This window comes from Sphingomonas sp. AP28 (assembly GCF_056680455.1).
In genome coordinates this window covers 1,538,034-1,593,650 of the sequence record NZ_CM155283.1, presented here as the reverse complement: position 1 = coordinate 1,593,650, position 55,617 = coordinate 1,538,034, and the positions used below count along the sequence as shown (strand labels likewise).

Genomic DNA, 55,617 nt, shown 5'->3' with positions numbered 1-55,617 from the left:
TCAAGGCGGTGGTCGAGGGCGAGTATGATCACCTTCCCGAGGCGGCGTTCTACATGGTCGGCGGCATCGACGAAGCCGTCGCCAAGGCCGAGAAGATGGCTTCGGAAGCGTAAGCTACTACTGCTCCCCCTCCCGCAAGCGGGAGGGGGCTGGGGGGTGGGCACCCGCTCTCCACGTCGCGCGACGCTGATGGCGCGAGCCCACCCCCGGCCCCTCCCGCATGCGGGAGGGGAGTGAGACCCAGACATGCTGCATTTCGAACTCGTCACGCCAGAAACGCTCGTCCGCTCGGAGGAGGTCTACATGGTCGTCGTCCCCGGCACCGAAGGCGACTTCGGCGTCCTCGAAGGCCACGCGCCGTTCATGTCGACGGTCCGCGACGGCGGCGTGCAGATCTTCCGTACGCAGAACGGCACGCCCGAGATCATCGCGATCAAGGGCGGTTTCGCCGAGGTCAACGCCAAGGGCCTGACCGTCCTCGCCGAACACGCCGGCGAATAACGCCCGTCAGGCGAGCGCCGGTACTCGCCCGATCGATACCGACGGCCGACGCCGCAACCGCGCCAGCAGCGGCCGCTCGATCCACCGATGCACCGCCAGTCCCAGGATCGTCGACGCGACGATGAACGCCAGCGCGAACGGATAGGGTGACATGGTTGGGGCATAGCCTCCGACCATCCAGAGCAGCGCGATCAGGCAGGGATGGGTCAGGTACGTCGAATAGGACGCATCGCCCACGCGCGCGACGATCCGCTCGAACCGTCCCTCCGCCGATGTGTCGATCACCCCGACTACCACCAGTGCCCAGGGAATGCCCCACGTCCAGGTCCGCGCGAGGCCCGAGGTACCGGCAACGGCAACCTCGATCTGAAGCGATAGCTGGACGCCTAGTCCGAAGGCGATCCCGACCACCAGCAGTACGGTCCCGATGACGAGCGCGGGCGTCGCATAGCGTGCGCTGATCCCGCTGCGCCAAGCCATCCACACACCGACGCCGAGCGCAAATTCGAGCAGGAGCGGGTTCAGCAGCAGCCTCAAAGGTGCCCAGACGGGATGAACGACGCTGCCGATCAGCGCCAGCGCCACCGTGAGGGCCAGCAGCGTTTCGACGCGGCGCTGCGGCGCCCGCATGGCAACCGCCACGATGGCATAGAACGCGAATTCGAACCCGAGCGTCCAGCCCGGATACAGCGCGGGAACATGGTAGCCCGCTCCGTCGAGAACGGGCAGCACGGTGATCGACATCCACGCCGCCGGCACGGTCAACGGGTCGTGCATGATCATCATGTAGACCGCGCTGACGCACGCGAACAACGGTACGATCCGCAACCATCGCTTTGCCAGGAACCGCCATGAATCAGCGTCCGCGGTCGCCAGCGACTGCGCCATGACGAACCCGCTGATGACGAAGAACAGGTCGACCCCGCTCGCACCGAACATCGACAGATTGGGGACCGACGGTACGAACTTGCCGGTCAGCGCAACTGGTCCGAAATCGATCATGTCGGACGCGTGCATCAGCAAGACGAGGGTGGCTGCAAGTGCGCGAAGCCATTGAATGGGGGCGATGCGGGCCGACGACATCCTGGAAGGATAGGCAGCAGGCGTTAAGGCCGCGTTTCCTGCCCGGTCACAAAAAGTTATACGGATCGACGTCGACCGTCACTCGCACCTTCGAAGGCCATTCCAGCTTTCCCAGCCAGTCCCGTATGACGTCCTGCACGTCGAGTGCGCGCCTGGCATGGACGAGCAGCCGGTACCGATGCCGCCCCCGCAACATCGCCAGCGGCGCGGGCGCCGGGCCATAGACGTGCATCCCCTCGACCTCCGGCGCGCTCCGACCCACCAGCTTGGCCGTATCGTGCGCGCAGGACTGATCTTCCGACGACACCACGATCGCCGCATACCGCCCGAACGGCGGCGCGCCCGCATCCTTCCGCGCGTCCGTCTCGGCGGCGTAGAACGCATCCGCATCGCCGGTGATCAGCGCCTGCATGACCTGCGCGCCGGGACTATGCGTCTGGATGAACACGTGACCCGGCTTCTCGCCACGCCCGGCACGCCCCGAGACCTGCCGGATCTGCTGGAACGTCCGTTCCGCCGCCCGCAGGTCGCCACCGTCCAGCCCCAGGTCCGCATCGACGACCCCGACCAGCGTCAGGTTCGGAAAGTGATACCCCTTCGTCACCAGCTGCGTGCCGACGACGATGTCGATATCGCCGGCTCCCATCCGCCCGACGAACTCCGCCGCCTTGGCCGGTGACCAGATCGTGTCCGATGTGACGACGGCCGTTTTCGCCTCGGGGAACAGCGCCGTTACCTCGTCGGCGATTCGTTCGACCCCGGGTCCGCAGGCGACCAGCGTGTCCTCCCCCTTGCACTCGGGGCAGACCCGCGGCGTCGGCTCCGCGTGGCCGCAGTGGTGGCAGGCCAACCGTCGCGTGAGGCGATGCTCGACCATCCAAGCGGTGCAGTTCGGGCACTGGAAGCGATGCCCGCAGGTCCGGCACAAGGTCAGCGGCGCATATCCCCGCCGGTTGAGGAACAGTAACGACTGCTCGCGCCGTTCCAGCGTCGCCTGCATCGCCTTGACCAGACGCGGCGCCAGCCAGCGACCGCGCTCGGGCGGCTCCTTGATCAGGTCGATCGGCTCGATCGTCGGCATCTCCGCCGCACCGAACCGGCCAGGCAATTTTAGTTCCGCATACCGCCCGGTCGCGACCTGCTGGCGAGTCTCGATCGCCGGCGTCGCGGAGGCGAGGATGACCGGGCAGCCCTCGAACTTGCCGCGCATCACCGCGACGTCGCGCGCATGATAATGCACGCCCTCTTCCTGCTTGAAGCTGGTCTCGTGCGCCTCGTCGACGACGATCAGCCCGAGGTCGCGGTAGGGCAGGAAAAGTGCCGAGCGCGCGCCGACCGTCACCAATGCCTCGCCGCTCGCGATCGCCCGCCATGCCCGTCGTCGCTGGGTCGAGCGAAGCCCGGAATGCCACGCGATCGGCTCGCACCCGAACCGATCGTGGAAGCGCTTCAGGAAAGGCTCGGTCAATGCGATTTCGGGGAGCAGGACGAGCGTCTGGCGGCCATCGCGAATCGCTTGTGCGATCGCCTCGAAATAGACCTCGGTCTTGCCTGAGCCCGTGACGCCGTCGAGCAAAGTCGGGTGGAACGCGTGCTCGGCCACCCCTGCGACCAATGCGTCGGCCGCCGCACGCTGGTCGTCGGACAGCGAAGGCTCGTGATGGCGCGGATCGGGCACGGGGTAGGGGCTGTCGATGCTCACCTCGACCGCCTCGATCGCACCGACCTTTGCCAGCCCGCGGATCACCGCGTCGCTGACTTCCGCCAGCGTGGCGAGTTCGCGAATCAGGCCCTGGCGGTCGGCGATCCGTTCCAGTGCCTGTTCGCGCTGTGGTGTCAGGCGCGGCGGCACGACGCCCGTCGCCCGGTACTCGATCGCCGTCCGCGCGCCCTCAAGCGCTGAAGTCGAGGCGAGCGTCATCCGCAGCACCGACGCCGCCGGTGCGAGGTAATAGTCCGCCGTCCACTCGACCAGCCGCCGCAACGGAGCCCCGAGCGGCGGCACGTCGGCTACGGCGAGCAGGTTGCGCAAGCGGTTGTCGCCGACCTCCGCATCCGACGGCATCCGCTCCGCCTCCCATACGACGCCGAGCAGCTGTCGGGGTCCAAGCGGCGCAACGACGACCGATCCCGGTTCGACGGCCATGCCTTCCGGCACGCGGTAGTCGAGTGGCCCGAGGGCGGCGTTGAGGATCAGGACACGGGCACGGGACGACATCGTGTCGGTATATGGGGACAGAACGAGTCTACGGGAACCGCTTACGTCGAGCCGGGTGGTGCGGCGTTACGCGGCGTCGCGGTTTGGCCGCCGGCGTTCACCGACGCGCGCACGCTTCGCCTGGTACAGGATCGTGTCGGCGCGGTGGATGAAGTCGCGGACCGAATGGCAGTCGCGATCGAGTGCGGTAATGCCGACCGTGCCGGCGCTGACCATCGCGAGGCCGTTTAGCGCGATCGGGAAGCGCAACGCTTCTTCCAGGCGCGAGCGGATATGGCCGGGGTTGGCGGCCATGCCGGGATCGTCGATCAGGATCGCGAACTCGTCGCCACCGACGCGCGCGGCGAAGCTGTTCTTTAGCCACGGGGATTTGAGGATACGACCGACGCCGCGCAACACGTCGTCGCCCGCCGTGTGCCCAAGCGTGTCGTTGATCGCCTTGAAGCCATCCAGATCGAGCAGCGCGAGCAACAACGGCGATCCGTCGGCATGAGACCGCGTCATCGCCGCATCCAACGCGCGATCGAAGGCGGCTCGGTTGGCGATCCCGGTCAGCGAGTCGGTATTCGCGGACCGGCGCAGGTTGACTTCGAGGGCATGGCGTTCGGTGACGTCCTGGAAGACCCCGACCAGCGCGACGGTCCGGTCATCGACAGTCTCGCATTCGCCGAGCACCCGCACCCGGCGCTGCTCGCCCTGCGCCGTCTTGAAGTCGACTTCGATGTCGAAAGGTGTCCCCGTCTCAATAGTCTTCTGCAACGATGCATTGATTTCATCGCGTGCATGCGGCGGATAGAATTCCATCGCGACCGGCATGTCGGGCAGGGCGCCGAGCGGCAGTCCATGGATATGATAGACGCCGTCCGACCATTGCAGCTTCTCGTCGGCGAGCGACACGCGCCACGACCCTATCGCCGCCATGCGCTCGGCCTGCCGGAAGACGCGGTCCTGGCGGGCAAGCGCAGCCGCCTGGCGATCGGCGGTCGTGGCGATGGCGATCGCTTGGCGTGCGGCCGACCGCGCTGCGATCATTGCTTCGGCAAGCGTGGCGAGATGAGTCAGAGCGTTGCGGCCGGCATCGTTCAACGACCGCGGAACCGAGTCGACGACGCAGATCGAACCGATCGCATGATGATCGCCATTCGCGTCCTTCGCATGCACGGGTGCACCGGCGTAGAACCGTATGCCGTCGGGCGACTCTGTGAGGGGGTTGTTCGAGAATCGAAAATCCTTCGTGAGATCCTCGACGACCATCGGTCCGTTGCCGCGGATCGTATGGTTGCACATGCCGACATCTCGGGAGATTTCGCCGCGTTCGCCGTCACTTGCGGCCTTGATCCACAGTCGCTCGCTGTCGACGAAGGTTAACATAGCGTTAGGACAGCCGAGCATTTCTGCAGCTAGAGCGACCAAAGCGTCGAATTCACGCTCGGGTTCGCTGTCGAGCAACGCCAGCGCATGAAGCGCTGCCACACGCCGTGCTTCGTCGGAGAAGTTGTCTGCGAAGAGATCGACAGGCGGCATGTGACTCGAATATAGCGGCGGGGTTAATTTTTCTTTGCCTGTTCGGGGCGTTACTGTCCACATATGCATATCGATGAAGACATGGCAGCCGGGAACCTACCTGCGTCGATGCTCTGGGCGGAGCATCTGCAGCGTGATCGGCGTCGGTCGATTCACACGGTTCGTGCTTACAAGGCGGTCGCCGAGCGGCTGACCGCGTTCCTGCATGGCCATTGGGGCACGCGTGTCGATCGTCCGGCGTTTGCTCAGGTGACTGGGGCCGATCTGCGGGGATATCTCGCGCACCGTCGCGGGCAAGGACTTGGTAATGCATCGGCGGCGCGCGAACTGTCTGCTGTTCGGGGCTTCCTCGCCTGGGCCAACGCGGACGCCGAGCAACCACGATTGCGCGGGCCTCGGGTGAAGCGAGGCGTGCCACGACCGATCTCGCCCGCCGAGGCCGTCGCGCTCGCGGAGGAGGTGTCGGACGACGCTGCCGAGCCGTGGATCGGCGCGCGCGACTGGGCGGTGCTAATGCTGTTGTACGGCGCGGGGCTGCGTATCGGCGAGGCCCTCGCATTGCCGGGAGCGGTGCTACCGCTGGGCGATACGGTTCGCGTGCTCGGCAAGCGGGCCAAGACGCGAGTCGTGCCACTCCTCCCGCAGGTACGCGATGCGATTGAAGATTATGCCGCGCAGACGCCATGGCCGATCGAGCGCGATACGCCGTTGTTTCGCGGCGCGAAGGGTGGTCCGCTGTCGCCGGTGATGATCCGGCGTGCGGTGCAGTCCGCGCGCGCGCGGCTTGGACTGGGCGAGCGCACGACGCCGCATGCGCTGCGCCACAGCTTCGCCACCCACCTGCTGGGGCGGGGGGCGGACCTACGTGCGCTCCAGGAGTTGCTCGGTCACGCCAGTCTCAGTTCGACTCAGGTCTATACGCAGGTCGATGCCGCTCATCTGATGGACGTGTACCGTAACGCGCATCCCCGTGCGTGAGAGAGGCGGGGCTAGGCTTTGGGCTTCCAGGTGACGACCCGCCAGACATAGCCAATGATGATGACCGCGAACGTCGCCACCGCGACCGGCCCGACATAGCGATCGAGTTCCTCGAAATGCGAGCCCAGCAGGATGCCGGCATAGGCTAGCACGGTGTTCCAGATCGCGCTGCCGGCAGCCGTCCAGATCACGAACTGCCAGATCGGCATGCAAGTCATCCCCGCTGGCAGCGAGATGACGGTGCGGAAGGTCGGCATGAACCGGAACACGAAGATCACCCAGCCGCCGCGCTTCGTGAAGAAGCGGTGGATCTTCTCGACGTCGGACCATTCCATCGTCAGCCAGCGCCCGTTGCGCTCGATGAACGGACGGAAGCGCTCGTAGCCGATGTTGCGGCCGATATAATACCAGAAGTAGTTGCCGACGACCGAGCCCGCGGTGCCCCAGGCGATCAGCGGCACGACACTCATGTCGCCGCGCGCGACCGCCATGCCGCCGAGCCCCATGATGACTTCGGACGGCACGGGGGGGACGATATTCTCGAGCGCCATCAACAGGAAGATACCGAAATATCCGCCCCAGGCGATGAGATCGAGGATGAATTCGGTCATGGGTATGAGATACTGCCGGGATGCCCGATGGGTTCCGCGAGGTGCCGCTATGAGCGGGACACCCCCGACCGAACGATGTCACCACCCCGGCGGAGGCGGGGCCCAGTTGGGAGACGTCGATAACGAAGGGCAACGCTCCGTTACTGCAACCTCGCCAACTGGGCCCCGGCCTTCGCCCGGGTGGTGGCCTTCTGAAGATTGCGCGTACCAGCTCCAACGCGCGCTGAAATTACCGCGCCGCGACCTTCGCCTCGATCGCATCCCAGATCATGCCGGCCACGTCCGTCCCATCAAAGTTCGAGATCGCCACGATCCCGGTCGGCGAGGTCACGTTGATCTCGGTCAGCCACGTCCCGCCGATCACGTCGATCCCGACGAACAGCAGCCCGCGCTTCTTCAGCTCCGGCCCGAGCACCGCGCAGATCTCGCGCTCCTTGTCGGTCAGCACCGACTTCTCCGCCGAGCCGCCGACCGCGAGGTTCGAACGGATCTCGCCTTCGCCCGGCAGCCGGTTGATCGCCCCCGCGACCTCTCCGTCGATCAGCACGATCCGCTTGTCGCCCTTCGCCACGTCGGGGAGGAACGCCTGCACCATGTGCGGCTCGCGCCACGTCATGTTGAAGACCTCCATCAGCGCCGACAGGTTCGCGCCGTCCGACTCGACCTTGAAGATCGCCTTGCCGCCATTGCCGTGCAGCGGCTTGACCACGATCGCGCCATGCTCGGCCAAGAACTTCCGCGCCTCGTCGAGCGAGCGCGTGACCAGCGTCGGCGGCATGAACTGCGGATAGTCGAGGACGAAGACCTTCTCGGGGGCGTTCCGCACCTGCGCGGGATCGTTCACGACCAGCGTCTTGTCGGCGATCCGCTCGAGCAGGTGCGTCGCGGTGATATAGCCGAGATCGAACGGCGGATCCTGGCGCATCAGCACGACGTCCGCCTGGTCGCCGAGGTCGAGGTTTACCGGCTCGCCTGCCGAGAAATGATCGCCGACGACGCGCTGGACCGTGACCGGATGCGCCTTCGCCCAGACGTGGCCGTCGCGGTAGTTCAGATCCTCGGCCGAGTAGTGGAACAGCTTATGCCCGCGCTCCTGCGCGGAGAGCATCAGCGCGAAGGTCGAATCGCCGGCGATGTTGATGCTGTCGAGCGGGTCCATCTGGACGGCGACGGTGAGGCTCATGCGTCTTCCTTCTGTTCGGTCGAGCGCATGTAGGCGCGGGCGGGCGCGAAGTCACCCGATCCAGGCATTCTCGATATGGCGGGGCCGCGTACCTGGGGCGAGCAGGATGACGTCGACGCGGATATCGTCGCCGGGTCCGGCATAGCGCGGCATCAGATATTCAGCCGCGGCGGCGACGCGGACGAGGCGACGCTCGTCGATCGCGAAGTCGAGTTCGGCGGCGGTCGCGCGGGTTTTTACCTCGACGAATGCGACGAGGTTGCCCTTTCGCGCGACGAGGTCGACCTCGCCAGCGGGCGTGCGGACTCTGCGATCGAGAATGCTCCAGCCCTTGAGGCGCAGCCACCACCCCGCCAGCCGCTCACCGCGACGGCCGGTCGCCTCCGCAGCCTTTCGGTCGTGCGTCCCCTTCCGCTTGCGGGAGGGGCTAGGGGAGGGGAAGGGCGGCACGTCCATGGCATGCCCTCCCCCGACCCCTCCCGCAAGCGGGAGGGGAGATCAGGGCTTGGGCTTCAATTCCAGCGCCCGCGCATACAACGCCTTGCGGTCCAGCCCGAGCTTCTTCGCTACTTCACTCGCGGCCTGCCCGGTCGACAATCGCGTCAACGCTTCGATCAGCGCCGCGTCACCGTCCTCCGCACTCGCCGGCGGCGCCTCGCCCGGCGGTGCGACGACGATCACGATCTCCCCCCGCGGCGGCGCATCCGCGTAGCGCGCGGCGAGCGTCGAGAGTGTCCCCGTCACCGCCTCCTCGAACTTCTTGCTGATCTCGCGCGTCACCGCCGCCTCGCGGTCGCCGAGTCCCTCGGCCAGCGCGGCAAGACATGCGCCCAGTCGCGGCCCCGATTCATACATCACCAGCGTCGCGCGGATCGTCGCAACCTCCGCGATCGCCTCCGCCCGCGCGTGCATCTTCGACGGCAGGAAGCCCACGAACAGGAACCGATCGGTCGGCAACCCCGCCAGCGTCAGCGCTGCCACCGCCGCGCACGGCCCCGGAATCGTCACCACCAGATGCCCCGCCGCCCGCGCATCACGCACCAGCTTGAAACCGGGGTCCGAGATCAACGGCGTCCCCGCATCCGACACCAGCGCCACCGCCTGCGTCGCCATCCGCGCGATCAGCGCCGGCCGCACGCCTTCCGCGCTGTGGTCATGATACGGCACCATCGGCGTCTTCGTGCCGATGTGGCGGAGCAAACCGGCGGTCACGCGGCTGTCCTCGACCGCGATCACGTCGGCGCGGCGGAGGATGTCGGCGGCGCGCGGCGACAGATCGCCAAGATTGCCGATCGGGGTCGCGACGATGTAGAGGCCGGGATCGAGAAGAGTTTCAGGGTTCATGGGGACGGTCATGGCAGACGCGACGACGATACGGCAACGCGCATTCGGCCGGTGGGTGGCACTCGGTGCCGCGTGCTTGCTTGGCGCCTGTCAGACGATAGTCCCGCGCGGTCCGGTCGAGCCGTCGCAGCAGCGCCCGACCACGCGCCCCGTCGATCGCCCCGAGATCGGCGTCGAGACGGGCATCCCGCGCGATGCCGAGCGCAACCGCGTCGCGCTGCTCGTGCCGTTGTCGGGCAGCAACGCGGGGGTCGGCACCTCGATCGCCAACGCGACGATGCTGGCCTTGCTCGACACGCAGAACCAGCGCGTCCGGATCACCAACTACGACACCGCGACCGGAGCCGCCGCCGCCGCGCAGCGCGCGATCGCCGAGGGCGCGCAGCTGATCCTCGGACCGCTGCTCGCCGACGACGTCCGCGCGGTCGCGCCGATCGCGCGCGCCGCGAACATTCCGGTGCTGAGCTTCTCCAACGATCTCGGCGTGGCGGGCAACGGCGCGTACCTCATGGGCTATGTCCCAACCCAGTCGATCGCGCGCGTCGTGGACTTCGCCAAGGAGCGCGGTGTCAGCAACTTCGCCGGCCTCGTCCCCAACGGGCTGTATGGCGAGCGTGCGTCCACCGCGTTCCTCCGCGCGGTCGAGGGCGCGGGCGGTCAGGTTGTCTCGCTCCAGACCTACGCGCGGGGCCCCGGCGGCATTTCCGGCGCGGTCACGCGGCTGGCGGCAAAGGCGCCTTATGATGCGGTTCTGATCGCCGATGGGGGCGCCACCGCAGCCTCGGCGACTGCAATGGTGAAGCGCGGCAGCGGCGCGTCGACGCGCATCCTCGGCACCGAACTCTGGAACTCGGACGCGGGGATCGCCGCGAAGCCTGCGCTGTCGGGCGCGTGGTACGCCAGCGTTTCGGACACGCTGTACCGCCAATACGCCGCAAAATATCGCGCGCGGTTCGGGGCAGGGCCATACCGCTTGTCGAGCCTCGGCTACGACTCGGTCCTGCTGACGGTCCGCATCGCGCGCGACTGGAAGCCCGGCACGCCGTTCCCCGTGAACCGCCTGCGCGACGGCGACGGGTTCGCCGGCATCGACGGCGCGTTCCGCTTCGGCCGCGACAATGTCGCCGAGCGCGCGCTAGAGGTTAAGGAGATCCGCGGCGGCACGACGACAGTGGTCTCGCCAGCACCGGCCGGGTTCGGGAAGTAAGCTCTTCGCCCCTCCCTGGAAGGGAGGGGGTGGCTCGGTATCGGGCGGGTGCGCTGGTAACCAACTGGCCTACCCACCCCTAACCTCTCCCTTCGAGGGAGGGGGATGATCCTGGATAGGTTACGCCGTCACGATCTCAGGCAGGATAGCATCGAGTAGCAACGCCCCCGCCTCGGTAACCCGCAACCGGCCCGGCGAGTGCACGATCAGCCCGAGCGCCTCCAACCGCGCCACCGCCGCCAGATCGACCGGCACCACGCCCGCGTTCAGCGCTGTGATCCGGTCCAGATCGACCCCTTCGGCCAACCGCAACCCCATCAGCAAAGCCTCGGTCGCCCGCGTCGACGGCGAAAGCGGATCCTCGACCTCCATCCCGTGGCCATTGCGCTCGATCGCCGCCAGCCAGTTCTCCGGCTTTTTCCGCCGCACCGTCGCCAGCCCGCCGCGCCGTCCATGCGCGCCCGGCCCGATCCCTGCGTAATCCTGGTACCGCCAGTAAGCGAGGTTGTGTCGGCTTTCCGACCCCGGCCGCGCATGGTTCGACGTCTCGTACGCGGGCAACCCCGCCGCGGCGGTATCCGCACGCGTCGCCTCGAACAGGTCGGCCGCCGAATCGCCATCCGGGATCACGATCCGCCCCGCCAGCGCCTCGGTCGCGAACCGTGTGCCGGCTTCGATCGTCAACTGGTACAGCGAGAGATGTTCCGTCCCAAGGCTCAACGCGCGCGCCAGTTCTGCGCGCCAATCGTCGAGCCGTTGGCCGGGAAGCGCATAGATCAGGTCGAAACTCACGCGCGGAAACACGCTCTGCGCAGTCGCCAGCGCGGCTTGCCCCTCGTTTACGTCATGCGCACGCCCCAAAAATTTCAGCGCCTGATCGTCGAGCGATTGCAGCCCCAGCGACACCCGGTTCACCCCAGCACGCGCCAGATCGGCAAACCGCGCCGCCTCCACCGAAGACGGATTAGCCTCGAGCGTGATCTCGATCCCCTCGGCAAACCCCCACGCCTTCTCCGCTGCATTGAGAACCGCCGCGACGGTCGACGGCGGCATCAGCGACGGCGTGCCACCGCCGAAGAAGATCGACTGCAACTTCCGTCCCGGCAACACGCCCGCCTCATGCGCGAGGTCGGTGAGCAGCGCATCCCGCCAAGCCGCTTGGTCCACCTCCTCGCGAACGTGGCTGTTGAAGTCGCAATACGGGCATTTCGACACGCAGAACGGCCAGTGGACGTAAAGCGCGAGATCAGACGAAGGGCTTGGTGTTTCGAAGACGGGCATTATCTCGCGCATATGGTCGCACGGGGCGGCCGAAGGAAGCGCAATGACGGCACGGATGGGTTTGGCGATCGCCGGGGCGCTTTTGCTGGCAGGCTGCGCCCAGGGCCCCGAGCGAGTCGTCGAGCGTCGCGATACCATGGCGCCGGCACCGCGCGGTGCGAGCCTGCTCAAGACCGCGATGATGGACGGCCACAACGCCGCGCGCGCCGCCGTCGGCGTGGCACCGCTCACCTGGAGCGATACGCTGGCGACCACCGCACGCGCCTATGCCGAGGAACTCGCGCGGACCGGCAAATTCGCGCACGCCCCGCAACCGCAGGGCATGTCGCGCGAAGGCGAGAACCTGTGGACCGGCACGCGCTATGCCTATGCGTATACCGAGATGATGGGCCACTGGGTCGCCGAGAAGCGCGATTTCATCAACCAGCCGACCCCCGGGTTCAGCCGAACCGGCAAGTTCGAGGACGTCGCCCACTACACGCAGATCGTCTGGCGCGGCTCGACCCAGGTCGGCTGCGCGATGGCGAGCAACAAGATCGATGACTATCTCGTGTGCCGCTATTCGCCCCCCGGCAACGTCTTCGGCGAGCGCGCTTATTGATCTGGGATAAGCGGTTAGACCCAGAGTGGTGGCACTTTCTTAAGCGGTCGTCGCTTAATCTGGTTGAATGATACCAGTATCCAAACCCGATGGCTCTCGGCCCACTGGCTGTGTCGGATGCCGAGACGGCGCTGGCCTGTCGTTCGCCTTCTCGATGGCGTTCCAGCCGATCGTCGATGTCGAGACCGAGACCGTCTTCGCCTACGAAGCACTGGTGCGCGGTCCCGAAGGCCAGTCGGCGGCCAGCGTGCTGGGGCAGGTCGATGCGGCGAACCTCTACGCGTTCGATCAGCAATGCCGGGTGCGCGCGATCGAGGCGTCGGTGAAGGCCGGGCTGCTCGATACGCCCGCGCGACTGTCGATCAACTTCCTCCCGAACGCGGTCTATTCGCCGGCAGCGTGCATCCAATTGACGCTGAAGACGGCGGGCGCGGTCGGGATGCCGACCGATCGGCTGATCTTCGAGTTTACCGAGAACGAGGAGATGCTGGATCCCGCGCATGTCGCGAACATCATCGCGACGTATCAGAAGATGGGTTTCGGCACCGCGCTCGACGATTTCGGTGCAGGGCATGCTGGATTGAACCTGCTCGCGCGGTTTCAGCCGGACATCATCAAGCTCGACATGGAGCTGATCCGCGACATCGACACGAGCCTGCCGCGGCGGATGATCGTCGAGGGGATGCTGCGCATGTGCACCGCACTGGGGATCACGGTGATCGCCGAGGGGGTAGAGACGCTTGGCGAGTTCGAGGCGCTGCGTGGTCTCGGCGTGCGGTACATCCAGGGGTATCTGCTGGCGAAACCGGCGTTTGAGGCGCTGCCTACGGTGACGTGGCCGGAGAGGCAACTGATCGCCGTCTGAAGTGGCCAGAAATTTGTGATCCTCCCCCCGCCAGGGGAGGTGGCTGGCCCTTGCCAGACGGAGGGGGAGGACAGGGAAACGCCTGCTTCGTGTCCTCCCCCTCCGTCACCTACGGTGCCACCTCCCCCTGGCGGGGGAGGATCAATCGTTCTGCCCTCGGGGCAAATCAGAACACCGCGGCTTCGAGCAGCTTGAACGCCTCGTTCCGGTGGCTGATCGCGTTCTTCGTCTCGTGCGGCAGTTCGGCATAGGTCTGGTCGTAGCCCAGCGGCACGAACACGGGGTCATAGCCGAACCCGACATCCCCACGCGGCGGCCAGACGAGCGTCCCCTCCGCACGCCCTTCGAACCATTCGACATGACCGTCGGGCCACGCCAGCGCGAGCACGCTGACGAAATGCGCGCCGCGCGTCGCATCCGGACCCTTGGCGACCACCGCGTCCTCGACCTTCTGCATCGCCATCATCCAGTCGCGACCGGTCGGCGTTTCCGCCCAGTCGGCGGTGTAGACGCCCGGATCGCCGTTCAGCGCGTCGACGCACAGCCCGCTATCGTCCGCGAGGGCGGGATAGCCCGACAGGTCGGCAGCCGAGCGCGCCTTCAGCTCGGCGTTCGCGAAGAAGGTCGTGCCCGTCTCGATAGGCTCGGGCAGGTCGAGTTCGGCGGCGGAAACGACTTCCAGCCCACGCCCTTCGAGCAACGCGGCGATCTCGCGGACCTTGCCCTTGTTGTGGCTGGCGATGACCAGCTTGCCGGGGGCGAGCTTGCGGATCGCCTGCGGTTCCTTGCCCTCGCCGCTCACTTGGCAGCCGCTTTCGCCTGCGCCGCGAAGATGTCGGTGCAGCCGATCCGCGCGAGACGCAGCAGGCGAAGCAGCGCCTCTTCGTCGTACGTCGCGCCCTCGGCGGTCGCCTGCGCCTCGGCGATGTTGCCGTTTTCGAGCAGCACGAAGTTCGCATCCGCGTCCGCGCCCGAATCCTCGATATAGTCGAGGTCGAGCACCGGATTGCCCTGGTAGATGCCGCAGCTGATCGCCGCGACCTTCTGCGTCAGCGGGTCGGCGGTCAGCTTTCCGCTCGCGAGCAAGCCGTCGATTGCGAGCCGCAGTGCGACCCAGCCGCCCGAGATCGATGCGGTGCGCGTGCCGCCATCCGCCTGGATCACGTCGCAATCGATCACGATCTGGCGCTCGCCAAGCAGCTTGAGGTCGACGACCGCGCGAAGGCTACGGCCGATCAACCGCTGGATTTCCTGCGTGCGGCCCGACTGCTTGCCCTTGGCGGCCTCGCGGTTGTTGCGCGTGTTGGTGGCGCGCGGGAGCATGCCGTATTCGGCGGTCACCCAGCCTTCGCCCTTGCCGCGCATGAACGGCGGCACCTTCTCCTCGACGCTGGCGGTGACGAGCACTTTCGTGTCGCCGAAGCCGATCAGGACGGAGCCCTCGGCATGCTTGGTGAAGCGCGGCTCGATCGTGATCGCACGCATCTGGTCTGGGGCGCGGCCGGATGGGCGCATAGTCTTATCCTAACGGGAGTGAGTGGTTGCCCGCTGCCTAGCCTTTCGTTTGGTCGCTCGCCAGCCCAACCACCGCCGTCATCCTGACGAAAGCGCCGTCATCCTGACGAGACCTCCGTCATCCTGACGAAAGTCAGGACCCAGAGCCACGCAGGGCACCGCTCAGCTACCTTGGGTCCTGACTTTCGTCAGGATGACGGGTGGATAGGGTACATTCCCCCCTTTGTCCGTCCGTCGATCCGCCCTAGATCAAAGCGATGGCCACGCCCCCCGTCACCGAACTGACCGATCGCGCGCGCGACATTTTTCGTGCGGTGGTCGACAGCTATCTCGCCAGCGGCACGCCTGTCGGGTCGAAGACGATCGCGCAACTCGCCGGCCTCAGCCTCTCGCCCGCCTCGATTCGTGGCGTCATGGGCGAACTCGAAGGCCTCGGCCTGCTCGCCAGCCCGCATACCAGCGCCGGCCGCATGCCGACCGATCGCGGCCTGCGGCTGTTCGTCGATGGCATGATGCAGGCGATGGAACCGTCGTTCGAGGAACGCCAGACGATCGAGGCGCGCGCCGGCGTCGGTGGCCCGGTCGAGGAGGCGCTCGCCGCGACGACGCTCGCGCTGTCGGGGCTCTCGGCGTGCGCCGGGCTGGTGATGGTGCCCAAGCGCGAACTGAAACTGCGCCAGATCGCGTTCGTCGCGCTGTCGCCCGAACAGGCGCTGGCGGTGCTGGTCAGCGAGGACGGCTCGGTCGAGAATCGCGTGATCGCGCTGCCCAAGGGCATGTCGCCGTCCGCGCTGGTCGAGGCAGGCAACTACATGTCGGCGACGCTCGGCGGCCTGACGCTGGCCGATGCGCGGACCCGGATCGAGCGCGAGCTGGCGGACGGTCAGGCGGCGCTCGATGGCGCGGCGCGCGCGTTGGTGGAGGCGGGCATCGCGGTGTGGAGCGAGGATGCCGATCGGCGCCCGGTGCTGATCGTGCGCGGGCAGGGTCGGCTGATCGACGCGGCCGCCGCCGCCGATCTCGACCGGGTCCGCGACCTGCTCGACGATCTCGAGGGAAAGCAGGAAGTCGCGTCGCTTCTGGACAGCGCGCGGGCTGGCGATTCGACGCGGATTTTCATCGGCGCGGAGACCAAATTGTTTGCGTTGTCAGGGTCTTCGGTGATTGCGCGACCATTCCGCGGGTTGGACGGTCGGGTGGTCGGCGTGGTCGGCGTGATTGGGCCGACGCGGTTGAACTATGCGCGCGTCGTGCCCATGGTGGATTTCACGGCTGCCACGCTCGCCCGGTTGATGGGTTGAGCCGGCCCAATTTATAGGGAAAACCATGTCCGACATCGATCAGAACACGCCTGCAGACCTGCGCGAAGAGACCGCCGAAGACGCGCCTGAGGTGGCCGTGAACGACCGCGTCGCCGAGCTCGAGAACCAGCTCGCCGAGGCCAAGCAGAACGTCCTCTACGCACAGGCCGAGATCCAGAACGTCCGCCGCCGCGCCGAGAAGGAAGCACAGGATGCCCGCGCCTATGCCGCCACCGCGTTCGCGCGCGACGTGCTGTCGGTTGCCGACAATCTCTCGCGCGGACTGTCGGCGATCCCTGCTGACCTACGTGCGGATGATAAGATGAAGGGCCTCGTCACCGGGCTGGAGGCGACCGGTCGCGAGCTGGAGAGCGTGTTCCAGCGCCACGGCATCACCAAGATCGCCGCCGAAGGCCAGATGCTCGATCCGAACAAGCACCAGGCGATGCTGGAGGTCCCGAGCGACCAGCCTGCCGGGACCATCGTCCAGGAAATGCAGGCGGGCTACATGATCAAGGACCGCCTGCTGCGTCCCGCGATGGTCGGCGTCGCCAAGGCTGGCTGAATCCTCCCCGGGACGGGGAGGGGGACCGCCACGCGCTTGCGTGGTGGTGGAGGGGGCTCACCTCCCGCGTACCATCTGCGGCCGGGGGCTTACGTCGAGGGTTACGAACGCGGCACGCCCCCTCCACCAGCTGCGCTGGTCCCCTCCCCTTGCAGGGGAGGATTTGAAAGTCAGTTCATGAACCAGAACCTCACCACCGATCGCCAGACCTTCGTCACGCATCTCGAATGCTCGATCACCGGCGAGCGGTATGAGGCGGACCAGCTTCATGGGCTGTCGCGCGCCGGACGACCGTTGCTTGTCCGCTACGACCTCGACGCAGTGCGATCGACGATTTCGCGCGATACGATCGAGGCGCGGCCGACCGACCTGTGGCGGTGGCGCGAACTGCTTCCCGTGCGTGACACGTCCAACATCGTCAGCCTCGGCGAAATCGAGACGCCGCTGGTGCCGCTGACCAAGTCCGGCGGTCCCAACGTGCTCGTGAAGGACGAAGGTCGCCTTCCGACCGGTTCTTTTAAAGCGCGCGGGCTCGTCATGGCCGTCGCGATGGCCAAGGAACTCGGCGTCACGAAGATCGCGATGCCGACCAACGGCAATGCGGGCGCGGCGCTGGCGGCCTACGCGACGCGCTGCGGGATCGAGACGATCGTGTTCTGTCCCGACGATACGCCCGAGATCAACGTCCGCGAGATCGCGATGCAGGGCGCGCGCGTCTGGCGGGTCAACGGCCTGATCGACGATTGTGGCGCGATCGTCGGCAAGGGCGCCGCTGAGGGCCGCTGGTTCGATTTCTCTACGCTCAAGGAGCCGTATCGGATCGAGGGCAAGAAGACGATGGGGCTCGAACTCGCCGCACAGTTCGGCTGGAAGCTGCCGGACGCGATCTTCTACCCGACCGGCGGCGGCACCGGGCTGATCGGGATGTGGAAGGCGTTCGACGAACTCGAGAAGCTCGGCTGGATCGGCTCTGAGCGCCCGAAGATGTTCGCGGTGCAGGCGAGCGGTTGCGCGCCGATCGTCCGCGCGTTCGAGGCCGGCGAGGAACATGCCGAGCGTTGGGAGGATGCGAGCACCGTTGCGGCCGGCATTCGCGTGCCGAAGGCGGTCGGTGACTTCCTGATCCTCCGCGCAGTACGTGAGAGCGGTGGACAGGCGCTCGCGGTCGGCGATCCGGCGATCCTGAAGGCGGTCGATGTGGCCGCGAGGCAGGACGGGTTGCTGCTATGCCCCGAGGGTGGCGCGACGTTGGCCGCCTATCATCAGGCGCTGAATACCGGGTTGGTCGACGAGGACGACAAGGTCGTTCTTTTCAACTGCGCGACCGGGTTGAAATATCCGATGCCCGAGGCGCCGCAAGCGCTTGATAGAACACGACCTATCGATTTCGACGCGCTGTAAACGGCGGATTTCTGGCGATCGGGTGGGTGTCGATCTACCAGATCGGTGGTTGAAATTGATCCATGTTGTCTGCAACGGGGCGCCCTTATTTACAAAAGGGGTCCCCAATGCAGAAAATCGTCCAGGTCGTTTGCGTCGTGCTCATCGCGGCGGCGGTGATGTTCGGCGGTCGCTGGTACATGTACGTTGCGCGCGGCTCGAGCCCGTATGACGAGGTCGGCATCGCGCTGAACGGCTATGCACCGGGGCCGATGCGCGCCTGGGGCTGCCACAAGATGCAGGCGCGGTTCCCGGGCCAGTTGCCGCCTTACGGGTGTGCCGGGCCGGATGGTCGTAACTGGCTGTAACAAGCGTCCGTCATCCCAGCGAAAGCTGGGATGTCCCCGTAATAGCGCGCGCCCTTGCCGCTTGAGATCCCTGCTTTCGCTGGGATGACGGTGGGGGGACGGGGTGGCTGACGTCAGGCCGACACTAACGGTGTAAACGGCAGCACCGTCTCATACTGCGCGAGCGGCGGTGCCCCCGCGACCTTCGCGCCTGCACGCAGCAGGAAGGCGTGCCGCACGATCTCGCCCTGTTGCTCGATGCCGTAGCGGTGCAGCGCCACCCCAGGCCGGAACGCATAGTCGTACCGGCACCAGGGATGCCGCGCCAAGGGCAGGAACACGCCGCGCTGATGCTGCCAGATGTGCGTCATCTCGTGGACGAACAGTCCCTGCAACGTCAGGTTCGCGTGCGCGAAGTCGTCGCACCAGAGGTCGCCCTTGGGGTGGAAGTGGATACACCCCCGTGGCGCCATCACCGTATCGCGCGGCTGGAAGAACGCCCATTTGCTGCGGGCCAGACTCACCGAAGAGTAATCGATCGCGCCCCCGAACACCGATGCCGCGAGCGCCGTCTCTCCCTCGGTCAGCGTGCGCTTTGAGCCTGCTCCGGTCACTTCCCTACCGAGGTTCCCGCCGCGACCACGGTCGCGTTGTTGATGATCCGCGTTCCATCGGCAAACGCGAACGTGAGCGTCACGCGATCGGCGGGCTTGATCCCGGAGTTCATGTCGAACAGCATCACGTGCCGCCCACCCGGCGCGAACGCCACATCCGTGTTCGCCGGAATCTCCACGCGAGTCAGCGGCGTCATTGTCGACATGCCGCCCTTGTCCATGGTCTCGTGCATTTCCGACCGGATCGCGACGTCGGTAGTGGCCGAGATCAGCGTTGCCGGCGTAGGCCCACCATGCACCGTGAAATACGCCGCCGCCGGCCGTCCGGTCACCGCGCCGAGCCGCACCCACGCCCCGTCGACGGACAGTTCCTTGGGCGGCGAGCACGACGCCAGTGCCATCGCGGCAACACCCAGTCCGAAAACGATACGCATAGGTTACTTTTCCCCGGGCCCTGCCTCTTGCGCATCCTATGACGGGTACAATCTTGCGGCAAGCGCGAGGCCACCTATATCGCGCCCATCATCAGAAAGGTTCCACTGCCGTAACGGGGTGGAACCGGTTTCGTATTTTCGTTTCAAGTGAGGGGCTAATCAGAACTCATGGCTAAAGTAATCGGTATCGATCTCGGCACGACCAACAGCTGCGTTTCCGTGATGGAAGGCGGCAAGCCCAAGGTCATCGAGAATTCCGAGGGCGCGCGCACCACGCCGTCGATCGTCGCATTCGCCAAGGACGGCGAGCGACTGGTCGGCCAGCCGGCCAAGCGCCAGGCAGTGACGAACGGCGACAACACCATCTTCGCGGTGAAGCGCCTGATCGGCCGTCGTTTCGACGATCCGATCACCAAGAAGGACACCGAGCTGGTCCCGTACAAGATCTCGCGTGGGCCGAACGGCGACGCATGGGTTTCGGCGGGTGGCAAGGATTACTCGCCGTCGCAGATCTCGGCGTTCACGCTGCAGAAGATGAAGGAAACCGCGGAGTCGTATCTCGGCGAGACGGTCGCGCAGGCGGTCATCACCGTTCCCGCGTACTTCAACGACGCACAGCGCCAGGCGACCAAGGATGCCGGCCAGATCGCCGGCCTCGAAGTGCTGCGCATCATCAACGAGCCGACCGCGGCTGCGCTGGCCTACGGCCTCGACAAGCAGGACGGCAAGACCATCGCGGTCTACGATCTCGGCGGCGGCACGTTCGACATCTCGGTGCTGGAAATCGGCGACGGCGTGTTCGAGGTAAAGGCTACCAACGGCGACACCTTCCTCGGTGGTGAGGATTTCGACAACAAGATCGTCCAGTACCTCGCCGACGAGTTCAAGAAGGCCGAGGGCATCGACCTCGCCAAGGACAAGCTGGCGCTGCAGCGTCTGAAGGAAGCGGCCGAGAAGGCGAAGATCGAGCTGTCGTCGGCGCAGTCGACCGAGGTCAACCTGCCCTTCATCACCGCGGACCAGAACGGCCCGAAGCATCTGGTGAAGTCGATCACCCGCGCCGATCTGGAGCGGATGGTCGAGGATCTGGTCAAGCGTACGCTCGAGCCTTGCCGCAAGGCGCTCGCAGACGGCGGCCTGAAGCCCGAGGACATCTCGGAAGTCGTGCTGGTCGGCGGCATGACTCGCATGCCGCGCGTGCGTGAAGTCGTGAAGCAGTTCTTCGGCAAGGAGCCGCACACCGGCGTCAACCCGGACGAGGTCGTCGCGATGGGCGCCGCGATCCAGGCCGGCGTGCTGCAGGGCGACGTCAAGGACGTGCTGCTGCTCGACGTGACGCCGCTGTCGCTGGGCATCGAGACGCTGGGTGGCGTGTTCACCCGCATGATCGATCGCAACACGACGATTCCAACCAAGAAGTCGCAGACCTACTCGACCGCCGACGACAACCAGGGCGCGGTGACGATCCGCGTGTTCCAGGGCGAGCGCGAGATGGCGGCCGACAACAAGATGCTCGGCAATTTCGATCTGGTCGGCATCCCGCCGGCACCGCGCGGCGTACCGCAGATCGAAGTCACGTTCGACATCGATGCGAACGGTCTGGTCAGCGTTTCGGCCAAGGACAAGGGCACCGGCAAGGAGCAGCAGATCCGCATCCAGGCGTCGGGTGGCCTTTCGGACAACGACATCGACCAGATGGTCCGCGACGCCGAGACCTTCGCCGAGGAAGACAAGAAGCGTCGTGCGGGCGCCGAGGCGAAGAACAACGCCGAGTCGCTGGTCCACACCACCGAGCGTCAGCTGGCGGATAACGGCGACAAGGTCGACGAGTCACTCAAGACCGAGATCCAGGCCGCGATCGACGCGACCAAGGCTGCGGTCGAGAGCGGCGATGCGGACGCGATGACCGAGAAGAGCACCGCGCTCGCCCAGGTCGCGATGAAGCTCGGCCAGGCGATCTACGAGAAGCAGGCCCAGGCGGACGCGTCGCCTTCGGCTGATGGCGGTGCGGCGAAGAAGGACGACGACGTCGTCGACGCCGAGTTCTCGGAAGTCGACGACAACCCGAAGGCGTAACCGAAACTCCCTCTCCCCTCTGGGGAGAGGGCCGGGGTGAGGGGCAGCCACGAGCGTTGCCGCCCGGAACTGCCCCTCACCCAACCCTCTCCCCGGAGGGGAGAGGGCTAAGAGGGCCGCTATGAGTACCCAGACAGATTATTACGAACTGCTCGAATGCGAGCGGACCGCGGATGCGGGGACGATCAAGTCGTCCTACCGCAAGCTCGCGATGAAATATCACCCGGACAAGAATTCGGGCTGCAAGGATTCCGAAGCGCAGTTCAAGGCGGTCAGCGAGGCCTACGAATGCCTCAAGGACCCGCAGAAGCGCGCGGCCTATGATCGCTTCGGCCATGCCGCGTTCCAGAACGGCGGCGGTGGCGGTCACGGTGGCGGTGCGCAGGATTTCGGCGGCTTCAGCGATATCTTCGAAAGCGTCTTCGGCGAGTTCATGGGTGGCGCGCAGCGCGGTGGCGGTCGCTCGGCGGCACGACGCGGCGCGGACCTGCGCTACGACATGGAGGTCAGCCTGGAGGAAGCGTTCCACGGCAAGACGACCGAGATCACGATCGACGTCTCCGCGCTCTGCGACACCTGCGACGGCTCGGGCGCGAAGGCCGGTACCCGCGCGAAGACCTGCCAGCATTGCGGCGGTCACGGTAAAGTCCGCGCGCAGCAGGGCTTCTTCGTGGTCGAGCGCGCTTGCCCGGTCTGCAACGGCGCGGGCGAGGTCATCGCCGACCCGTGCCCGGATTGCCGCGGCGAAGGCCGTGTCGAGAAGACCAAGACGCTCTCGATCAACGTCCCCCCCGGTGTCGACGAGGGCACGCGCATCCGCATGTCGGGCGAAGGCGAGGCGGGTGCCCGCGGCGCGCCGTCGGGCGACCTCTACATCTTCCTCCACGTGACCAAGCACAATCTGTTCGAACGCGAAGGCACGACCTTGTTCGCGCGCGCACCGATCAGCTTCACGGTCGCGTCGCTGGGTGGTTCGCTGTCGATCCCCGGCCTCGACGGCCGCACGCACGAGGTGAAGATCCCCGCCGGCATCCAGTCGGGCAAACAGCTCCGCCAGCGCGGCGCTGGCATGCCCGTCCTGCAAGGCCGCGGCCACGGCGACCTCGTCGTCCAGATCGACGTCGAAACCCCCACGCGTCTCAGCAACCGCCAGAAGGAATTGCTCGAGATGTTCCGCGAGACGGAGACGGGCGATGAGTGCCCGGCGAGCCAGGGCTTCTTCGCCAAGCTGAAGGGCGTGTTCGCCGGGGAATGAACCGAGCTACCATACAGAACTAAAGGGGGGCGCAATGCTGGCGTGTCTTTTCACCGCGATCACCTGTTGGCTGGTCATGGCCACCGCCCCCCAGACGCCGATCGACAAGGCACTGCGCCGAGTGCTGATCGACAACCCTGCGGCGCGGTTGGCACGGTTCACGCGGGGCGATGCAGCGGTCATGGTCCTGCTGATGCTGACGACCGCGATGGTCACGCTCGTCGGCGAAGGCGACGGTATCAGGCTGCTCACGCTGGCCGCCCCCGACGTCGCGATCTGGATCACGACGTTCGAGGTTTCCGCCTATGTCGACATTCTAATGGCGGTAGCTGCTGCAGCATCCAGCTTGCGTGTCCGGAGCTTCGTGACGCGCCGGCTCAGCGTATTCACGCGCCGCCCGGCTGCACAAAAGCACAAGCGCGCGATCCGCTCGCGGAAGAAGCGATTGACGAATACCGATAACGACGATGACAGACATTGGTATGACGCTGCGGTCGCTGCCTGACGGCAAGGCGCGCGAGTTGGGACTTGCCTCGTCCGCATCATTCGCCAGAATGCGGCGTGAACACCGAGGAATGATATGCGCGGACAGGTTTTAGGCGTCGATCCCCGCACGGGCGAAGGGCTCGTCGCGGGACAGGACGGACAACGTTACCGGTTCGCGCGCGAGGACTGGGCGCATCGCGGCGAACCGGCGATCGGCCTTGAAGTCGATTTCGAAGCCGCCAACGACCGTGCGCTCAGCGTCTTTCCGATGCCGACCACACCCGGCCCGCGCCGCGCGGTGCCGCCCGCGGCCGTCGCCGTCCCGACCAACGACCGCAACAAGTACGTCGCTGCGGTCATGGCGTTCGTGATCGGCACGCTCGGCATCCACCGCTTCTACCTCAGTCGCACGGGCTCCGGAATCATCATGTTGGTTCTGAGCATCACCGTGATCGGCCTGGTCATCAGCGCACCTTGGGCCTTAATCGACATGATCCGATATTTGATGATGTCCGATGAGGAATTTGCCGCGCGCTACCCGCGCAAGCGATAGTCACTCACGGGCTTGAAACTCCCGGCCTAGCCGCGCCCCCTCGGAAGGGGGCGGGCGGGCCGATGGATCAAAAGGCGGTGATGACCACCCCGACCACCAGCGCCTGAGCCGCGATCGCCAGCATGGTGCTGGTCACGGTTTCGAACATGCGCATGGGTAGGTCTCCGATGCCGGAACAATATCCGGCAAGCGGGATATGGGCATAGTTGCGTGCTGTCGCAATTTTGTAACACGTAATCGCAATTGCGTTGCGTGCACTTTGGGTTGGCTTGGGCGACACATTTGCCCGACCCACCCCCTGCCCCTCCCTGAAAGGGAGGGGCAGGGGGTGGGTCGGTTTCCGCAAATTCCAGACGGAGGTGGCTCGAACTGGCCAACCCACCCCCAACCCCTCCCTTTCAGGGAGGGGGGAGCGAATCTCACTCGACGAGGTCAGGCCGCGCCGAACACGCGAGCGAAGATCGTGTCGACGTGCTTCAGATGATAGCCAAGGTCGAACTTGTCCTCCAGCTCCGCATCGCTCAGCGTCACTTCCGGATCCGCCTTCAGCAGTTCGAGCAGCGACAACGCGCCATCCGAATCCCACACTTTCATCGCGTTGCGCTGCACCAGCCGATACGCGTCCTCGCGGCTCACCCCCGCCTGCGTCAGCGCCAGCAGCACGCGCTGCGAATGGACGAGGCCACCCATCTTGTTGAGGTTCTTCAACATGCGCTCGGGGTACACGACCAGCTTGTCCATCACCCCGGTCAGCCGCGCGAGCGCGAAGTCGAGCGTGATCGTCGCGTCGGGGCCGATGTAGCGCTCGACCGACGAGTGCGAGATATCGCGCTCATGCCACAGCGCGACGTTCTCCATCGCCGGCGTCACATACCCGCGGACCATCCGCGCGAGGCCGGTGAGGTTCTCGGTCAGCACCGGATTGCGCTTGTGCGGCATCGCCGACGAGCCCTTCTGGCCCGGCGAGAAGAACTCCTCCGCCTCGAGCACTTCGGTGCGCTGCAGATGCCGCACTTCGGTCGCGAGCCGCTCGATCGAGCTCGCGATCACGCCCAAGGTCGCGAAGAACATCGCGTGGCGATCGCGCGGGATGACCTGCGTCGAGACGGGCTCGACCGACAGCCCGAGCTTGCCCGCGACATACTCCTCGACGAACGGATCGATGTTCGCGAACGTCCCCACGGCGCCCGAGATCGCACAGGTCGCGACGTCCTCGCGCGCCGCCACCAGCCGCGCGCGGTTGCGGGCGAACTCGGCATGCGCCTGGGCGAGCTTCAGCCCGAACGTCACCGGCTCGGCGTGGATGCCGTGGCTGCGACCGATCGTCGGCGTCATCTTGTGCTCGCGCGCACGGCGTTCGAGCACCACGAGCAGCGCATCGAGATCGGCGATCAGGATGTCGCTCGCCTTCGCCAGTTGCACGGCCAGGCACGTGTCGAGCACGTCGGACGAGGTCATCCCCTGGTGCATGAAGCGCGCTTCGGGGCCGACGTGCTCGGCGACGTTGGTCAGGAAGGCGATGACGTCGTGCTTGGTCTCGCGCTCGATCTCGTCGATCCGGTCGACCTCGAACGCGCCTTTTTCCCAGATCGCGGCGGCGGCTTCCTTGGGGACTACGCCGAGTTCGGCGAGCGCGTCGGTGGCGTGCGCCTCGATCTCGAACCAGATCTTGAAGCGCGCTTCGGGCGTCCAGATCGCGACCATGTCGGGGCGGGAATAGCGGGGGACCATCGGGTTTCCTCGGGAGCGTGAAGGGTAGGGCGCGACGCGTGCCGTTCGGCCCGCGGTTGCATGCGAAACGCGGTAGCAGGACGCAGGAGAAGGTTCAAACACCCGTCGCAAGGTATAAATCTGGTGATGTCGCGCGTATAGAGTGGGTAAGCGGTTCGCGATGCCGAGTATATCTAAGGCATAGTCGCAACGTCGCTTAGTAGACGCGTAGAACACTACCGGAGAGACGCAATGTTGATATATGCTATGCTGGCCGGCGCGGCACTGGTTGCTGCACCCGTATTGGCGCAGACGACCACGACATCCCCGCAGACTTCGGCGCCGGGCGGTCCTGCTGTCGGGCAGGTCGCCCCATCTGGTACGCCGACCGACGCGGTGCCGATGCAGTCCGCCGCTCGCGAACAGCCGGCGACGGGCAGTCAGGTGGCACAGGTCGTCGACACCGAATTTCCGACCTACGACAAGAACGGCGACGGCAAGCTCAGCGCGACGGAATTCGGCGGCTGGATGGTCGCGCTGAAGAGCAAGACCGATCCGTCGACGAAGCCCGACGCGCCCGAAACCAAAAAATGGGTCTCCGCCGCCTTCGCGCAGGCCGATACCGACAAGAGCAAGTCGCTCACCAAAACCGAGGTCACCAGCTTCCTGTCGCAGGGCTGACGGCCACGGCACGTCCGTAAAGCGCCATCGCACGGAGGATCGAGGTCGTCGGGTTCGCGCCCGGCGGCCTTCGTTACGTCAGCCGTCCAGCGAACCCGTCGCCATCAGCGCGAGGAACGGATCGCGCACCCGCTGCGACGCGCCGTTGAGCAGGCGCCGCATACGCGCATCATACGCATCGACAGGATCGTCCGCGCGCCGGTGCGCCATCGTCCAGGCACCGAACTGCCGTTCGTGGATCGGGATATTGTGCTGGAGCGATAGATCGTAATGACGATCGTCCTGCGTAATACGGCCGAACGTCGCGTCGACGAAAGCGGTCGGTCCCTCGATCACCTGAAGAAAATGCGTGCCGTCCGACCACAACAGCCCGGTGATGTCATGCAGCGCATTATTGTGCCGGGACTGTTGCAATATTCCCACGAGATCGGCCTTGTCGCCGGCTATGGTGCTCGAACTCATGTATAGAATTTGGCGCATCGCGTCTCAGGTCGATAGTGGCGACGATCGCTACTATAGATCGGAGACCTGCGACTTGCGGTAGATCAGTCGGCCTTGCGCACCCGATCTTTCGCAATGCGGGTCTCCGCCAGGATCTGCCCCTGCGCCTCGACAGCAGCGTTCAGCAGCCGATCCGAGGTTTCGGCCGCGGCGTCGGGAGTCAATGATACCGCGACCCCGTCCGGCCCGTCGACCATGACCTGACCGTGCTCGGCGGTTACCTCCGAGGCTTCGTCGTGCAACTTGTTATCCACATGCAATTCCTTCGCCCTGACAACGAAGATACGACTGAAAAGGCACGAGGAGTTTCGGATGTTTCTCCTTTATCTGATTGCGTCAGATCAACCCCTGTGCGCGCAGGCTGACATGGCCGCCGGTACCCATCACGATATGGTCGTGGACGGTGATGCCGAGCCGCTTGCCTGCCTCCGCGATCGTCCGCGTGATGTCGATGTCCGCGCGGCTGGGGGAGGGGTCGCCGCTCGGATGGTTGTGGACGAGGATGATCGACGCGGAGCCGAGGTCGATCGCGCGGCGGATGACTTCGCGGACGTACACTGCGGCCTGGTCGATCGAGCCCTTGCTCATCACCTCGTCGCGAATCAGCATGTTCTTGGTGTTGAGGTGCAGCACGCGGAAGCGTTCGATCGCGTGGTGCGCCATGTCGGCACGGAGATAATCGAGCAGCGCCTGCCAGTTGGCGAGCACCGGACGGTCGCTGACGTGCGATTGCAGCAGGCGGATCGCGGCGGCGTGCGCGATCTTGATCGCCGCGGTAGAGATTTCGCCCATGCCCTTCACCCGGCCGAGCGCCTCGGCATCCGCGGTAAGCACCCCGCCAATCCCGCCGAACTCACGCATCAGGGCCTTGGCGAGCGCCTTGGTATCGCCGCGGGGAATGGCGATTGCGAGTAGGTACTCGATGAGTTCATGGTCGAGCAACGCGTCGCTGCCGCCTTCGAACAGGCGTTTGCGCAGGCGGCCGCGATGGCCCTTCAGATCGTCCCCCCGGACGTCAGCGTCTTCGTCCGGTTCGGCCATTTTGCGATGCTAGCACATCCCTGGGCAATTGCATGACGACCTCGCTCCCGCCTATGCAGAGACCTCGAATATGGCGGAGTGCGTTGGTGAGCGAGACGAGCGAGACGGGGGCCGACCCCGGGGCCCATCCTCGCCGTCCTGCGACCGCACGCCGCGTTGCGCTGGGGATCGCGCTGCTGCTGATCGCAGGGCTGGTCGTGCTGTGGCTGGTAAGGAAGCCAATCGCCGAGGGGTTCATCGACCGCGAACTCGCCAAGGCCGGCGTACCTGCGCGCTACGACATCGCGGACCTCGCGCTGGGCGGCCAACGATTGACCAACGTCGTGATCGGCGATCCGGCGCATCCCGACTTGGTCGCCGACTGGGTCGAAACGCGGACCGGCGTCGGGCTGTCCGGGCCGTATCTGGAGGGCGTGCGCGCGGGGCAGGTCCGGCTGCGCGGGCGGCTGGTGGACGGCAAGGTCTCGCTCGGCGCGATCGACAAGCTGCTGCCGGCGCCGTCGGGGAAGCCGTTCGCGTTGCCCGCGCTCGACGTGTCGGTTGCCGATGGGCGGATGCGGCTGGAGACTCCGCAAGGGATCGTCGGGTTGAAGCTGACGGGCTCCGGCAAGCTCGACAACGGGTTCCGCGGTACGTTGGCGGCGATCAGCGAGCGGCTCGACTTCGGCGGATGTGTGATCGACCGGCTCGCGGCAACGGTGAAGCTGCGGGTCGACGCGGCAAAGCCGACGATAACCGGCCCGGTGCGCGTGTCGCGGCTCGCCTGCGGGACGACGCAGACGGAGCGGATCGTGGCCGATCTCGACGTTGGACTCTCGGCCGCGCTCGATCGCTGGCAGGGCAAGGCGACGCTCAAGACGGGCCCGGCACGGACGCCGGGTGCGACTTTGGCCGGCGTCGAGGGCACGATCGACTTCACCGGAAGCGCGGCGGCGACCGGCGGCAAGGCGGACATCGCCGCCGACACGCTTCGCACCACCGAGGGCGGCGCGCGGCGGGTTTCGTTCGCGGGCACCTACCGGATCGGCGAGCAGATCGCGTTCGACGGGCGTGTCCAGGCGAGCGGGGCTGCCGTGGCGCAGAAGCGACTCGCGGGGCTGGCTGGCATCGGTGGTGCGGCCGCGGGGACGCCCGTAGCGCCGTTGGCGACCGCGGTGACGCAGGCGGTCCAGAAGGCCGGCCGCGGATTTGCCGCGGACGCGGACCTTCGCGTGCAGATCGACGGTGGACGCGGGAAAGCGGTGCTGTCCCGTCTGGCCCTCGCCTCCGCCAGTGGTGCGCGTGTAGCGCTCGGTGGCGGCAGCGGGGTCGCGCTCGGCTGGCCGAACAGTGGCGTCCGGCTCGACACGGTTCTCGCGATGCGTGGCGGCGGCCTGCCCGAGGCGCGCGTGTCGCTCGCGCAGGCGAAACCGGGCGCGGCGATCCGCGGTGTTGCCACCATCGCTCCTTATGCGGCGGGTGGCGCGAGCTTGGCGCTGACCCCCGTCACCTTCAGCGCGACGCCGGGCGGGGCAACCTCGATCGCGACGCGCGTTACGCTTGGGGGACCGATCGGTGCGGGCGGTCCCGCCAACCGGGTCGATGGTCTGTCGATGCCGGTTGCGGCGCTTTGGGACGGTCGTGGGCGATTGGTCGTCAACACCGGTTGCGCGCCTTTGGCAGTCCAGCGCTTTGCGATCTCCGGCCTTGTACTCGATCCGTCGCGGCTGACCTTGTGCCCTGTCGACGGCGCACTGATGCAGGTCAACGGCGCGCGGGTCAGCGGCGGCGCGAAGATCGCCGCGGCCAAGCTGGGTGGTCGACTCGGCACAACCGCGATCACGCTCGCGACCGCGGGAGCGATAGTGCGGCTGGCGGATCGCGGCTTTGCGATCGACGGCGTGCAGACGCGCATCGGCGCGCCCGAACGTGTCACGCGACTCGATTTCGGCACCGTCACCGGTCGCATGACCGGGCAGGGCGTGGCGGGCGCGTTCACGGGTGGCTCGGGGCAGATCGCCAACGTGCCGCTGTTGCTCCGCGAGGCTGCCGGCGACTGGACGCTCGTCAAGGGCGCGCTGAACCTCACCGGCGCGATGGGCGTGTCCGATGCCGCGCCAACGCCTAGGTTCAAGCCGCTCGCCGCGCGTACTGTGACTCTCGCGCTGGTCAACGGCACGATCACCGCGGCCGGCACGCTGTTCGAGCCGACCACCAACACCAAGGTCGCCGACGTCACGCTGACTCATGCGCTGGGTGCCGGTGCAGGCAAGGCGGACCTCAACGTCCCCGCGATCGCCTTCGCCAAGGACAAGCTGCAACCCGACGCGCTCACTCCGTTGACGTTCGGCGTCATCGCCGATGTCAACGGATCGATCAGCGGCGAGGGGCATATCGCCTGGAACCCCGACGGCGTGACGAGCACCGGCGTGTTCCGCACCGCCGGCACCGATCTCGCCGCCGCGTTCGGCCCGGTCACGGGAATTGCCACCGAGATTCGCTTCACCGACCTGCTCAACCTCCAGAGCGCACCGGGGCAGGTGGCGACGATCCGTACGCTCAACCCCGGCATCCCGGTCACCGACGGCACGATCCGCTACCAGACGCTCCCGGGTGCGCGCGTGCGCGTTGAGGGCGGGCGGTGGCCGTTCGCGGGCGGATCGCTGACGCTCGACCCGACGCTGCTCGATTTCTCCGCGCAGTCCGAGCGCCGCATGACGTTCCACGTCGCGAACATGGCGGCCGACCAGTTCTTGCAACAGTTCGATTTCAAGAATCTCGACGCGACCGGCATCTTCGACGGCGTGCTGCCGATGATCTTCGACGAGACCGGCGGTCGGATCGAAGGCGGCGACCTGCGCGTCCGGCCGGGCGGCGGCACGCTCGCCTATGTCGGCGACCTCAGCCAGAAGGATCTCGGCGTCTGGGCGAACATCGCGTTCCAGGCGCTGAAGTCGCTCCGCTACCAGTCGTTGCGGGTCGGCATGAACGGGCCGCTTGCGGGCGAGATGGTCACCGACGTGCGGTTCGCCGGGATCAGCCAGGGCGAGGGGGCAAAGGCGAACTTCATCGTCCGTCGCCTGCAGAAACTGCCGTTCATCTTCAATATCCGGATCAAGGCGCCGTTCCGCGGGCTGCTCGATTCGGCGCAGAGCTTCTACGATCCGAAGCGGCTGATCCAGCGCAACCTGCCCGCATTGCTTCAGCAACAGGCCGCGCCGCCGCCGCCTGACCCAACGTCCAAACTCCCAACCATTCAGCCTCCCGCAAGCAGGATCGTGCCATGACCGAAACAGGATTGAAGAAGCTGGAGCAAAGGCCGATCTTGCGTAGGATGACGAGGACGATCGCGATTTTCGGGCTGACGGCGGCCTTGCCGGGCTGCATCAACGTGTCGGCGCCCGACAAGCCGATCGAGATCAACCTCAACATCAACGTCACGCAGGAAGTGGTCTATCGTCTCGATGGCGAGGCGAAATCGTTGATCCAGCAGAATCCGGGGATATTTTGATATGAGCGTTTTCGCAGGCAGGAGTGGGGCCATTGCCATGATTGCCGCAGCGGCGGTTCTCGGCGGCCTTTCGGTGGCGGCGTCGGCGCAGCGCGATCCGGCCTATGCCGCGGCGCGTGCCGGGGGTGAGGTCGGCGAACAGCCCGACGGGTATCTGGGGCTGGTCGGTGCGGCGAGCGGCGATCTGCGCGCGCTGGTCAACAACATCAATATCCAGCGCAAGTCGGCGTATACGCAGAAGGCGCAGGCGAGCGGTGCGACGGTCGAGCAGCTCGCGTTCACGAGTGGGTGCAACCTGATCCTGCAGACCAACCCCGGCGAGAAGTACAAGACCCCCAACGGTGTCTGGAAGACCCGCACCGCCGGGGCCCCCGACCGCGATTCGCGCTGCGTTTGAGCCTGAGCCACTGACGTAACCGCCTCTCCCTCAACCCCCGTCACCACAGCGAAAGCTGGGGTCTCGTGCGGCAAGGGGACGCTCCAATACCCGGATACCCCAGCTTTTGCTCGGGTGACGGGTGTTGGGGGCGATGAAGGGGCCGTTCCCCCGCGGCGCGAAGTCCCGGCTTTCGCCTGGATGACGAAGAGTGCGGCCGTTCCCACGGTCCGTTCTAAAATCCTCCCCCGCTAGGGGGAGGTGGCTGGCTCTTGCCAGACGGAGGGCGAGGCAGGCGAAACCGCTGATTCGTGTCCTCCCCCTCCGTCACCTTCGGCGACACCTCCCCCTGGCGGGGGAGGATCGCAAGCCCCCATTAATGACACCCCTGTCACACCGGTTGACTTGCACCCCCCCCTTTTCTAAACGGACCGCGCCTTGGCGGGATCGCTCGTCGCTGCTTGCTTCCTCCCCGATGCGAAATCAGGTGGAGGAACGTGCGTGGCGGAGATCGAACCCGGACAGGACCCCCAGGGTGTTGAAGATCCGCGACTTTCCGCGCTCGATGAGCGATTGCGAGAGGCGCAGCATCGGGAAACGCTCGCAAAGGGGCAGAAGGGGGCGGATGCCGAGCGGGGTTACTCGCAAGGCAATCGCGTCATTTCCGCTCTGATCGGGAGTCTCGTCGGCAGTGCGCTGATCGGGTGGTTGATAGACCATTGGTTCGGCACTGGCCCTTGGGGGCTGATCGTGCTGCTGTTCCTCGGGATAGCGGTCGCGTTCAGGCAGATCATTCGAATTTCAGGCGAACGCCCGGAGTAACCGGGCGTTTGTCGTATCAAGACGGCAGGGATTCCACGTGGCGGCAGAACAGGGCGGCAAGATCGATCCGATGCACCAGTTCCTGATCGAGCCGGCGTTCGGCTCGCACTGGATCGTAGGTGGTTACGACCTGTCCTTCACCAACTCCGCATTGTGGATGGTGGTGACGCTGGTCGCACTTTGGGCGTTCATGATCGGTGGCATGAAGCGTGAGCTCGTGCCCGGTCGCTGGCAGATGGCGGTCGAGGGCTTCACCGGCTTCATCTCGGGCATGCTCGAGCAGAATGTCGGCCCGGGCGGCAAGCGCTTCGTGCCGTACGTCTTCTCGCTGTTCATGTTCATCCTGTTCGCGAACATCATCGGGCTCTTGCCGTTCGGCATCGTTCCCGGCGTGCATCCGTTCACCGTGACCAGCCACATGACCGTCACCGGCGTGCTGGCGCTGATCAGCTTCGCGATCGTGCTGCTCGTCGGCTTCGGCAAGCACGGCTTCCACTTCTTCTCGCTGTTCGTGCCGAGCGGCACGCCGGCGCTGATGATCCCGCTGATCTTCGTGGTCGAGCTGATGTCGTTCCTGGTGCGTCCGTTCTCGCTCGGTCTGCGACTGTTCGTGGCGATGACCGCGGGGCATATCCTGCTCAAGGTGCTCGCCGCGTTCGTGATCAACGGCCTGAACCTGGGCGGGATGTATATCGGTCTGGTGAGCGCGCCGAGCATGCTGCTGATGATCGGCATCACGCTGCTCGAGCTGCTGGTCGCCGCGATCCAGGCCTATGTGTTCGCGTTGCTGACGTCGGTCTATCTGAACGACGCGGTCAATCTTCACTAAGTTTTCCATTACCTAACTGACTTTTAAAGGGAATTTACCATGGACGCACAAGCAGCAAAGATGATCGGTGCCGGCCTCGCAGCGATCGGCATGGGCCTCGCAGCACTCGGCGTGGGCAACGTGTTCGCCCAGTTCCTCGCTGGCGCTCTGCGCAACCCGGGCGCAGCCGACAGCCAGCAGGGCCGTCTGTTCATCGGTTTCGCAGCAGCCGAGCTTCTGGGTCTGCTCGCCTTCGTCACCATGATCATCCTGGTGTTCGTCGCCTAACCACTCGCTGATTTGGCCGGGCAACCGCGCCCGGCCGGATTAACGCAGGACAGACCAATGCCCCAGATTTCCCAGATAGCCGCTACCTACGCCTCGCAGATCTTCTGGCTGCTCCTCACCTTCGGCATCCTGTATTTCGGGATCGGCAAGGGAATGGTGCCAAAGATCGTGTCCAACGTGGACTCGCGCGAAGGCAAGATCGCCGGCGATCTGGCGGCGGCGGTCGCTGCCCGTGCTCAGGCCGATACGGTCCAGGCGAACTGGCAGGCCGAAATGGACGCGGCCCGCGTTGCGGCGCAGGCCGAGACGGCTGCCGCTGCGAAGCGTGCCGCGACGGCATTCGAGCAGCAGGTCCATGCGGCCGATGCCGAACTCGCCGAGCGTCTGGGTCATCACGATCTGGCGGTCGCGAATGCGAAGGCCGAGGCGCTCTCGAACTTGCAGGGTGTCGCCGCCGAAGCAGCACAGCAATTGGCCGCCAAGGTCGCCGGCCTCCAGGTCAGCCTGGATGCGGCAACCGACGCGGTACGCAGGACGACGGCGCATGGCTAATCCAGATTCGGCCGCAAAGGTCATCCACGAAGAGGGCATGGCGCCCGAAGGTGCGATCGACAACCAGGGCCTCCAGGGTCACACGACCGCGCCCGGCGGCGTCGAGCATGTCGCCGATCCGACCGCGCTCGGCCTGACCTCGACCGGCTGGGTCGCGGTCGCGATGATCGTCGTCATCCTGCTGATGATCTGGAAGAAGGTTCCAGGGATGATCGGCAAGATGCTCGACACGCGCATCGCCGGCATCCGCACGCAGCTCGACGAAGCCAAGGCGCTCCGTGCCGAAGCCGAAGCTATCCGCACCGAGTACGAGGCAAAGGCCAAGACCGCGCACGTCGAAGCCGAAGCCATGAAGGCCCACGCGCACCACGAAGCCGCGGCGATCATCGCCAAGGCGAAGGCCGGCGCCGAAGACCTCATGACCCGTCGCGCGAAGATGGCCGAGGACAAGATCGCCGCCGCCGAACGTGCCGCGATCGCCGAAGTCCGTGCGCGGGCGGCGGATGCTGCGGCCAAGGCTGCGGGTATCCTGATCGCCGAGCACCACGACGCAGCCGCCGACCGCATGATGGTCGACCGCTCGATTTCGGGTCTAGCCCGCCTCAACTAACCGGGGGCAGCGCTGGAAGCGCTGCCGTTCCCCCGCAAAGGCGGGGGCCCAGGATCTCATAGGACAGCGCCCGCAACCCTGGACTCCCGCCTCCGCGGGGGAACGGTCGTTCGCTTGGCGCTTTTCCTGTTTTGCACAGACGGCCGTCTCTTCCCGGGTTTCCGGCGGCCGAGTCTCCAATCTGAGCCCGTTGGAGAACATTCATGTCCTGGCTCATCCTCGCCGTCGCGGTCGTCACCGAAATCTGCTGGGCGCTCAGCCTGAAATGGGCGGCCACCGTCGCCACGTGGCAGGCCTCCAGCGTCCCGATCATCCTCAGCTTCGTCAACATGGGCCTGCTCGCGCTCGCCATGCGCGGCCTCCCCGCCGGCACCGCCTATGCGATCTGGACCGGCGCTGGCGCGATCGGCGTCATCATCGGCGGCGTCATCCTGTTCGGCGACAAGGTCAGCGGCATCCAGGCCTGCTTCATGGCCCTGACCGTTGTCGGCATCGTCGGCACCAAGGTCTTCGCCCAAACCTGACGTTCTGCCTTCGCCCGTAGGGCGCGTAAGATTGATTCACGCGAAGGCGCGAAGGCGCGAAGGCGCGAAGGCGCGAAGAGAAGATGGGTTCACGCGGAGACGCGGAGCCGCGGAGGTGTTGCGGCTCGGGATGATGTACCGAGCAGCCACGAGTGAATGTAAGCCTTCGGCAGGTTGAGAACGAACGCTGAGTGCTCGAATCTTCTCTCCGCGGCTCCGCGTCTCCGCGTGAACCAACTCCTCCCTTCTCTTCGCGCCTTTGCGCCTTTGCGTGAAAATCACTTCTCCAGCGCCAACGGCGACCGCTGGCATAACCCCCTCGCACTCCCTAGATTCCTCAGCGATGTCCTCCCCCAATTCCCCCGACCGGTTCAACGAAGACAAGTCCACATTCGCCGTCCGCGGTGGTGGTGAAGCGCCCGACCTCGCGGCCGGCGTGGCGGCGATCCGCAACGTGCTCGACACGCTGCCGATCCGCCCCGGCGTCTACCGCATGCAGGACGCGCGCGGCGACGTGCTCTACGTCGGCAAGGCGCGTGCGCTTCGGAACCGCGTCGCCAACTACGTCCAGGTCGAGCGGCTGACGAAGCGCCTCCAGCGGATGGTGTCGCAGACCCGGTCGATGACGATCGTCACGACCAACAACGAAGCCGAGGCGCTGCTGCTCGAATCGCAGCTCATCAAGCGCTATCGCCCCGCCTACAACGTGCTGCTGCGCGACGATAAGAGTTTCCCGTTCATCCTCCTGCGCGACGACCACGCCTTCCCACGCGTCCAGAAACACCGCGGCGCGCGCCGGGCGAAAGGCAATTACTACGGCCCGTTCGCGAGTGCCGGGTCGGTCAACAACACGCTCAACGCGCTCCAGAAGCTGTTCCTCCTGCGCAGCTGCACCGACAGCTTCTTCAAGACCCGCGACCGGCCGTGCCTGTTGTATCAGATCAAGCGCTGCTCCGCACCGTGCGTCGGCCGGATCGACGAGGCCGCGTACCGCGAATTGACCGAGGATGCGAAGGCGTTCCTCGGCGGCAAGTCGACCGGCGTGCAGGCCAAGCTCGGCGCGCAGATGCAGGCCGCCGCGGAGAACATGGACTTCGAACTCGCGGCGCTGCTCCGCGACCGTCTCCGCGCGCTCACCTTCATCCAGGGTACGCAGGCGATCAACGCGGAGGGCGTGGGCGACGCTGATATCTTCGCGATGGCGTGCAAGGACGGCCTCATCGGCATCCAGGCGTTCTTCATCCGCGGCGGCCAGAACTGGGGGCATCGAAGCTTCTTCCCGCAGCATACCAACGACGTCCCGGAGGACGAGGTGCTGACCAGCTTCCTCGGCCAGTTCTACGAGGAGGTCCCGCCGCCCAAGCAGATCCTGCTCGACCGCGAACTGACGGAAGGTGCACTGCTGGCCGAAGCACTAGGCGAACGCGCCGGCTATAAGATCGCGCTGCAAGTCCCGCAGCGCGGCGACCGCCGCCGCCTGATGGATCAGGCCAAGCGCAACGCGATAGAGGCGATCGAACGCAGGCAAGCCGAATCGACCACGCAGGCAAAACTCCTGCGCGAGGTCGCCGACCTGTTCGACCTAGCCGAGCCGCCCGAACGCATCGAGATCTACGACAACAGTCACATCCAGGGCACCGCCGCGACCGGCGCGATGGTCGTCGCGGGGCCGGAGGGTTTCCGCAAAGGCCAGTATCGAAAGTTCAACATCAAGAACAAGGATACCGCGCCGGGCGACGATTTTGCGATGATGCGCGAGGTCTTCACGCGGCGGTTCTCGCGCGCGCAGGCCGAGGATCCCGATCGCGATTCGGGCGACTGGCCCGATCTGGTGCTGATCGACGGCGGCAAGGGGCAGCTCAATACGGTGAAGGCCGCGCTCGAGGAGATCGGCGTCGAGGACGTGTGCCTGGTCGGGATCGCCAAGGGACCGGAACACGGCCGCGATGGTCGCGAGGTGTTCCACATGCTCGACGGCCGCGAGTTTCAGCTTCCCGTCAACGCCCCGGTGCTATTCTACCTCCAGCGCCTCCGCGACGAGGTCCACCGCTTTGCGATCGGCGTCCACCGTGACAAGCGCAGCAAGGCGATCGGCGCCAGCCCGCTCGACGAAGTCCCCGGCATCGGCCCCGCCCGCAAGAAGGCGCTGCTGATGCACTTCGGCACCGGCCGCGCGGTCCGCAATGCGAGTCTCCAGGACCTCCAACAGGCACCCGGCGTGTCGGCAGGGGTCGCGCAACAAGTCTATGATTTTTACCATTCACGGTAGCCGCATGCACTTGGCCGCCGATCGAGAACGCACACATCGCCGTGCGTGCTAAAGAATGATGACGTCCCGGATCGGGAATAATTTATAACTCAAATCAAGGTGATTTGTATAAAATCACAACGCCATTTTCATCACTGATTGTTACATACCAAGCCGTGACTACGCCCGTCTTCCTGACCATCGATACCGAGTTCGCGTGGCGCCACCATGCCGCCGGTCTGGATTGCGACGCGATCTATGCGCGCTCGCTGGAGCCGGCCGGGGTAGGACTGGGCTATCAGCTCGCCGAGCTCGCCCGGCATGATTTGAAGGCGTGCTTCTTCGTCGATCCAATGCCTGCGATCACGTTCGGGCCTGCGCCGATCCGCCGCATGATCGATACGATCCTTGAAGCAGGGCAGGAGGTGCAGCTTCACCTCCATCCGAACTGGACGAGCGCGCTGCCGGGCGATCATGGCGTCGCGCACGACCCGTTCCAGCTCTACATGTACAGTCTGGACGAACAGATCGACCTGCTCGTTCGCGCCACGGAATTGCTGCTCGAAGCCGGCGCGCCGCATCCGATCGCGTTTCGCGCCGGCAGTTATGCCGCGAACGACGATACGCTGACCGCGCTGCAGAGCCTCGGCTTCGCCTATGACAGTAGTCACAACGGGTCGGAGGCGCCGCACGCCAGCCGTATCTCGCTGCCTGCCCGTCAGATAGCCCCGCTTCGCCGTGCGAACGACGACCAGGGCGGGATCGTCGAAGTCCCGGTAACCGTGATCGAGGACATGCGCGGCCGTATCCGGACGTTCCAGCTCTGCGCCCTCTCCGCAGGCGAAAGCTACGATGCGCTCGAACATGCGGCGGTATCGCACCATGCAGCGGTAACGATCGTCAGCCACGGCTTCGAACTCGCTAATCGCCGCGGCACGCGCGCGAACGCCGTCCACGTCCGGCGTTTCCAGGCGCTGTGCACCATGCTCGCGGAAATGCGCGACGTGCTGCCGACCACCCACTTTACCGATCGCCCGACGCTGGAACTCGACCGCGCGGATATTCCCTTGGGGCCAGACCCATTGCGGACGCGGTGGCGCCAGGCCGAACAGCTTTGGTCGAACTGGGTTTCGGAACGACCCAGCGCCCGGCGCCCCTGACGCTTGCTAAGACTGGCGCGCGCTGGCAGTTCGGCTCGCCGGCATGTGGCCTGAAGGGCCGCCGCTAAATCTCTCCTCTCCGGCGAGCGGGAGGGCTACAGGGTGACCAATGCACCTTCGCGCGTCCGCCATCGTCGTCGCCGTTCGCCAGCATGGCGAACACGGCGCGATCGTGCGCGCGCTGACCCGGAACGATGGCGTCCAGCCCGGCTACGTCCGCGGCGGGCGGTCGCGCGCGATGCGGCCGGTGCTGTTGCAGGCGAACGTCATCCAAGGCGAGTGGCGTGCGCGGACCGGCGAGCAGCTAGCGTCCTTGACGGCGGAGTTGGTCCACAGCCGCGCGACGCTCCACGGCGAGCCGCTCGCGGCCGGTGCGCTCGAATGGGCCACCGCGCTGGTCGCCGCCGCGCTTCCCGAGGCACAGCCCTATCCGCAGATCCACGACGCGCTCGACGGCGTGCTGGGTGCGATCGAAAGCGCTCCATCCGCCCGCGGCTGGGCGGCGGCGCTGGTCCGGTACGAATTACTGGTGCTGGCGGAACTGGGGTTCGGACTCGATCTCGACCGATGCGTCGCGACCGGAGCGGAGGACGATCTCGGCTTCGTGTCGCCCAAGAGCGGCGCAGCTGTCTCGCGCGGGGCGGCGTTCGGGTATGAGGGCAAGCTGCTGCGATTGCCGCAGTTTCTGATGAGCGGCGGAGAAGCCGACTGGCCCGATATCTTCGATGGCCTGCGTCTCACGGGACATTTCCTCGCCCGCGACATCCTCGTCGACCGCCGCGCCGATCCACTCGCCGCGCGCGACCGGCTGGTCGATCGCCTGAAAAGGGCGGTTGCGTGAGCGCGCACCGCCCGGCAAGGGGCCGCCAGGAGAAACGCACATGCCCTTGATCGCGATACTGGCCGGCGACGGCATCGGACCCGAAGTCACTGCAGAAGCGCGCCGGGTGCTCGATACGCTCGGTCTCGACCTCAGCTATGAAGAAGGGCTCGTCGGCGGTGCCGCGTACAAGGCCGCGGGTCATCCGCTTCCGCCCGAGACGCTCGAACTCGCCAAGCGCGCCGACGCGATCCTGTTCGGGGCGGTCGGCGATCCCGACTGCGATGCGCTCGAACGCCAGTTTCGCCCCGAACAGGCCATTCTTGGCCTGCGCAAGGAACTCGGCCTGTTCGCCAACCTTCGCCCCGCCAAGTTGTTCGCGGGTCTCGAGGACGCATCCGCGCTCCGTCCAGAGATCGCCCGGTCGATCGACATGGTCATCGTCCGCGAACTGACCGGCGACGTGTATTTCGGCGCGAAGGGCATCCGCACCACCGCCGAGGGCCTGCGCGAAGGTCATGACGAGATGCGCTACGACGAGACCGAGATCGCGCGCATCGCCCGCGTCGGCTTCGAGACCGCGCGCACCCGCAAGAGCAAGCTGCTCTCGGTCGACAAGGCCAACGTGCTGGAGACCTCGCAGCTGTGGCGCGACGTCGTGATCGAGGTCTCGGCCGACTATCCCGACGTCGCACTCAGCCACATGTACGTCGACAACGCGGCGATGCAGCTGGTGCGCAACCCCGGCCAGTTCGACGTGATCGTCACCGGCAACCTCTTCGGCGACATCCTCTCGGACGAAGCGTCGATGTGCGCCGGCTCGATCGGCATGCTGCCCTCCGCCGCGCTCAACGGATCGAACAAGGGCATGTACGAACCGATCCACGGCAGTGCGCCTGACATCGCAGGGCAGGGCAAGGCCAACCCCTGCGCGGCGATCCTGTCCGCGGCGATGATGCTGCGCCACTCGCTCGACCTGCCCGAAGCCGCCGACCGGATCGAGGCGGCGGTCGCCGCCGCGATCCTGAAGGGCGCGCGCACGCCAGATCTTGGCGGCACGCTCTCGACCTCTGCGATGGGCGACGCCATTCTCGCCGAACTAGGCTGACCCGATGATCCCGGACCTTCTCGAACTCGCGATCGTCATCCCGACGTTCAACGAGAAGGCCAACGTCCCGACGTTGATCGCCAAGCTCGACCAGGCGCTGGCCGGGCGCAACTGGGAGGCGATCTTCGTCGACGACGACAGTCCCGACGGTACGGCGGATGCCGCGCGCGAGATCGCCCGGCTCGACAAGCGGGTCCGCGTGATCCAGCGGATCGGTCGGCGCGGGCTGTCGTCGGCGTGTATCGAGGGGATGTGTGCCACCGCCGCGCCGGTCGTCGCGGTGATCGACGGCGATCTTCAGCATGACGAGACATTGCTGCCGGCCATGCTTGATCTATTGAAGGACGGCGATACCGACGTGGTGATCGGTTCGCGTTTCGTCAGCGGCGGCGGCACCGGCGAGTGGGACAGCGACCGCGTCGCCAAGTCGGCGCTTGCCACAAAGCTGTCGCGCCGCGTGCTGAAGTGCGACCTCAACGATCCGATGAGCGGCTTCTTCATGATCCGCACCGACATCGTCCGCCGCCTCGCGCCCTCGCTGTCGGCGATCGGCTTCAAGATCCTGCTCGACCTGCTTACCGCCTCGCCGACGCCGCTGCGCTTCGTCGAGGTGCCCTACACCTTCCGCTGCCGCACCGAGGGCGAAAGCAAGCTCGATCACGTCGTCGCGATGGAATATCTGATCGCGATCTACGACCGGATGTTCGGGCGCGTCGTGCCGGTGCGGTTCGCGATGTTCTCGGCGATCGGCGTGTTCGGCGTCGGCATCCACATGGCGGTGCTGACCGCGTTGTTCGTCGGGTTCGGCACGCACTTCCTGGTCGGCGAGATCGTCGCGACGCTCGCAGCGCTGACGTTCAACTTCTTCCTCAACAACGCGCTGACGTATCGTGATCGGCGGTTGAAGGGGTGGCGGCAACTGGTCGACGGCTGGGTTTCGTTCGCGGTGATCTGCTCGGTCGGCGCGGTCGCCAACGTCGGCATCGCCGCGTTCCTGTACGAGATGCGCGACGGCGCCTGGGCCGCCTCTGCGCTGATCGGCGTGCTGGTCGGCGCGGTCTGGAACTACGCGCTATCCTCGAAATTCACCTGGGGGCGATACTAGGCGGAACCTGCTCCCCTCCCTGGAAGGGAGGGGCTGGGGGTGGGTAGGCCAGCTTGTGTCGCGACCGTTTCACGATCCGGAACCCGACCCACCCCCAACCCCTCCCTTCCAGGAAGGGGAGAATGGCGGCCCTTGGAACAGGGGCACACACCCGCAAGGCTTGTCCCCGGGCTTGTCATCGCGGCTCCCCCCCGGCAAAGCGGCGCGCATGAAGCGCAAGACCGGCCAGGATCGTTCGATCACTCAGAATTGGCGTCCCGCGACGCGCGCCATCCGCGGCGGCACCGCCCGCAGCGAATATGGCGAGACGTCGGAGGCGTTGTTCCTCACCTCGGGCTATTGCTACGACAAGGCGGGCGACGCCGCGGCGCGCTTTGCCGGCGAGCAGGAGGGGATGACCTATTCCCGCCTGCAGAACCCGACCGTGCAGATGCTCGAGGAGCGGATCGCGCTGCTGGAGGGCGCCGAGGCGTGCCGGACGATGGCGACGGGCATGGCGGCGATGACCGCGTCGCTGCTGTGCCAGCTCCAGACCGGCGATCACCTCGTCGGCGGCCGTGCGGCGTTCGGATCGTGCCGCTGGCTCACCGACACGTTGCTCCCGAAATTCGGCATCGCCACGACGATCGTCGATGCGCGCGATCCGCAGGCGTTCCTCGACGCGGTCCGTCCCGAGACGAAGGTATTCTTCTTCGAGACGCCCGCCAACCCGACGATGGACATCGCTGACCTCAAGGCGATCTGCGACATCGCGCGCGAACGCGGCATCACGACCGTGGTCGACAACGCCTTCGCCACGCCGGCCTTGCAGCGGCCGATGGAGTTCGGCGCGGACGTGACGGCGTACAGCGCGACCAAGATGATGGACGGGCAGGGCCGCGTGCTCGCCGGTGCCGTCTGTGGCACCGAGGATTTCATCACCAACACGCTGTTGCCGTTCACGCGCAACACCGGCCCGACGCTATCGCCGTTCAACGCCTGGGTGGTGCTCAAGGGCCTAGAAACGCTCGACCTGCGGATCCACCGCCAGTCCGAGAACGCGATGAAGGTCGGCGAATTCCTCGAAGGTCGCGTGCCCCGCGTGCTGCATCCCTTCCTGGCGAGCCATCCGCAGCACGAACTGGCCAAGCGTCAGATGGACGCATGCGGGCCGATCTTCGCGTTCGAGGTCGAGGGTCGCGAACAGGCGCACGCGTTGCTCGACGCGCTGGAGTTGGTCGATATCTCGAACAACATTGGCGATTCGCGCTCGCTGATGACTCACCCCGCCTCGACCACGCACGCCAGCGTATCGCCCGACAAGCAGATCGAGATGGGCGTGACCGAGGGGCTTCTCCGGATCAACGTCGGGCTCGAAGACGTACAGGACGTGATCGACGACCTCGACCAGGCGTTGCGCCAGGCGGGCCTGTGAAGGCGCTGTTCCCCAACGCGGCGACGACCGATGGGGTGACGGTGCGGGTGTCGGTCAGCTATCTGCCCGAACAGTCCGAGCCCGAGCGCGGCCGCTGGTTCTGGGCCTATCACATCCGCCTCGAGAACGAGGGCACCGAGACCGTCCAGCTGCTCACCCGCCACTGGGTGATCACCGACGGTCGCGGCGCGCGGCATTCGGTCGAGGGCGAAGGCGTCGTCGGCGAACAGCCGGTGATCGAGCCGGGCGCGAGCTTCGACTACGTCTCGGGCTGCCCGCTCGCGACCCCGTCGGGCGCGATGCAGGGGAGCTACCAGATGGTCCGCGAAGACGGCGCCGTGTTCGCGGTCGAGATACCCCGCTTCTCGCTGTTCGCCACCGCGGTGCTCAATTGAAGCGCACGCATCTCCCGCTCAACGGCTTGCGCGTGCTGGACGCGGCGGCGCGGCATCTGTCGTTCACGCGCGCAGCGGACGAGCTGGCGGTGACGCCGGCGGCAGTTGGTCAGCAGATTCGCGCGCTGGAGGATACGCTCGGCGTGGTGCTGTTCCGTCGTACCACACGTGGGCTGGAACTGACGCCGGAGGCCGAGGCGGGCCTCGGCGCGCTCCGCGGCGGTTTCCTCCAGTTCGAGGAAGCGGTTCGCGCGATGCAGGCTGGTCAGTCCTCCAAATCGCTGACGATCGCCGCGCCGCGCGACCTGACCGAGAAGTGGCTGATGCCGCGGCTTGCGCAGATCGCCGAGTCGGATCCCGAATTGCGCTTCGTGCTGATCACCGCCGACGAGAATGTCGACTTCACCGAAGCCAATCTCGACCTCGCGATTCGCTGGGGCGATGGTCCCGGCGAGCATGAGGGCGAGGCGCTCGAGTCGGAGGGCATGGTGACGATCGCCAAGCCCGGCACGGATAGCGAAGCGGCGATCGCATGGTCGGGTGAGGACGGCGTAGCGCTGGTCCGCGTCACCGACGCCGGGCTTGCGATCGACGCGGCGGCGGCGGGACTCGGCCGCGCGACGGTGCCCGAACTGCTTGCTCGCCGCGATCTCGCACAGGCTCGCGTCCAGCTGATCGGCGAGTCGCAGCCTTCGAAGGGGGGGTATTGGCTCGTCGCCCCGCTCCCGCAGTGGCGCCAGAAGAAAGTCCGCGCGCTCGTGGATGCCCTGACCGCGTGAGGCAACCCGGACGCAGACCACGGCGCGCCGGAGTATCGCCGGTGCTGAAGACGCGACGGCTGCGGTTGCGGCCGCTCGTCGAGGGCGACGCGACCGCGCTGCATCCGATGCTCGCCGATGCGGAGCTGATGGCATATTCCGCGGACGGTCCGCTGGGCTCGGTCGACGACGTGCGCACCTATCTCGCCGAGGAAGCCGCCCCCGGCAACCAGCGTACATGGGCGATCACCCGCACCGGCGACGACCGCGCGATCGGCTGGGTCTCTGGCAGCGAGGCCGATGGGGCAGGGGTGACGGAGATCGGCTTCATCCTCGCGCGAGAGGCGTGGGGGCGAGGGATCGCGCGTGAGGCTGTCAGCGCAGTGATAGATCGGTTATTTGCGGAGGGGCGGAGCCGTGTGTTCGCCGACGCGGATACGGAGAATACCGCATCGATTCTGTTGCTGGAGCGCCTCGGTTTCCGCCGCGAGCGCTTGCTGCGGGATGAGTGGGAAACGCATCTGGGGTTGCGCGACAGCCTGATCTACGGGCTCTGTGCTGATAGCTGGCAGGCGGCAGGGCGGGCCTGAGCCCCACTTAATAAGCTGTTCTCCTGCGAACGCAGGAGCCCGGGATCACAAACGCCATCTTCAGTTACCCTGGACCCCCGCCTTCGCGGGGGAACGGCATGGGTTGGCGTTCGCGCTGTATTTGATCAGCCTATGGGGGGCATTTAGCGAAAAGCAGCAAACCCTACCGCGCAACCAACAACGCCAGCGCCCGCCCCATCAGCCCGGCGAATCGAACCTCGTTCACCGCATCATCAGCCCGGTGCCAGTTCCCGGTCGCCGCGTACCAGCGGCCGTCCTTCGCCTGCACCAGATAGTTCAGCGTCAGCACGCCAGGCTCGCCACCACCCTTAAACCCGACATACCCAAATCGCTTGGCGATTGCCGGGTCCACCCCCGCATTGACCGCCAGCACCGCCCGAGTTGTAGCATCCGCCCCCCGCAACCGATCCAGCAGCCCCGCCATCGCCGAAGGACTCGCAAACCATTCGACGCTGTCGATCGCCACCGGCTTCCCCGCGAACACGGTCGGATCGAGCTTGGCGGTCGAAATTTTCACCGCATTGTCGACCAGCAGCGTCCGTCGCTCGTCCACAGACCCCGCTGCCCAAGTATTCGTCAGCGCCGGATCGCCCTTCAACACGAACATCTCGCGCGTCGTCATCACCGGCACGCTGCCGCCCACTGCCGCCGCCATCGCATCGACCTTCGCGCGCCCGAGCGTCGTCAGCAGCGTATCCGTCGCGGTGTTGTCGCTGATCGAGATCATCATCGTCGCGAGCGTCTGCACAGTCACCGGCGACCCGGCGGGCCAGGTCTGCAACACCCCCGACGGCAGGGATGGCGCCCCGACCTTCACGACGTCATCCCAATGCCGCTCGCCGCTCGCCACCTGCCGCGCCAGTTCCGCCAGCACCCAGAGCTTGAACGCCGACCCGAGCGGTGCCGCGACGTCCGCGCGGTATTCGATGATCGGCTCGGGTCTGCCGCTGCCCAACGCATACAGCCCGAACCCGCTAGCTCCCGGCAGCGCACGAAACTCCGCCTCGACCTTCGCCAAAGTATCGTCCCGCGCGCCCGTACCCGTAACCAGCAACCCGGTCGCGGCATGCGGCGCCGCGGGGTCGATCACCAGCCGAACGCTCGCCGTACCCCGCGCATAGCTAACCACCAGATCCGCGGACCATGCCGACGTCGCCGTCAGCGATTCGATCTTCTGCGGCGCACCCAGTGTCGCCTTCAGCTTCTCGACGATCGTTTCGAACTGCGCCTTGGGCACCTTCTCGCGAAAGCTTGCCGCAAAATACGTGTCGTAGACACCACGCCCGTCGAGGATCGCGACCAGTGCATCGGCCTTCGCCCGCAACGCCGGGTCTGCCACCGCGCCCTGCGCCACCGCACTAACCGGCAGCAAGGCCACCGCCAACGCCACCAGCCAGAGCGCAAGCCCACGCATCAGTTCTTCAACTTCCAACCGCTCTTCAGCAACCGGTAGCAGAGCGTCGCCAGCACGAGATCGATCACCAGGATCACGATCCCGCCGATCATCACTGGCGAGTCGGCGATCCCCAGGAACCCGTATCGGAAGCCCGAGATAATATAGAAAAATGGGTTCGCATGGCTGAACGCGCGGAACGCGGGTGCGAGCTTGTCGACCGAATAGAACGTCCCCGACAGCAGCGACAACGGCGCGATCACGAAGTTGGTGACCGCAGCCGCATGATCGAACTTGTCCGCCCAGATCGACGTCAGCACGCCGAGCAGCGCGAGGAACGTCGCGCCCAGCAACCCGAACCAGATGATCGCCAGCGGCGCATGTGGCGTCACGTGTACGCCCGGATACAGCGCCATCGCCGCCCAAACGACGATACCGACGATCACCGCGCGAGTCACGGCGCCGGCTACCAACGCGCCCAGCAGTTCACCCGTCGACAAGGGTGGCTGGAGATAATCGACGATCGTCCCCTGCATCTTGCCGACCAGCAGCGAGAAGCTCGCATTGGCGAACGCCGGGCCCATCATGCCCTGCGCGATGATCAGCCCCGGCGCGATGAAATCGGCGAACGCGACGATCTGCCCATCGACCGGAACCGGGCTTTTCGCGCCCGTCGCGATGGTGAACACGATCAGAAACAGGAGCGTCGTGATCGCCGGCGCCCACACCGTCTGAAGCTGCACCTTGAAGAACCGGCGCACCTCCTTGATATAGAGGGTTCGCAATCCCTCCCAGTTCACGCTCTTTATGACGGGAACGCCGGGGGCGGAATGCACCGCCGAATGGATTTCACCGATTGGGGGCTGGCTGCTCATAGGCGTTGCGGGTAATCGCTGCCGCTGCCGCCCGCAACCCGGCTGAGCAAGACTAAGGAACGAACATGTCCTGGACCGACGAGCGCATCGCGACGCTCAAGACGATGTGGGAGGCCGGCCAGACCGCCAGCCAGATCGCCGAAGCACTGGGTGGCGTGAGCCGCAACGCCGTCATCGGCAAGGCGCACCGCCTCGAGCTGCAGGCGCGCCCGTCCCCGGTGAAGCCGAACGATCCCGAGGCTAAGGCGGCTGCTGCTGCCGAGGCAACGGCGTCGGCTGCTGCGGCGGCCCCCGAGCCGGTCGTGGCACCGGAGCCGGTGGAGGTCGAGGCCCCCAAGCCAGCACTGGTCGCAGAGCCCGTCGTCGCAGCGGCCAAGCCTGCAGCACCGGTGGAGCCCGAGCCGGTCGCCGAAGAGCCTGAAGACGACGAAGACGAGGACGAGGACGAGGCTGCTCCGGCAGTTGTCGCGCCCGTTCGTGCGCCGCAGTCGATCCTGCGCTCGGTCGGTCCAGGCGGCTTCCTCCGCCAGGCACCCGGCGAGCAGCAGCCTCCAAGCACGCCGGCCCCGCCGCGTCGTCTCGTGCCGGCCAAGCCGTCGGCCGAGATGGCGAACAAGACGAGCCTGCTCGAACTGAACGACCGCATCTGCAAATGGCCGCTCGGCCATCCTGGCGAGCCCGACTTCCACTTCTGCGGCAAGGCGGTGAACCCAGGCTTCCCGTATTGCGTCGATCATTGCGGCCATGCGTACCAGGCGCAGCTCCCGCGTCGCGATCGCCGTCCGACGCCACCGCTGCCGTTCGGCGGTCCGCGGCCGAGGTGAGGCGCAGGGCGGTCTGCGTCAACCTGGCGCAGGACTCGCCCAAGCCCGGCCGACGACATGGGCTTTGCCCATGGCTAGCGTGATGTAGAAAAGGCCGTTTCCTCAAGTGAGGAAGCGGCCTTTTTTCTGACTGCTCCTCCACCCCGGCGAAGGCCGGGGCCCAATTGGGAAGGTCATGGTGATGACGGGTTCCGCTCAGTTGGCCGTGTTGCCCAATTGGGCCCCGGCCGTCGCCGGGGTGGTGGACGCGGTTAAGGGCGAGCATCCTCACCATGTTCTCCCGCGAAAGCGGGAGCCCAGACTGGGTCCCCGCCTTCGCGGGTAAACAAAGAAGGGCCGCTTCCCGGCGTGAGGAAGCGGCCTTTTCTACATCAGCTAGCCATGGGCAAAGCCCATGTCGTCGGTCGCGGCGAGCCGCGCCGGCCGGGCTTGGGCGAGTCCGCTGCCAGGGTGGCAGCGGCCGCCCTGCGCCTTAAAACCGAAACGCCACCGTGCCGCGCAGGCTGTGCCAACGGAAGTTGTCATCCGAACGCTTGAACGCCGTCCCAGCCGTGTTCGGCGCGAGCACGAACGGGTTGTTCGCAGGCTGCGTGCCGCGCGTCACGAGAACGCGCGCGTCGTCGTCCTGATACTGGTGGAACATGTATTCCATGCCGACCGAGATGTTCTTGCCGAGCTTCTGCTCGATGCCACCGCCGCCGGTGATGCCGAACTGGTTCTTCTTGCCGCTCTGCGCATAGGCGTTGGCCGTGTTGCTCGAATAGAAATCACGATCGATGCGCGCATAGCCCGGACCGAACGTGCCGTAGAACAGCGTCGTGTTGACCGCATAGCCCACACGGCCACGGATCGAGGCTTCCCAGTCGAGGTCGCGCGTCATCGTGTAGAAGGCGGGGGTGGTCGAGAAGGCGGTGACGCTGTCGCGGATGTTCGACTTGCCGAACTCGCCGACGACGCCGACGACGATGTTGCCACGCTGCTGGTCGATGCCGACGCGCGCGTAATAGGCGGTGTTGTCCTTGTCGTTGCGGCAGCCACGGCCACCGACGGCAGGAGCCGTGCTGCTCCGTGCGGCGCCGTTGCAGAAGCCGGGCGAGAACGCGTTTGCGCCGGCAGCGGTCGTGACGGCATCGCCGAAGCGGCCATCGAGGTTGCGATCGAACAGAATCGACGAACCTTCGTCGTTCGGCTGGACGTCATAGCCACCGGCCGCACCGAAATAGATGCCGCTGAACGGCGCGTCGGCCGTAACTTCCTGCGCAGTGGCAGGTGCTGCGAACCCCAGCGTAGCGGCGCCAGCGAGCGCCACCATCATCGTCTTGCTCATATTCACTCCCGGAAACTTCATGACAGGTTTTTCATAAACGGCGGATCGCTTGAAATTTATCCCCGCACTGCAACAATCTACATCAATGTGGCTTTCCGGTAACACGGAGAACAAACAGAGCCTGTGGCTTTGTCGCGGGCCAGCGGCTACGTTCGCTCCATGGCTGAAGATCTGTTCGCGTCTCCGGGCGCGTCTGGCGGGAAAACCGCTGCAAACACCTATGACGCGTCCTCGATCGAGGTGCTCGAAGGCCTCGAACCCGTGCGTCGCCGCCCCGGCATGTACGTCGGCGGCACCGACGAGCGCGCGCTGCATCATCTTGCCGCCGAAGTGCTCGACAACGCGATGGACGAGGCGGTCGCCGGCCACGCAACGCGCATCGAAGTCACGCTCGAAGCGAACAACCGCCTGACGATCGTCGATAACGGCCGCGGCATCCCGGTCGACCCGCATCCGAAGTTCCCCGACAAGTCCGCACTGGAAGTGATCCTCTCGACGCTCCATTCGGGCGGCAAGTTCGCGGGCAAGGCCTATGCGACATCGGGCGGCCTGCACGGCGTCGGCATCAGCGTCGTCAACGCCTTGTCGTCCGACACCGTCGTCGAGGTCGCGCGCGACCGCCAACTCTATCGCCAGCGCTTCGCCAAGGGCCTGACGCTCGGCCCGATCGAGCATCTTGGGCCCACGCCCAACCGTCGCGGCACCAGCGTCGCCTTCACGCCCGACACCGAGATCTTCGGCACCGAGCTGAACTTCAAGCCGCAGCGCCTCTACAAGCTCGTCCGCTCGAAGGCGTATCTTTTCGCCGGCGTCGAGATTCGCTGGCACTGCGCACCCGACCTAATTGGCGACGACACCCCCGCCCAGGCCGTGTTCCAGTTCCCCGGCGGGCTAGCCGATCACCTTCGCGACCAGATCGCCGGCCGCGAATGCGCGACCTCCGACTTCTTCTCCGGCTCGCAGGATTTCCCGAGCGCGAACGGCGAAACCCAAGGCCGCGTCGAATGGGCGGTCGCGTGGCCATTGTGGAGCGACGGCTCGTACAGCTGGTATTGCAACACCATCCCGACCCCCGACGGCGGCACGCACGAACAGGGCCTCCGCCAGGCACTGGTCCGCGGCCTGCGCGCGTTCGGTGATCTCGTCGGCAACAAGAAGACCAAGGATATCAGCGCGGACGACGTCATGGTCGGCAGCGAACTGATGCTGTCGGTCTTCATCCGCGAACCGCAATTCCAGAGCCAGACCAAGGATCGCCTGACCAGCCCCGAAGCCGCCGGCCTCGTCGAAAAGGCGGTCCGCGATCATTTTGACCATTTCCTCAGCCACAACATGGAGCGCGGCAAGGCGCTGCTGAACTATGTGCTTGAGCGGATGGACGAACGCTTGCGCCGCAAGCAGGAACGCGACGTCAAGCGCAAGACGGCGACCTCCGCGCGGAAGCTGCGCCTGCCCGGCAAGCTCACCGACTGCTCGGCGAACTCACCCGAGGGCACCGAGCTGTTCATCGTCGAGGGTGATTCGGCAGGTGGCTCGGCGAAGCAGGCGCGCGACCGCAAGACGCAGGCGATCCTCCCGATCCGCGGCAAGATCCTCAACGTGGCTTCGGCGACCAGCGCCAAGATCTTCGCCAACCAGGAAATCGCCGACCTGACGCTCGCGCTAGGCTGCGGCACCCGGAAGGACTGCACCCCGGATACGCTCCGCTACGAACGCATCGTCATCATGACCGACGCAGACGTCGACGGCGCGCACATCGCCACGCTGCTGATGACGTTCTTCTTCCAGGAGATGCCCGAACTCGTCCGCCGCGGGCACCTCTACCTCGCGCAACCGCCGCTCTATCGCCTGACCGTCGGCACCAAGAGCATCTACGCGAGAGACGACGCGCACCGCGCCGAACTCGAACGCACCGTGTTCAAGGGCAAGAAGGTCGATGTCGGCCGCTTCAAGGGCCTTGGCGAGATGAACCCGAGCCAGCTCCGCGAAACCACGATGGACCCCGCCACCCGCGGCATGCTCCGCATCACGCTCCCCCAGGAATATGAGGAGCGCGCACAGGTGAAGGACCTTGTCGACCGCCTGATGGGCAACAACCCCGCGCACAGGTTTGCCTTCATCCAGGAGAATGCAGGTCGCATGGACGAGGAAGCGATCGACGCGTGAGGTAATGGTAGAGCTTGTCGGGAACGGGTGGCGGGCTCGTCCTAAACCGACATGAACGCGGCCCGAGTTCGCCAAGCTTGCCACCACCACTGTCTTCACCCGCGAAGGCGGGTGCCCAGCCTGGGCACCCGCCTTCGCGGGAGTACAATCTGGGCACCGTTATGGCTCTCAAACGATCACCTACTGCTTGTAGGCGACCAGCGTCGACGTCTTCCCACGTTTGATGTCGTTGACGTCGATCGTCATCGTCTTGCCGTCGGGCGAGACCGTCATGAGGAATTTGCCGGTCACCTTGCCTTCGAACATATCGGTCTCGTGCAACGTGCGGGCACTGGGCTGCGTCAGGGACACGGTCGTCCAGCCCGGATCGCCCGTTACCGGCACTGCCGGACCGCCGATCGTCGCGGCGAACGAGATGCCGATCGGCGTCGAATAGGTCACCACCTTGCCGACCTGCGCGAACGTGAACGTCAGCCCGCTGTCGGACACCTGCGCATCCTTGGTCTGGCGCCAAGAGCCCGACGTGGCATGCGCGCCGGCAGGGGCGGGGGCGACGCGCTCGCTGACCGACGTGCCGGTGATCGGAACGCCGGTCGTGCCCACCGTCTCGCTGAATGCCGTCGCAATCGATTTTCCGTCGGCAGACACCGTCTCGGTCGCTTCGCTGACGATCTTGCCGCCCTTCTTCGTCGCGTATTTCACGATCGCCGGATCGACGACGGTTACCGACATCTCGTCGTAGTAAGGCTGTCCAGCCACCGCATGCCAGCCACCGTCGGCGACGACCTTCACCACCGGCTTGCAGGTGGCGCAGGTGTAGAGTCCCTTGTCTATCAACGTGCTGGAAGGTTTGGTGGACAATTGACTGGCACTGATATCACCCTTCCAAGTACCCGACAGGACGTCTTGTGCGACTACCGGCGATATCGCGGTCGATACCAATGCTATGACAATTGTAAGTTTGATCATGATTATCTCCCCTGTACTTCGACGAGGTCATTCGAATCGAATCAAAGCACATAGGATTCTCGCGCCGCGTCTGCCGATGCATGCGCTTGTTTAGGGGGATGCGACAGGGCGACGGCGATATAAACTCGGTCAGCTTTGGTGGGCGATGCAAGCGGTGTTGCTCCCGGCGGCGCGCGCTCGTATCAGGCGGTTCGGGCGGCCGATAAGGGTCGCCCTCGCTGTTTGAAGGAGCTTGCCGTCGTGACCATCACCCCGCTCATGCCCGTCTACCCGCGGTGTGGCGTGCGTCCGGTCCGAGGCGAGGGCGCGTACCTCTTCGGCGAGGACGGCCAGCAGTATCTCGATTTCGCCAGCGGCATCGCGGTCAACGCGCTCGGCCACGGCCATCCGCATCTGACCAAGGCGATCGCCGAGCAGGCGGCAACGCTGATGCACGTGTCGAACCTGTACGGATCGCCGCAGGGCGAGCACCTCGCGCAGCGCCTCGTCGACAACACATTCGCGGACACCGTGTTCTTCACCAACTCGGGTGCGGAAGCGGTTGAGTGCGCGATCAAGACCGCGCGCCGCTATCACTTCGCCAACGGCAATCCGCAGCGCCATACGCTGATCACGTTCGACACCGCGTTCCACGGGCGCACGCTGGGCGCGATCTCGGCCACCAACCAGGCCAAGATGCGCGACGGGTTCGAGCCGTTGCTGCCGGGGTTCGCCTATGCAAAGTTCAACGATCTTGAAGGCGCGCTGGCGCTGATCGACGACAACACCGCGGGCTTCCTGGTCGAGCCGATCCAGGGCGAGGGCGGCATCCGCCAGGCGAGTCACGAGTTCCTCACCGGCCTGCGCAAGGCGTGCGACGAGCACGGCCTGTTGCTGGTGCTCGACGAGGTCCAGTGTGGCTATGGCCGCACCGGCAAGTTCTTCGCGCATGAACTGTACGGCATCATGCCGGACATCATGGCGGTCGCCAAGGGTATTGGCGGCGGCTTCCCGCTCGGCGCCTGCCTCGCGACCGAGGAAGCCGCCAAGGGCATGGTCGCCGGCACGCACGGCTCTACCTATGGCGGCAACCCGCTGGCGATGGCGGCGGGCGAGGCGATCCTCGACGTGATGCTCGAGGACGGCTTCCTCGACAACGTCGCCGCGATGGGCGACCGGTTGCGGCAGGGGCTCGAGCAGATGATCCCCAACCACGATCATTTGTTCGACAGTGTCCGCGGTACCGGGCTGATGCTCGGGCTGAAGCTGAAGAGCGACAGCCGCGCGTTCGTCGCGTTCGCGCGCGACAACCATAATCTGCTGCTGGTGTCGGCGGGCGAGAACGTTGTCCGCATCCTGCCGCCGCTGGTGATCGACGAGAGCCATATCGCCGAGTGCATCGACAAGCTGTCGACCGCCGCGCGTGTCTACGTGCCCGCCGCCGACGATTGAAATCTTCCGCTCATCCTGAGTAGCCGTTGAGCGAAGCCGAAATGGCGTATCGAAGGGCCCGCCGATACCGGGCGCGACCTTCGGTACGAGGCCCTTCGATACGGGTCTTCGGCTTCGCTCAGCCCCTACTCAGGACGAACGGTTTTACCGACTAACGGCCTGCATGACTGGAGCCGATGCTTTGACCATCCGCCATTTCCTGAATCTCACCGACGCCGGAGCCGACGGCATCGCCGCGATGCTGGCCGATGCACTCGACCGCAAGGCGGCGCGCGCCGGCTTCCCGAAGGGCCGCGCCGACGCCGATGTGCCGCTCGCCGGCCACACGCTCGCGATGGTCTTCGAGAAGAGCTCCACCCGCACGCGCTTCTCGTTCGACATGGCGATCCGGCAGCTCGGCGGCACTTCGATCGTGTCCGACGGCGGCTCGATGCAGCTCGGCCGCGGCGAGTCGATCGCCGACACTGCGCGCATCCTGTCGGGCTATGTCGACGCAATCATGATCCGCACCGACGATCATGCCAAGATCGAGGAGATGGCGCACTACGCCTCGGTCCCGGTCATCAACGGCCTCACCGACGCGTCGCATCCGTGCCAGATCATGGCCGACCTGCTGACGATCATCGAGAGCGGCAAGTCGCTGCCCGGCCTCAAGGTCGCGTGGCTTGGCGATGGCAACAACGTGCTCGCCTCGATCGTCGAGGCCGCCGGCCTGATGCAGTTCGACGTCGTTGCGGCGTGCCCGCAGGGGTTCCAACCAGAGGAAGAGGCCATCACGCGGTCGTCGGGTCGGGCGCGCGTCGTGGCCGACCCGCGCGAGGCAGTCGAAGGCGCTGACATCGTCGTCACCGACACCTGGATCTCGATGGGGCAGGCGCATGCCGATGCGAAGCTGACGGCGCTCACACCGTACCAGGTCGACGCCGCGCTGATGGCACTCGCCAAGCCCGACGCTAAGTTCCTCCACTGCTTGCCCGCGCATCGCGGCGAGGAGGTCACGCCCGAGGTGATCGACGGCCCACAGTCGCTGATCTGGCAGGAAGCGGAGAACCGCCTACACGCGCAGAAGTCGGTCCTGCGCTGGTGCTTCGGGCAGATCGGTTGACCTGAACGGGCAGGGTCACCATCTGGCGGACGATGAACGATACGCCAAAATTCGACCCTAACGTGACCGATCTCGACCGCGCGCTAGCCTTCGCGATCCCCGCGCGCAGTGCACGCGGCCGGATCGTGCGGCTCGGCACCGCGCTCGACGAAGTGCTCGCCGCGCACGCCTATCCGCCCGCGATCGAGAGGCTGCTTGCCGAGGCGCTCACGCTCGCCGCGCTGATCGGTTCGACGCTCAAGGACTCGAGCGGTCAGCTGACGATGCAGACGCGCACCGACAACGGCGTCGTCCAGCTGCTCGTCTGCGACTACCGTGGCGGTGAAGTGCGTGGGTACATCGAGTACGACGCGGACAAGCTCGCCGAGGCGCCCGCCGAACCGTCGCTGTTCGCGCTGTTCGGCGCCGGCTATCTCGCGATCACGTTCGACATGGCGACCAGCAACGAGCGCTATCAGGGCATCGTCCCGCTCGACGGCGACACGCTGTCGCAGGCCGCGCAGAGCTATTTCACACAGTCCGAGCAGATCCCGACGATGATCCGCACCGGCATGGCGAAGGGCCCAGACGGTCGCTGCATCTC

General features: G+C 66.1%; 59 protein-coding genes (2 of these 59 running past the window's edge). 38 read left to right on the top strand and 21 right to left on the bottom strand.

The window, feature by feature from the left end:
- Together atpD and AC1MH0_RS07225 are read left to right on the top strand one after the other, a co-directional pair.
- Positions 1-113 carry the end of a F0F1 ATP synthase subunit beta gene (atpD, locus tag AC1MH0_RS07230; RefSeq protein WP_056488474.1) on the top strand. 1,369 nt of this gene lie to the left of the window's left edge, so only the last 113 of its 1,482 coding nucleotides appear in the window; its start codon lies off the left edge, out of view; the stop codon is at positions 111-113.
- Positions 114-246: 133 nt separating this feature from the next.
- A complete protein-coding gene (locus AC1MH0_RS07225; protein ID WP_480965321.1) occupies positions 247-501 on the top strand; it encodes an ATP synthase F1 subunit epsilon in 255 nt (84 codons plus the stop codon).
- A gap of 6 nt (positions 502-507) precedes the next feature.
- On the opposite strand, the gene AC1MH0_RS07220 is transcribed toward AC1MH0_RS07225, so the two are convergent.
- The 3 genes from AC1MH0_RS07220 to AC1MH0_RS07210 all read right to left on the bottom strand — a co-directional run bounded on the left by AC1MH0_RS07220 (position 508) and on the right by AC1MH0_RS07210 (position 5,326).
- Positions 508-1,584, bottom strand: coding sequence for an acyltransferase family protein (locus AC1MH0_RS07220; RefSeq protein WP_480965320.1), 1,077 nt, complete (start codon positions 1,582-1,584; stop codon positions 508-510).
- Positions 1,585-1,630: 46 nt separating this feature from the next.
- Complete coding sequence (locus AC1MH0_RS07215) at positions 1,631-3,802, bottom strand: primosomal protein N' (RefSeq protein ID WP_480965319.1); 2,172 nt, start codon at positions 3,800-3,802, stop codon at positions 1,631-1,633.
- A 66-nt stretch (positions 3,803-3,868) separates the two neighbouring features.
- Positions 3,869-5,326: a sensor domain-containing diguanylate cyclase gene (locus AC1MH0_RS07210; protein WP_480965318.1), complete on the bottom strand. Its 1,458-nt coding sequence runs from the start codon at positions 5,324-5,326 to the stop codon at positions 3,869-3,871.
- Between the two features lie 81 nt (positions 5,327-5,407).
- Between AC1MH0_RS07210 and AC1MH0_RS07205 the strand changes: the two genes are divergently transcribed.
- Complete coding sequence (locus tag AC1MH0_RS07205; RefSeq protein ID WP_480965317.1) at positions 5,408-6,304, top strand: tyrosine recombinase XerC; 897 nt, start codon at positions 5,408-5,410, stop codon at positions 6,302-6,304.
- Positions 6,305-6,315: 11 nt separating this feature from the next.
- On the opposite strand, the gene AC1MH0_RS07200 is transcribed toward AC1MH0_RS07205, so the two are convergent.
- The 4 genes from AC1MH0_RS07200 to rsmI form a co-directional block, all read right to left on the bottom strand.
- Positions 6,316-6,915, bottom strand: coding sequence for a DedA family protein (locus AC1MH0_RS07200; RefSeq protein WP_480965316.1), 600 nt, complete (start codon positions 6,913-6,915; stop codon positions 6,316-6,318).
- 229 nt (positions 6,916-7,144) lie between these two features.
- The gene (gene gshB / locus AC1MH0_RS07195; RefSeq protein WP_480965315.1) at positions 7,145-8,098 is read right to left on the bottom strand and encodes a glutathione synthase; all 954 of its coding nucleotides are present in this window, start codon (positions 8,096-8,098) and stop codon (positions 7,145-7,147) included.
- 51 nt (positions 8,099-8,149) lie between these two features.
- Entirely contained in the window at positions 8,150-8,554 is a 405-nt protein-coding gene (locus AC1MH0_RS07190) for a YraN family protein (RefSeq protein ID WP_480965314.1), read from the bottom strand.
- Between the two features lie 42 nt (positions 8,555-8,596).
- Positions 8,597-9,442 carry a 16S rRNA (cytidine(1402)-2'-O)-methyltransferase gene (rsmI, locus tag AC1MH0_RS07185; RefSeq protein ID WP_353440841.1) on the bottom strand — a complete coding sequence of 282 codons (846 nt, stop codon included), beginning with the start codon at positions 9,440-9,442 and terminating at the stop codon, positions 8,597-8,599.
- 10 nt (positions 9,443-9,452) lie between these two features.
- On the opposite strand from rsmI, the gene AC1MH0_RS07180 reads away from it, so the two are divergent.
- Positions 9,453-10,649, top strand: a complete 1,197-nt coding sequence (locus tag AC1MH0_RS07180) for a penicillin-binding protein activator (RefSeq protein ID WP_480965313.1) — start codon at positions 9,453-9,455, stop codon at positions 10,647-10,649.
- Between the two features lie 120 nt (positions 10,650-10,769).
- Here AC1MH0_RS07180 and hemW read toward each other — a convergent pair whose 3' ends face one another.
- A complete protein-coding gene (hemW, locus tag AC1MH0_RS07175) occupies positions 10,770-11,930 on the bottom strand; it encodes a radical SAM family heme chaperone HemW (protein WP_480965312.1) in 1,161 nt (386 codons plus the stop codon).
- A gap of 43 nt (positions 11,931-11,973) precedes the next feature.
- Here hemW and AC1MH0_RS07170 point away from each other — a divergent pair, with 43 nt between their 5' ends.
- Both AC1MH0_RS07170 and AC1MH0_RS07165 read left to right on the top strand, forming a co-directional pair.
- Positions 11,974-12,531 carry a CAP domain-containing protein gene (locus tag AC1MH0_RS07170; RefSeq protein WP_480965311.1) on the top strand — a complete coding sequence of 186 codons (558 nt, stop codon included), beginning with the start codon at positions 11,974-11,976 and terminating at the stop codon, positions 12,529-12,531.
- Between the two features lie 154 nt (positions 12,532-12,685).
- The gene (locus tag AC1MH0_RS07165; RefSeq protein ID WP_480965310.1) at positions 12,686-13,396 is read left to right on the top strand and encodes an EAL domain-containing protein; all 711 of its coding nucleotides are present in this window, start codon (positions 12,686-12,688) and stop codon (positions 13,394-13,396) included.
- Between the two features lie 166 nt (positions 13,397-13,562).
- Here AC1MH0_RS07165 and rdgB read toward each other — a convergent pair whose 3' ends face one another.
- Entirely contained in the window at positions 13,563-14,198 is a 636-nt protein-coding gene (rdgB, locus tag AC1MH0_RS07160) for an RdgB/HAM1 family non-canonical purine NTP pyrophosphatase (protein ID WP_480965309.1), read from the bottom strand.
- The gene (gene rph / locus AC1MH0_RS07155) at positions 14,195-14,911 is read right to left on the bottom strand and encodes a ribonuclease PH (RefSeq protein WP_480965308.1); all 717 of its coding nucleotides are present in this window, start codon (positions 14,909-14,911) and stop codon (positions 14,195-14,197) included. The genes rdgB and rph overlap by 4 nt, the downstream gene beginning before the upstream one ends.
- Positions 14,912-15,168: 257 nt before the next feature.
- On the opposite strand from rph, the gene hrcA reads away from it, so the two are divergent.
- The 4 genes from hrcA to AC1MH0_RS07135 all read left to right on the top strand — a co-directional run bounded on the left by hrcA (position 15,169) and on the right by AC1MH0_RS07135 (position 18,525).
- Positions 15,169-16,212, top strand: a complete 1,044-nt coding sequence (gene hrcA, locus AC1MH0_RS07150; protein ID WP_480965307.1) for a heat-inducible transcriptional repressor HrcA — start codon at positions 15,169-15,171, stop codon at positions 16,210-16,212.
- Between the two features lie 25 nt (positions 16,213-16,237).
- The gene (gene grpE / locus AC1MH0_RS07145) at positions 16,238-16,777 is read left to right on the top strand and encodes a nucleotide exchange factor GrpE (protein ID WP_480965306.1); all 540 of its coding nucleotides are present in this window, start codon (positions 16,238-16,240) and stop codon (positions 16,775-16,777) included.
- Positions 16,778-16,954: 177 nt separating this feature from the next.
- Entirely contained in the window at positions 16,955-18,178 is a 1,224-nt protein-coding gene (locus tag AC1MH0_RS07140) for a threonine synthase (RefSeq protein WP_480965305.1), read from the top strand.
- A gap of 107 nt (positions 18,179-18,285) precedes the next feature.
- Positions 18,286-18,525 (top strand): hypothetical protein, encoded by a 240-nt coding sequence (locus AC1MH0_RS07135; RefSeq protein WP_480965304.1) that lies wholly within the window; start codon positions 18,286-18,288, stop codon positions 18,523-18,525.
- A gap of 113 nt (positions 18,526-18,638) precedes the next feature.
- Here AC1MH0_RS07135 and AC1MH0_RS07130 read toward each other — a convergent pair whose 3' ends face one another.
- Positions 18,639-19,118 (bottom strand): vgr related protein, encoded by a 480-nt coding sequence (locus AC1MH0_RS07130; protein ID WP_480965303.1) that lies wholly within the window; start codon positions 19,116-19,118, stop codon positions 18,639-18,641.
- Complete coding sequence (locus tag AC1MH0_RS07125; RefSeq protein WP_480965302.1) at positions 19,115-19,552, bottom strand: copper chaperone PCu(A)C; 438 nt, start codon at positions 19,550-19,552, stop codon at positions 19,115-19,117. The genes AC1MH0_RS07130 and AC1MH0_RS07125 overlap by 4 nt, the downstream gene beginning before the upstream one ends.
- Positions 19,553-19,720: 168 nt before the next feature.
- Between AC1MH0_RS07125 and dnaK the strand changes: the two genes are divergently transcribed.
- From dnaK to AC1MH0_RS07105, 4 genes are all read left to right on the top strand, one after another.
- A complete protein-coding gene (gene dnaK / locus AC1MH0_RS07120; RefSeq protein WP_480965301.1) occupies positions 19,721-21,628 on the top strand; it encodes a molecular chaperone DnaK in 1,908 nt (635 codons plus the stop codon).
- Positions 21,629-21,749: 121 nt separating this feature from the next.
- Positions 21,750-22,883, top strand: coding sequence for a molecular chaperone DnaJ (gene dnaJ / locus AC1MH0_RS07115; RefSeq protein WP_277984288.1), 1,134 nt, complete (start codon positions 21,750-21,752; stop codon positions 22,881-22,883).
- Positions 22,884-22,917: 34 nt separating this feature from the next.
- Complete coding sequence (locus AC1MH0_RS07110; protein ID WP_480965300.1) at positions 22,918-23,388, top strand: hypothetical protein; 471 nt, start codon at positions 22,918-22,920, stop codon at positions 23,386-23,388.
- Between the two features lie 75 nt (positions 23,389-23,463).
- Positions 23,464-23,922, top strand: coding sequence for a TM2 domain-containing protein (locus tag AC1MH0_RS07105; RefSeq protein ID WP_480965299.1), 459 nt, complete (start codon positions 23,464-23,466; stop codon positions 23,920-23,922).
- A gap of 67 nt (positions 23,923-23,989) precedes the next feature.
- Here AC1MH0_RS07105 and AC1MH0_RS07100 read toward each other — a convergent pair whose 3' ends face one another.
- Together AC1MH0_RS07100 and purB are read right to left on the bottom strand one after the other, a co-directional pair.
- On the bottom strand, positions 23,990-24,202 hold the full coding sequence (locus tag AC1MH0_RS07100) for a hypothetical protein (RefSeq protein ID WP_480965298.1): 213 nt from the start codon (positions 24,200-24,202) through the stop codon (positions 23,990-23,992).
- 152 nt (positions 24,203-24,354) lie between these two features.
- Entirely contained in the window at positions 24,355-25,653 is a 1,299-nt protein-coding gene (purB, locus tag AC1MH0_RS07095) for an adenylosuccinate lyase (protein ID WP_107954426.1), read from the bottom strand.
- 231 nt (positions 25,654-25,884) lie between these two features.
- Here purB and AC1MH0_RS07090 point away from each other — a divergent pair, with 231 nt between their 5' ends.
- Positions 25,885-26,313, top strand: a complete 429-nt coding sequence (locus tag AC1MH0_RS07090; RefSeq protein ID WP_480965297.1) for an EF-hand domain-containing protein — start codon at positions 25,885-25,887, stop codon at positions 26,311-26,313.
- A 78-nt stretch (positions 26,314-26,391) separates the two neighbouring features.
- On the opposite strand, the gene AC1MH0_RS07085 is transcribed toward AC1MH0_RS07090, so the two are convergent.
- The 3 genes from AC1MH0_RS07085 to radC all read right to left on the bottom strand — a co-directional run bounded on the left by AC1MH0_RS07085 (position 26,392) and on the right by radC (position 27,855).
- Entirely contained in the window at positions 26,392-26,793 is a 402-nt protein-coding gene (locus AC1MH0_RS07085; protein ID WP_082453165.1) for a BLUF domain-containing protein, read from the bottom strand.
- Between the two features lie 65 nt (positions 26,794-26,858).
- Positions 26,859-27,068: a hypothetical protein gene (locus AC1MH0_RS07080; protein ID WP_244186988.1), complete on the bottom strand. Its 210-nt coding sequence runs from the start codon at positions 27,066-27,068 to the stop codon at positions 26,859-26,861.
- An 82-nt stretch (positions 27,069-27,150) separates the two neighbouring features.
- Positions 27,151-27,855 carry a RadC family protein gene (gene radC, locus AC1MH0_RS07075; RefSeq protein ID WP_056065124.1) on the bottom strand — a complete coding sequence of 235 codons (705 nt, stop codon included), beginning with the start codon at positions 27,853-27,855 and terminating at the stop codon, positions 27,151-27,153.
- Between the two features lie 86 nt (positions 27,856-27,941).
- Here radC and AC1MH0_RS07070 point away from each other — a divergent pair, with 86 nt between their 5' ends.
- The 18 genes from AC1MH0_RS07070 to AC1MH0_RS06985 all read left to right on the top strand — a co-directional run bounded on the left by AC1MH0_RS07070 (position 27,942) and on the right by AC1MH0_RS06985 (position 44,923).
- Entirely contained in the window at positions 27,942-31,121 is a 3,180-nt protein-coding gene (locus AC1MH0_RS07070) for an intermembrane phospholipid transport YdbH family protein (RefSeq protein WP_480965296.1), read from the top strand.
- Between the two features lie 47 nt (positions 31,122-31,168).
- Positions 31,169-31,345, top strand: coding sequence for a YnbE family lipoprotein (locus AC1MH0_RS07065; RefSeq protein ID WP_082471058.1), 177 nt, complete (start codon positions 31,169-31,171; stop codon positions 31,343-31,345).
- A 1-nt stretch (position 31,346) separates the two neighbouring features.
- Positions 31,347-31,742 carry a YdbL family probable chaperone protein gene (locus AC1MH0_RS07060; RefSeq protein ID WP_480965295.1) on the top strand — a complete coding sequence of 132 codons (396 nt, stop codon included), beginning with the start codon at positions 31,347-31,349 and terminating at the stop codon, positions 31,740-31,742.
- 480 nt (positions 31,743-32,222) lie between these two features.
- Positions 32,223-32,543, top strand: a complete 321-nt coding sequence (locus tag AC1MH0_RS07055) for an AtpZ/AtpI family protein (RefSeq protein WP_056488546.1) — start codon at positions 32,223-32,225, stop codon at positions 32,541-32,543.
- Between the two features lie 70 nt (positions 32,544-32,613).
- The gene (locus AC1MH0_RS07050) at positions 32,614-33,372 is read left to right on the top strand and encodes a F0F1 ATP synthase subunit A (RefSeq protein ID WP_056056028.1); all 759 of its coding nucleotides are present in this window, start codon (positions 32,614-32,616) and stop codon (positions 33,370-33,372) included.
- Between the two features lie 39 nt (positions 33,373-33,411).
- Entirely contained in the window at positions 33,412-33,639 is a 228-nt protein-coding gene (locus AC1MH0_RS07045; protein WP_055873230.1) for a F0F1 ATP synthase subunit C, read from the top strand.
- Between the two features lie 57 nt (positions 33,640-33,696).
- Positions 33,697-34,191, top strand: a complete 495-nt coding sequence (locus AC1MH0_RS07040) for a F0F1 ATP synthase subunit B family protein (protein ID WP_132737615.1) — start codon at positions 33,697-33,699, stop codon at positions 34,189-34,191.
- 37 nt (positions 34,192-34,228) lie between these two features.
- Entirely contained in the window at positions 34,229-34,801 is a 573-nt protein-coding gene (locus tag AC1MH0_RS07035; RefSeq protein WP_435368373.1) for a F0F1 ATP synthase subunit B family protein, read from the top strand.
- A gap of 203 nt (positions 34,802-35,004) precedes the next feature.
- Complete coding sequence (locus AC1MH0_RS07030; protein WP_056488555.1) at positions 35,005-35,325, top strand: DMT family transporter; 321 nt, start codon at positions 35,005-35,007, stop codon at positions 35,323-35,325.
- A 343-nt stretch (positions 35,326-35,668) separates the two neighbouring features.
- Positions 35,669-37,594 (top strand): excinuclease ABC subunit UvrC, encoded by a 1,926-nt coding sequence (gene uvrC / locus AC1MH0_RS07025; protein WP_056055419.1) that lies wholly within the window; start codon positions 35,669-35,671, stop codon positions 37,592-37,594.
- Positions 37,595-37,749: 155 nt separating this feature from the next.
- Positions 37,750-38,733, top strand: coding sequence for a polysaccharide deacetylase family protein (locus AC1MH0_RS07020; protein ID WP_480965294.1), 984 nt, complete (start codon positions 37,750-37,752; stop codon positions 38,731-38,733).
- Between the two features lie 109 nt (positions 38,734-38,842).
- A complete protein-coding gene (recO, locus tag AC1MH0_RS07015; RefSeq protein WP_480965293.1) occupies positions 38,843-39,574 on the top strand; it encodes a DNA repair protein RecO in 732 nt (243 codons plus the stop codon).
- 40 nt (positions 39,575-39,614) lie between these two features.
- Positions 39,615-40,661: a 3-isopropylmalate dehydrogenase gene (gene leuB / locus AC1MH0_RS07010; protein ID WP_480965292.1), complete on the top strand. Its 1,047-nt coding sequence runs from the start codon at positions 39,615-39,617 to the stop codon at positions 40,659-40,661.
- Positions 40,662-40,665: 4 nt separating this feature from the next.
- Positions 40,666-41,766, top strand: coding sequence for a glycosyltransferase family 2 protein (locus AC1MH0_RS07005; protein ID WP_480965291.1), 1,101 nt, complete (start codon positions 40,666-40,668; stop codon positions 41,764-41,766).
- A 208-nt stretch (positions 41,767-41,974) separates the two neighbouring features.
- Positions 41,975-43,180: a trans-sulfuration enzyme family protein gene (locus AC1MH0_RS07000; RefSeq protein WP_480965290.1), complete on the top strand. Its 1,206-nt coding sequence runs from the start codon at positions 41,975-41,977 to the stop codon at positions 43,178-43,180.
- Positions 43,177-43,575, top strand: coding sequence for a Co2+/Mg2+ efflux protein ApaG (gene apaG / locus AC1MH0_RS06995; RefSeq protein WP_480965289.1), 399 nt, complete (start codon positions 43,177-43,179; stop codon positions 43,573-43,575). The genes AC1MH0_RS07000 and apaG overlap by 4 nt, the downstream gene beginning before the upstream one ends.
- On the top strand, positions 43,572-44,354 hold the full coding sequence (locus AC1MH0_RS06990) for a LysR family transcriptional regulator (RefSeq protein ID WP_480965288.1): 783 nt from the start codon (positions 43,572-43,574) through the stop codon (positions 44,352-44,354). The genes apaG and AC1MH0_RS06990 overlap by 4 nt, the downstream gene beginning before the upstream one ends.
- A gap of 41 nt (positions 44,355-44,395) precedes the next feature.
- Positions 44,396-44,923, top strand: a complete 528-nt coding sequence (locus AC1MH0_RS06985) for a GNAT family N-acetyltransferase (protein WP_243643223.1) — start codon at positions 44,396-44,398, stop codon at positions 44,921-44,923.
- Positions 44,924-45,086: 163 nt separating this feature from the next.
- Here the strand turns inward: AC1MH0_RS06985 and AC1MH0_RS06980 are convergent, their stop codons facing one another.
- Positions 45,087-46,358: a serine hydrolase gene (locus tag AC1MH0_RS06980; RefSeq protein ID WP_480965287.1), complete on the bottom strand. Its 1,272-nt coding sequence runs from the start codon at positions 46,356-46,358 to the stop codon at positions 45,087-45,089.
- Positions 46,358-47,212, bottom strand: a complete 855-nt coding sequence (locus AC1MH0_RS06975) for an ABC transporter permease (RefSeq protein WP_056065087.1) — start codon at positions 47,210-47,212, stop codon at positions 46,358-46,360. The genes AC1MH0_RS06980 and AC1MH0_RS06975 overlap by 1 nt, the downstream gene beginning before the upstream one ends.
- Before the next feature lie 65 nt (positions 47,213-47,277).
- On the opposite strand from AC1MH0_RS06975, the gene AC1MH0_RS06970 reads away from it, so the two are divergent.
- Complete coding sequence (locus AC1MH0_RS06970) at positions 47,278-48,036, top strand: GcrA family cell cycle regulator (protein WP_480965286.1); 759 nt, start codon at positions 47,278-47,280, stop codon at positions 48,034-48,036.
- 472 nt (positions 48,037-48,508) lie between these two features.
- On the opposite strand, the gene AC1MH0_RS06965 is transcribed toward AC1MH0_RS06970, so the two are convergent.
- Entirely contained in the window at positions 48,509-49,363 is an 855-nt protein-coding gene (locus AC1MH0_RS06965; protein ID WP_480965285.1) for an outer membrane protein, read from the bottom strand.
- 159 nt (positions 49,364-49,522) lie between these two features.
- Between AC1MH0_RS06965 and parE the strand changes: the two genes are divergently transcribed.
- Entirely contained in the window at positions 49,523-51,529 is a 2,007-nt protein-coding gene (parE, locus tag AC1MH0_RS06960) for a DNA topoisomerase IV subunit B (RefSeq protein WP_480965284.1), read from the top strand.
- A gap of 180 nt (positions 51,530-51,709) precedes the next feature.
- Here parE and AC1MH0_RS06955 read toward each other — a convergent pair whose 3' ends face one another.
- Positions 51,710-52,366, bottom strand: a complete 657-nt coding sequence (locus tag AC1MH0_RS06955) for a hypothetical protein (protein WP_480965283.1) — start codon at positions 52,364-52,366, stop codon at positions 51,710-51,712.
- A gap of 372 nt (positions 52,367-52,738) precedes the next feature.
- Between AC1MH0_RS06955 and AC1MH0_RS06950 the strand changes: the two genes are divergently transcribed.
- From AC1MH0_RS06950 to hslO, 3 genes are all read left to right on the top strand, one after another.
- Positions 52,739-53,929, top strand: coding sequence for an acetylornithine transaminase (locus AC1MH0_RS06950; RefSeq protein WP_480965282.1), 1,191 nt, complete (start codon positions 52,739-52,741; stop codon positions 53,927-53,929).
- A gap of 187 nt (positions 53,930-54,116) precedes the next feature.
- Positions 54,117-55,034: an ornithine carbamoyltransferase gene (gene argF, locus AC1MH0_RS06945; protein ID WP_480965695.1), complete on the top strand. Its 918-nt coding sequence runs from the start codon at positions 54,117-54,119 to the stop codon at positions 55,032-55,034.
- A 32-nt stretch (positions 55,035-55,066) separates the two neighbouring features.
- Positions 55,067-55,617, top strand: partial view of an Hsp33 family molecular chaperone HslO gene (gene hslO, locus AC1MH0_RS06940; protein ID WP_480965281.1) — the 5' portion only. Its footprint extends 367 nt past the window's final position; the window shows 551 of its 918 coding nt (coding positions 1-551); it begins with the start codon at positions 55,067-55,069; its stop codon lies off the right edge, out of view.

Bases quoted from the DNA above. Each gene is read 5' to 3' on its own strand.
- AC1MH0_RS07225 (WP_480965321.1), top strand. From the start codon at position 247: ATGCTGCATTTCGAACTCGTCACGCCAGAAACGCTCGTCCGCTCGGAG.
- AC1MH0_RS07220 (WP_480965320.1), bottom strand. From the start codon at position 1,584: ATGTCGTCGGCCCGCATCGCCCCCATTCAATGGCTTCGCGCACTTGCA.
- AC1MH0_RS07215 (WP_480965319.1), bottom strand. From the start codon at position 3,802: ATGTCGTCCCGTGCCCGTGTCCTGATCCTCAACGCCGCCCTCGGGCCA.
- AC1MH0_RS07210 (WP_480965318.1), bottom strand. From the start codon at position 5,326: ATGCCGCCTGTCGATCTCTTCGCAGACAACTTCTCCGACGAAGCACGG.
- AC1MH0_RS07205 (WP_480965317.1), top strand. From the start codon at position 5,408: ATGGCAGCCGGGAACCTACCTGCGTCGATGCTCTGGGCGGAGCATCTG.
- AC1MH0_RS07200 (WP_480965316.1), bottom strand. From the start codon at position 6,915: ATGACCGAATTCATCCTCGATCTCATCGCCTGGGGCGGATATTTCGGT.
- gshB (WP_480965315.1), bottom strand. From the start codon at position 8,098: ATGAGCCTCACCGTCGCCGTCCAGATGGACCCGCTCGACAGCATCAAC.
- AC1MH0_RS07190 (WP_480965314.1), bottom strand. From the start codon at position 8,554: ATGGACGTGCCGCCCTTCCCCTCCCCTAGCCCCTCCCGCAAGCGGAAG.
- rsmI (WP_353440841.1), bottom strand. From the start codon at position 9,442: ATGAACCCTGAAACTCTTCTCGATCCCGGCCTCTACATCGTCGCGACC.
- AC1MH0_RS07180 (WP_480965313.1), top strand. From the start codon at position 9,453: ATGGCAGACGCGACGACGATACGGCAACGCGCATTCGGCCGGTGGGTG.
- hemW (WP_480965312.1), bottom strand. From the start codon at position 11,930: ATGCCCGTCTTCGAAACACCAAGCCCTTCGTCTGATCTCGCGCTTTAC.
- AC1MH0_RS07170 (WP_480965311.1), top strand. From the start codon at position 11,974: ATGACGGCACGGATGGGTTTGGCGATCGCCGGGGCGCTTTTGCTGGCA.
- AC1MH0_RS07165 (WP_480965310.1), top strand. From the start codon at position 12,686: ATGGCGTTCCAGCCGATCGTCGATGTCGAGACCGAGACCGTCTTCGCC.
- rph (WP_480965308.1), bottom strand. From the start codon at position 14,911: ATGCGCCCATCCGGCCGCGCCCCAGACCAGATGCGTGCGATCACGATC.
- hrcA (WP_480965307.1), top strand. From the start codon at position 15,169: ATGGCCACGCCCCCCGTCACCGAACTGACCGATCGCGCGCGCGACATT.
- grpE (WP_480965306.1), top strand. From the start codon at position 16,238: ATGTCCGACATCGATCAGAACACGCCTGCAGACCTGCGCGAAGAGACC.
- AC1MH0_RS07140 (WP_480965305.1), top strand. From the start codon at position 16,955: ATGAACCAGAACCTCACCACCGATCGCCAGACCTTCGTCACGCATCTC.
- AC1MH0_RS07135 (WP_480965304.1), top strand. From the start codon at position 18,286: ATGCAGAAAATCGTCCAGGTCGTTTGCGTCGTGCTCATCGCGGCGGCG.
- AC1MH0_RS07125 (WP_480965302.1), bottom strand. From the start codon at position 19,552: ATGCGTATCGTTTTCGGACTGGGTGTTGCCGCGATGGCACTGGCGTCG.
- dnaK (WP_480965301.1), top strand. From the start codon at position 19,721: ATGGCTAAAGTAATCGGTATCGATCTCGGCACGACCAACAGCTGCGTT.
- dnaJ (WP_277984288.1), top strand. From the start codon at position 21,750: ATGAGTACCCAGACAGATTATTACGAACTGCTCGAATGCGAGCGGACC.
- AC1MH0_RS07110 (WP_480965300.1), top strand. From the start codon at position 22,918: ATGCTGGCGTGTCTTTTCACCGCGATCACCTGTTGGCTGGTCATGGCC.
- AC1MH0_RS07105 (WP_480965299.1), top strand. From the start codon at position 23,464: ATGCGCGGACAGGTTTTAGGCGTCGATCCCCGCACGGGCGAAGGGCTC.
- purB (WP_107954426.1), bottom strand. From the start codon at position 25,653: ATGGTCCCCCGCTATTCCCGCCCCGACATGGTCGCGATCTGGACGCCC.
- AC1MH0_RS07090 (WP_480965297.1), top strand. From the start codon at position 25,885: ATGTTGATATATGCTATGCTGGCCGGCGCGGCACTGGTTGCTGCACCC.
- AC1MH0_RS07085 (WP_082453165.1), bottom strand. From the start codon at position 26,793: ATGCGCCAAATTCTATACATGAGTTCGAGCACCATAGCCGGCGACAAG.
- radC (WP_056065124.1), bottom strand. From the start codon at position 27,855: ATGGCCGAACCGGACGAAGACGCTGACGTCCGGGGGGACGATCTGAAG.
- AC1MH0_RS07065 (WP_082471058.1), top strand. From the start codon at position 31,169: ATGACGAGGACGATCGCGATTTTCGGGCTGACGGCGGCCTTGCCGGGC.
- AC1MH0_RS07060 (WP_480965295.1), top strand. From the start codon at position 31,347: ATGAGCGTTTTCGCAGGCAGGAGTGGGGCCATTGCCATGATTGCCGCA.
- AC1MH0_RS07050 (WP_056056028.1), top strand. From the start codon at position 32,614: ATGCACCAGTTCCTGATCGAGCCGGCGTTCGGCTCGCACTGGATCGTA.
- AC1MH0_RS07045 (WP_055873230.1), top strand. From the start codon at position 33,412: ATGGACGCACAAGCAGCAAAGATGATCGGTGCCGGCCTCGCAGCGATC.
- AC1MH0_RS07040 (WP_132737615.1), top strand. From the start codon at position 33,697: ATGCCCCAGATTTCCCAGATAGCCGCTACCTACGCCTCGCAGATCTTC.
- AC1MH0_RS07035 (WP_435368373.1), top strand. From the start codon at position 34,229: ATGGCGCCCGAAGGTGCGATCGACAACCAGGGCCTCCAGGGTCACACG.
- AC1MH0_RS07030 (WP_056488555.1), top strand. From the start codon at position 35,005: ATGTCCTGGCTCATCCTCGCCGTCGCGGTCGTCACCGAAATCTGCTGG.
- uvrC (WP_056055419.1), top strand. From the start codon at position 35,669: ATGTCCTCCCCCAATTCCCCCGACCGGTTCAACGAAGACAAGTCCACA.
- recO (WP_480965293.1), top strand. From the start codon at position 38,843: ATGCACCTTCGCGCGTCCGCCATCGTCGTCGCCGTTCGCCAGCATGGC.
- leuB (WP_480965292.1), top strand. From the start codon at position 39,615: ATGCCCTTGATCGCGATACTGGCCGGCGACGGCATCGGACCCGAAGTC.
- AC1MH0_RS07005 (WP_480965291.1), top strand. From the start codon at position 40,666: ATGATCCCGGACCTTCTCGAACTCGCGATCGTCATCCCGACGTTCAAC.
- AC1MH0_RS07000 (WP_480965290.1), top strand. From the start codon at position 41,975: ATGAAGCGCAAGACCGGCCAGGATCGTTCGATCACTCAGAATTGGCGT.
- AC1MH0_RS06980 (WP_480965287.1), bottom strand. From the start codon at position 46,358: ATGCGTGGGCTTGCGCTCTGGCTGGTGGCGTTGGCGGTGGCCTTGCTG.
- AC1MH0_RS06975 (WP_056065087.1), bottom strand. From the start codon at position 47,212: ATGAGCAGCCAGCCCCCAATCGGTGAAATCCATTCGGCGGTGCATTCC.
- AC1MH0_RS06970 (WP_480965286.1), top strand. From the start codon at position 47,278: ATGTCCTGGACCGACGAGCGCATCGCGACGCTCAAGACGATGTGGGAG.
- AC1MH0_RS06965 (WP_480965285.1), bottom strand. From the start codon at position 49,363: ATGAGCAAGACGATGATGGTGGCGCTCGCTGGCGCCGCTACGCTGGGG.
- parE (WP_480965284.1), top strand. From the start codon at position 49,523: ATGGCTGAAGATCTGTTCGCGTCTCCGGGCGCGTCTGGCGGGAAAACC.